This is a genomic window from Paenibacillus sp. N3.4 (genome assembly GCF_008017805.1).
GTDB lineage: Bacteria > Bacillota > Bacilli > Paenibacillales > NBRC-103111 > Paenibacillus_E.
In genome coordinates this window covers 288,358-344,604 of the sequence record NZ_VRTT01000001.1, presented here as the reverse complement: position 1 = coordinate 344,604, position 56,247 = coordinate 288,358, and the positions used below count along the sequence as shown (strand labels likewise).

The 56,247-nt window shown below is 43.2% G+C and carries 62 protein-coding genes, 2 tRNA genes and 2 pseudogenes (2 of these 66 cut by a window edge); 44 read left to right on the top strand and 22 right to left on the bottom strand.

Features of this window, described 5'->3' with window-relative positions; genetic code table 11:
* The 3 genes and pseudogenes from pstB to FU659_RS39295 form a co-directional block, all read left to right on the top strand.
* Positions 1-230 carry the end of a phosphate ABC transporter ATP-binding protein PstB gene (gene pstB, locus FU659_RS01605; protein ID WP_147945915.1) on the top strand. Its footprint begins 529 nt before the window's first position, so 230 of the gene's 759 nt are visible here — the last part of the coding sequence; the start codon falls outside the window, past its left edge; it ends in the stop codon at positions 228-230.
* A gap of 26 nt (positions 231-256) precedes the next feature.
* Positions 257-916: a phosphate signaling complex protein PhoU gene (gene phoU / locus FU659_RS01600; RefSeq protein WP_147945914.1), complete on the top strand. Its 660-nt coding sequence runs from the start codon at positions 257-259 to the stop codon at positions 914-916.
* Between the two features lie 86 nt (positions 917-1,002).
* A pseudogene (locus tag FU659_RS39295) lies at positions 1,003-1,288 on the top strand (transposase); the annotation flags it as partial.
* Positions 1,289-1,313: 25 nt separating this feature from the next.
* On the opposite strand, the gene FU659_RS01590 reads toward FU659_RS39295, so the two are convergent.
* Entirely contained in the window at positions 1,314-2,909 is a 1,596-nt protein-coding gene (locus tag FU659_RS01590) for an ATP-binding protein (RefSeq protein ID WP_147945913.1), read from the bottom strand.
* Positions 2,910-3,107: 198 nt separating this feature from the next.
* Between FU659_RS01590 and FU659_RS01585 the strand changes: the two genes are divergently transcribed.
* Together FU659_RS01585 and FU659_RS01580 are read left to right on the top strand one after the other, a co-directional pair.
* Positions 3,108-3,671, top strand: coding sequence for an EAL domain-containing protein (locus FU659_RS01585; RefSeq protein WP_187273831.1), 564 nt, complete (start codon positions 3,108-3,110; stop codon positions 3,669-3,671).
* Positions 3,672-3,678: 7 nt separating this feature from the next.
* Complete coding sequence (locus FU659_RS01580; RefSeq protein WP_397354850.1) at positions 3,679-4,872, top strand: GGDEF domain-containing protein; 1,194 nt, start codon at positions 3,679-3,681, stop codon at positions 4,870-4,872.
* Here the strand turns inward: FU659_RS01580 and FU659_RS01575 are convergent.
* Positions 4,869-5,618: an HAD family hydrolase gene (locus FU659_RS01575; RefSeq protein ID WP_147945910.1), complete on the bottom strand. Its 750-nt coding sequence runs from the start codon at positions 5,616-5,618 to the stop codon at positions 4,869-4,871. The two genes, FU659_RS01580 and FU659_RS01575, sit on opposite strands and share 4 nt — an antisense overlap.
* A gap of 133 nt (positions 5,619-5,751) precedes the next feature.
* On the opposite strand from FU659_RS01575, the pseudogene polA reads away from it, so the two are divergent.
* The 4 genes and pseudogenes from polA (at position 5,752) to FU659_RS01555 (ending at position 10,520) form a co-directional block, all read left to right on the top strand.
* A pseudogene (gene polA / locus FU659_RS01570) lies at positions 5,752-8,408 on the top strand (DNA polymerase I).
* 42 nt (positions 8,409-8,450) lie between these two features.
* On the top strand, positions 8,451-9,308 hold the full coding sequence (gene mutM / locus FU659_RS01565) for a DNA-formamidopyrimidine glycosylase (protein ID WP_147945909.1): 858 nt from the start codon (positions 8,451-8,453) through the stop codon (positions 9,306-9,308).
* 13 nt (positions 9,309-9,321) lie between these two features.
* Positions 9,322-9,918, top strand: a complete 597-nt coding sequence (gene coaE / locus FU659_RS01560; protein WP_147945908.1) for a dephospho-CoA kinase — start codon at positions 9,322-9,324, stop codon at positions 9,916-9,918.
* Entirely contained in the window at positions 9,915-10,520 is a 606-nt protein-coding gene (locus tag FU659_RS01555) for a lytic transglycosylase domain-containing protein (protein ID WP_147945907.1), read from the top strand. The genes coaE and FU659_RS01555 overlap by 4 nt, the downstream gene beginning before the upstream one ends.
* Before the next feature lie 61 nt (positions 10,521-10,581).
* Here FU659_RS01555 and FU659_RS01550 read toward each other — a convergent pair whose 3' ends face one another.
* The gene (locus tag FU659_RS01550) at positions 10,582-10,806 is read right to left on the bottom strand and encodes an alpha/beta-type small acid-soluble spore protein (protein WP_147945906.1); all 225 of its coding nucleotides are present in this window, start codon (positions 10,804-10,806) and stop codon (positions 10,582-10,584) included.
* Between the two features lie 109 nt (positions 10,807-10,915).
* On the opposite strand from FU659_RS01550, the gene nrdR reads away from it, so the two are divergent.
* Positions 10,916-11,395 (top strand): transcriptional regulator NrdR, encoded by a 480-nt coding sequence (gene nrdR, locus FU659_RS01545; protein WP_147945905.1) that lies wholly within the window; start codon positions 10,916-10,918, stop codon positions 11,393-11,395.
* Between the two features lie 101 nt (positions 11,396-11,496).
* Positions 11,497-12,852, top strand: a complete 1,356-nt coding sequence (locus FU659_RS01540; RefSeq protein WP_147945904.1) for a TrkH family potassium uptake protein — start codon at positions 11,497-11,499, stop codon at positions 12,850-12,852.
* A gap of 100 nt (positions 12,853-12,952) precedes the next feature.
* On the opposite strand, the gene htpG is transcribed toward FU659_RS01540, so the two are convergent.
* Both htpG and FU659_RS35030 read right to left on the bottom strand, forming a co-directional pair.
* A complete protein-coding gene (htpG, locus tag FU659_RS01535; RefSeq protein ID WP_147945903.1) occupies positions 12,953-14,833 on the bottom strand; it encodes a molecular chaperone HtpG in 1,881 nt (626 codons plus the stop codon).
* A gap of 119 nt (positions 14,834-14,952) precedes the next feature.
* Entirely contained in the window at positions 14,953-15,117 is a 165-nt protein-coding gene (locus FU659_RS35030) for a hypothetical protein (RefSeq protein WP_187273829.1), read from the bottom strand.
* Between the two features lie 175 nt (positions 15,118-15,292).
* Here FU659_RS35030 and FU659_RS01530 point away from each other — a divergent pair, with 175 nt between their 5' ends.
* Positions 15,293-15,595, top strand: a complete 303-nt coding sequence (locus tag FU659_RS01530) for an alpha/beta hydrolase (protein ID WP_147945902.1) — start codon at positions 15,293-15,295, stop codon at positions 15,593-15,595.
* A gap of 4 nt (positions 15,596-15,599) precedes the next feature.
* Here the strand turns inward: FU659_RS01530 and FU659_RS01525 are convergent, their stop codons facing one another.
* Both FU659_RS01525 and FU659_RS01520 read right to left on the bottom strand, forming a co-directional pair.
* Positions 15,600-15,824 (bottom strand): hypothetical protein, encoded by a 225-nt coding sequence (locus FU659_RS01525; RefSeq protein ID WP_222708469.1) that lies wholly within the window; start codon positions 15,822-15,824, stop codon positions 15,600-15,602.
* Between the two features lie 73 nt (positions 15,825-15,897).
* Entirely contained in the window at positions 15,898-16,194 is a 297-nt protein-coding gene (locus FU659_RS01520) for a hypothetical protein (protein WP_147945900.1), read from the bottom strand.
* A gap of 259 nt (positions 16,195-16,453) precedes the next feature.
* Between FU659_RS01520 and FU659_RS01515 the strand changes: the two genes are divergently transcribed.
* Positions 16,454-16,900, top strand: a complete 447-nt coding sequence (locus FU659_RS01515; protein ID WP_147945899.1) for a MarR family winged helix-turn-helix transcriptional regulator — start codon at positions 16,454-16,456, stop codon at positions 16,898-16,900.
* Between the two features lie 64 nt (positions 16,901-16,964).
* Positions 16,965-17,720 (top strand): NAD(P)H-binding protein, encoded by a 756-nt coding sequence (locus FU659_RS01510; protein ID WP_315971257.1) that lies wholly within the window; start codon positions 16,965-16,967, stop codon positions 17,718-17,720.
* Positions 17,721-17,974: 254 nt separating this feature from the next.
* Here the strand turns inward: FU659_RS01510 and FU659_RS01505 are convergent, their stop codons facing one another.
* Positions 17,975-19,402, bottom strand: coding sequence for a DUF1254 domain-containing protein (locus FU659_RS01505; protein WP_147945898.1), 1,428 nt, complete (start codon positions 19,400-19,402; stop codon positions 17,975-17,977).
* A gap of 187 nt (positions 19,403-19,589) precedes the next feature.
* Between FU659_RS01505 and FU659_RS01500 the strand changes: the two genes are divergently transcribed.
* From FU659_RS01500 to FU659_RS01490, 3 genes are all read left to right on the top strand, one after another.
* Positions 19,590-20,048, top strand: coding sequence for a DUF1453 family protein (locus FU659_RS01500; protein ID WP_147945897.1), 459 nt, complete (start codon positions 19,590-19,592; stop codon positions 20,046-20,048).
* A 114-nt stretch (positions 20,049-20,162) separates the two neighbouring features.
* On the top strand, positions 20,163-21,338 hold the full coding sequence (locus FU659_RS01495) for a sensor histidine kinase (RefSeq protein ID WP_187273828.1): 1,176 nt from the start codon (positions 20,163-20,165) through the stop codon (positions 21,336-21,338).
* Entirely contained in the window at positions 21,328-21,999 is a 672-nt protein-coding gene (locus tag FU659_RS01490) for a response regulator (protein WP_187273836.1), read from the top strand. The genes FU659_RS01495 and FU659_RS01490 overlap by 11 nt, the downstream gene beginning before the upstream one ends.
* Before the next feature lie 206 nt (positions 22,000-22,205).
* Here the strand turns inward: FU659_RS01490 and FU659_RS01485 are convergent, their stop codons facing one another.
* On the bottom strand, positions 22,206-22,892 hold the full coding sequence (locus FU659_RS01485; protein WP_147945894.1) for a TetR/AcrR family transcriptional regulator: 687 nt from the start codon (positions 22,890-22,892) through the stop codon (positions 22,206-22,208).
* Between the two features lie 199 nt (positions 22,893-23,091).
* Here FU659_RS01485 and FU659_RS01480 point away from each other — a divergent pair, with 199 nt between their 5' ends.
* From FU659_RS01480 to FU659_RS01435, 10 genes are all read left to right on the top strand, one after another.
* Positions 23,092-24,261 (top strand): MFS transporter, encoded by a 1,170-nt coding sequence (locus FU659_RS01480; protein WP_187273827.1) that lies wholly within the window; start codon positions 23,092-23,094, stop codon positions 24,259-24,261.
* Positions 24,262-24,415: 154 nt separating this feature from the next.
* A complete protein-coding gene (locus FU659_RS36215; protein WP_222708468.1) occupies positions 24,416-24,568 on the top strand; it encodes a hypothetical protein in 153 nt (50 codons plus the stop codon).
* Positions 24,569-24,798: 230 nt separating this feature from the next.
* Positions 24,799-25,383 carry a class I SAM-dependent methyltransferase gene (locus FU659_RS01470; RefSeq protein WP_147945892.1) on the top strand — a complete coding sequence of 195 codons (585 nt, stop codon included), beginning with the start codon at positions 24,799-24,801 and terminating at the stop codon, positions 25,381-25,383.
* Entirely contained in the window at positions 25,384-25,992 is a 609-nt protein-coding gene (locus FU659_RS01465) for a DedA family protein (protein WP_147945891.1), read from the top strand. It abuts the gene before it with no gap.
* A 5-nt stretch (positions 25,993-25,997) separates the two neighbouring features.
* Positions 25,998-26,693 (top strand): response regulator, encoded by a 696-nt coding sequence (locus tag FU659_RS01460; protein WP_397354843.1) that lies wholly within the window; start codon positions 25,998-26,000, stop codon positions 26,691-26,693.
* Positions 26,694-26,862: 169 nt separating this feature from the next.
* On the top strand, positions 26,863-27,756 hold the full coding sequence (locus tag FU659_RS01455) for a HAMP domain-containing sensor histidine kinase (protein WP_261807546.1): 894 nt from the start codon (positions 26,863-26,865) through the stop codon (positions 27,754-27,756).
* Between the two features lie 180 nt (positions 27,757-27,936).
* On the top strand, positions 27,937-28,308 hold the full coding sequence (locus tag FU659_RS01450) for a GntR family transcriptional regulator (protein WP_147945890.1): 372 nt from the start codon (positions 27,937-27,939) through the stop codon (positions 28,306-28,308).
* Entirely contained in the window at positions 28,301-29,002 is a 702-nt protein-coding gene (locus tag FU659_RS01445; protein WP_147945889.1) for an ABC transporter ATP-binding protein, read from the top strand. The genes FU659_RS01450 and FU659_RS01445 overlap by 8 nt, the downstream gene beginning before the upstream one ends.
* On the top strand, positions 28,989-29,657 hold the full coding sequence (locus FU659_RS01440; RefSeq protein ID WP_187273826.1) for an ABC-2 transporter permease: 669 nt from the start codon (positions 28,989-28,991) through the stop codon (positions 29,655-29,657). The genes FU659_RS01445 and FU659_RS01440 overlap by 14 nt, the downstream gene beginning before the upstream one ends.
* Positions 29,654-30,208: a class I SAM-dependent methyltransferase gene (locus tag FU659_RS01435; protein WP_147945887.1), complete on the top strand. Its 555-nt coding sequence runs from the start codon at positions 29,654-29,656 to the stop codon at positions 30,206-30,208. The genes FU659_RS01440 and FU659_RS01435 overlap by 4 nt, the downstream gene beginning before the upstream one ends.
* Positions 30,209-30,254: 46 nt before the next feature.
* Here the strand turns inward: FU659_RS01435 and FU659_RS01430 are convergent, their stop codons facing one another.
* The gene (locus tag FU659_RS01430; protein ID WP_147945886.1) at positions 30,255-30,923 is read right to left on the bottom strand and encodes an O-methyltransferase; all 669 of its coding nucleotides are present in this window, start codon (positions 30,921-30,923) and stop codon (positions 30,255-30,257) included.
* Positions 30,924-31,052: 129 nt separating this feature from the next.
* On the opposite strand from FU659_RS01430, the gene FU659_RS01425 reads away from it, so the two are divergent.
* On the top strand, positions 31,053-31,961 hold the full coding sequence (locus FU659_RS01425; protein WP_147945885.1) for a LysR family transcriptional regulator: 909 nt from the start codon (positions 31,053-31,055) through the stop codon (positions 31,959-31,961).
* A gap of 80 nt (positions 31,962-32,041) precedes the next feature.
* Here FU659_RS01425 and FU659_RS01420 read toward each other — a convergent pair whose 3' ends face one another.
* Entirely contained in the window at positions 32,042-32,563 is a 522-nt protein-coding gene (locus FU659_RS01420) for a GNAT family N-acetyltransferase (protein ID WP_147945884.1), read from the bottom strand.
* 308 nt (positions 32,564-32,871) lie between these two features.
* Here FU659_RS01420 and FU659_RS01415 point away from each other — a divergent pair, with 308 nt between their 5' ends.
* From FU659_RS01415 to FU659_RS01400, 4 genes are all read left to right on the top strand, one after another.
* Positions 32,872-34,635, top strand: coding sequence for a methyl-accepting chemotaxis protein (locus FU659_RS01415; protein ID WP_147945883.1), 1,764 nt, complete (start codon positions 32,872-32,874; stop codon positions 34,633-34,635).
* Positions 34,636-35,335: 700 nt separating this feature from the next.
* A complete protein-coding gene (locus FU659_RS01410) occupies positions 35,336-35,605 on the top strand; it encodes a CD3324 family protein (RefSeq protein WP_147945882.1) in 270 nt (89 codons plus the stop codon).
* A 297-nt stretch (positions 35,606-35,902) separates the two neighbouring features.
* Complete coding sequence (locus tag FU659_RS01405; protein WP_147945881.1) at positions 35,903-36,874, top strand: alpha/beta hydrolase fold domain-containing protein; 972 nt, start codon at positions 35,903-35,905, stop codon at positions 36,872-36,874.
* Positions 36,875-37,417: 543 nt separating this feature from the next.
* Positions 37,418-38,305 carry a fructose bisphosphate aldolase gene (locus FU659_RS01400; RefSeq protein ID WP_147945880.1) on the top strand — a complete coding sequence of 296 codons (888 nt, stop codon included), beginning with the start codon at positions 37,418-37,420 and terminating at the stop codon, positions 38,303-38,305.
* Between the two features lie 341 nt (positions 38,306-38,646).
* On the opposite strand, the gene FU659_RS01395 is transcribed toward FU659_RS01400, so the two are convergent.
* Complete coding sequence (locus FU659_RS01395) at positions 38,647-39,462, bottom strand: ABC transporter permease (protein ID WP_147945879.1); 816 nt, start codon at positions 39,460-39,462, stop codon at positions 38,647-38,649.
* The gene (locus tag FU659_RS01390) at positions 39,459-40,478 is read right to left on the bottom strand and encodes an ATP-binding cassette domain-containing protein (protein WP_261807545.1); all 1,020 of its coding nucleotides are present in this window, start codon (positions 40,476-40,478) and stop codon (positions 39,459-39,461) included. Before FU659_RS01390 ends, FU659_RS01395 begins: the two co-directional genes overlap by 4 nt.
* 709 nt (positions 40,479-41,187) lie before the next feature.
* On the opposite strand from FU659_RS01390, the gene FU659_RS01385 reads away from it, so the two are divergent.
* Positions 41,188-41,808: a transcriptional regulator gene (locus FU659_RS01385; protein WP_397354837.1), complete on the top strand. Its 621-nt coding sequence runs from the start codon at positions 41,188-41,190 to the stop codon at positions 41,806-41,808.
* A 962-nt stretch (positions 41,809-42,770) separates the two neighbouring features.
* Here FU659_RS01385 and FU659_RS01380 read toward each other — a convergent pair.
* The 3 genes from FU659_RS01380 to FU659_RS01370 all read right to left on the bottom strand — a co-directional run bounded on the left by FU659_RS01380 (position 42,771) and on the right by FU659_RS01370 (position 43,775).
* Positions 42,771-43,088: a type II toxin-antitoxin system RelE/ParE family toxin gene (locus tag FU659_RS01380; RefSeq protein WP_222708467.1), complete on the bottom strand. Its 318-nt coding sequence runs from the start codon at positions 43,086-43,088 to the stop codon at positions 42,771-42,773.
* Positions 43,085-43,348, bottom strand: coding sequence for a type II toxin-antitoxin system Phd/YefM family antitoxin (locus FU659_RS01375; RefSeq protein ID WP_147945877.1), 264 nt, complete (start codon positions 43,346-43,348; stop codon positions 43,085-43,087). The genes FU659_RS01380 and FU659_RS01375 overlap by 4 nt, the downstream gene beginning before the upstream one ends.
* 362 nt (positions 43,349-43,710) lie before the next feature.
* Positions 43,711-43,775, bottom strand: a tRNA-Ala gene (locus FU659_RS01370).
* A 227-nt stretch (positions 43,776-44,002) separates the two neighbouring features.
* On the opposite strand from FU659_RS01370, the gene FU659_RS01365 reads away from it, so the two are divergent.
* A complete protein-coding gene (locus FU659_RS01365) occupies positions 44,003-45,715 on the top strand; it encodes an ABC transporter ATP-binding protein (protein WP_147945876.1) in 1,713 nt (570 codons plus the stop codon).
* A 193-nt stretch (positions 45,716-45,908) separates the two neighbouring features.
* Positions 45,909-46,577 carry a DUF559 domain-containing protein gene (locus FU659_RS01360; RefSeq protein ID WP_147945875.1) on the top strand — a complete coding sequence of 223 codons (669 nt, stop codon included), beginning with the start codon at positions 45,909-45,911 and terminating at the stop codon, positions 46,575-46,577.
* 589 nt (positions 46,578-47,166) lie between these two features.
* Here FU659_RS01360 and FU659_RS01355 read toward each other — a convergent pair.
* Positions 47,167-47,239 (bottom strand) — tRNA-Ala (locus FU659_RS01355).
* 213 nt (positions 47,240-47,452) lie between these two features.
* Between FU659_RS01355 and FU659_RS01350 the strand changes: the two genes are divergently transcribed.
* Both FU659_RS01350 and FU659_RS01345 read left to right on the top strand, forming a co-directional pair.
* Positions 47,453-47,740 (top strand): cytochrome c oxidase VIIc family protein, encoded by a 288-nt coding sequence (locus tag FU659_RS01350; protein WP_147945874.1) that lies wholly within the window; start codon positions 47,453-47,455, stop codon positions 47,738-47,740.
* Positions 47,741-47,755: 15 nt separating this feature from the next.
* On the top strand, positions 47,756-48,271 hold the full coding sequence (locus FU659_RS01345) for a VanZ family protein (RefSeq protein ID WP_147945873.1): 516 nt from the start codon (positions 47,756-47,758) through the stop codon (positions 48,269-48,271).
* Here FU659_RS01345 and FU659_RS35025 read toward each other — a convergent pair.
* Positions 48,249-48,398, bottom strand: a complete 150-nt coding sequence (locus tag FU659_RS35025) for a hypothetical protein (RefSeq protein ID WP_187273825.1) — start codon at positions 48,396-48,398, stop codon at positions 48,249-48,251. The two genes, FU659_RS01345 and FU659_RS35025, sit on opposite strands and share 23 nt — an antisense overlap.
* 110 nt (positions 48,399-48,508) lie before the next feature.
* On the opposite strand from FU659_RS35025, the gene FU659_RS01340 reads away from it, so the two are divergent.
* Together FU659_RS01340 and FU659_RS01335 are read left to right on the top strand one after the other, a co-directional pair.
* Positions 48,509-50,338, top strand: a complete 1,830-nt coding sequence (locus FU659_RS01340; RefSeq protein ID WP_147945872.1) for an SgrR family transcriptional regulator — start codon at positions 48,509-48,511, stop codon at positions 50,336-50,338.
* Between the two features lie 67 nt (positions 50,339-50,405).
* Complete coding sequence (locus FU659_RS01335) at positions 50,406-50,801, top strand: hypothetical protein (RefSeq protein WP_147945871.1); 396 nt, start codon at positions 50,406-50,408, stop codon at positions 50,799-50,801.
* A gap of 25 nt (positions 50,802-50,826) precedes the next feature.
* On the opposite strand, the gene FU659_RS01330 is transcribed toward FU659_RS01335, so the two are convergent.
* Positions 50,827-51,087 (bottom strand): hypothetical protein, encoded by a 261-nt coding sequence (locus FU659_RS01330; RefSeq protein ID WP_147945870.1) that lies wholly within the window; start codon positions 51,085-51,087, stop codon positions 50,827-50,829.
* A 210-nt stretch (positions 51,088-51,297) separates the two neighbouring features.
* Here FU659_RS01330 and FU659_RS01325 point away from each other — a divergent pair, with 210 nt between their 5' ends.
* Positions 51,298-51,963 carry a tetratricopeptide repeat protein gene (locus FU659_RS01325; RefSeq protein WP_315971256.1) on the top strand — a complete coding sequence of 222 codons (666 nt, stop codon included), beginning with the start codon at positions 51,298-51,300 and terminating at the stop codon, positions 51,961-51,963.
* 28 nt (positions 51,964-51,991) lie between these two features.
* Here the strand turns inward: FU659_RS01325 and FU659_RS01320 are convergent, their stop codons facing one another.
* Positions 51,992-53,041, bottom strand: coding sequence for an acyltransferase (locus FU659_RS01320; protein WP_147945869.1), 1,050 nt, complete (start codon positions 53,039-53,041; stop codon positions 51,992-51,994).
* 268 nt (positions 53,042-53,309) lie between these two features.
* Here FU659_RS01320 and FU659_RS01315 point away from each other — a divergent pair, with 268 nt between their 5' ends.
* Both FU659_RS01315 and FU659_RS01310 read left to right on the top strand, forming a co-directional pair.
* A complete protein-coding gene (locus FU659_RS01315) occupies positions 53,310-53,741 on the top strand; it encodes a DUF86 domain-containing protein (RefSeq protein ID WP_147945868.1) in 432 nt (143 codons plus the stop codon).
* A gap of 84 nt (positions 53,742-53,825) precedes the next feature.
* Complete coding sequence (locus tag FU659_RS01310; RefSeq protein WP_147945867.1) at positions 53,826-54,458, top strand: helix-turn-helix transcriptional regulator; 633 nt, start codon at positions 53,826-53,828, stop codon at positions 54,456-54,458.
* A gap of 45 nt (positions 54,459-54,503) precedes the next feature.
* Here the strand turns inward: FU659_RS01310 and FU659_RS01305 are convergent, their stop codons facing one another.
* Positions 54,504-55,136, bottom strand: coding sequence for a bifunctional 4-hydroxy-2-oxoglutarate aldolase/2-dehydro-3-deoxy-phosphogluconate aldolase (locus FU659_RS01305; protein WP_147945866.1), 633 nt, complete (start codon positions 55,134-55,136; stop codon positions 54,504-54,506).
* A gap of 204 nt (positions 55,137-55,340) precedes the next feature.
* Between FU659_RS01305 and FU659_RS01300 the strand changes: the two genes are divergently transcribed.
* Both FU659_RS01300 and FU659_RS01295 read left to right on the top strand, forming a co-directional pair.
* Positions 55,341-55,787 (top strand): DUF948 domain-containing protein, encoded by a 447-nt coding sequence (locus tag FU659_RS01300; protein WP_147945865.1) that lies wholly within the window; start codon positions 55,341-55,343, stop codon positions 55,785-55,787.
* Between the two features lie 13 nt (positions 55,788-55,800).
* Entirely contained in the window at positions 55,801-56,169 is a 369-nt protein-coding gene (locus FU659_RS01295) for a YtxH domain-containing protein (protein WP_147945864.1), read from the top strand.
* Positions 56,170-56,229: 60 nt separating this feature from the next.
* Here FU659_RS01295 and FU659_RS01290 read toward each other — a convergent pair whose 3' ends face one another.
* Positions 56,230-56,247 carry the end of a phosphodiester glycosidase family protein gene (locus FU659_RS01290; RefSeq protein WP_147945863.1) on the bottom strand. 1,098 nt of this gene lie beyond the right edge of the window, so the window shows 18 of its 1,116 coding nt (coding positions 1,099-1,116); its start codon lies beyond the right edge, outside the window; the stop codon is at positions 56,230-56,232.

The window sequence follows — 56,247 nt, the reverse complement described above, 5'->3', positions numbered from 1 at the left end:
CAGCGCTTGACCCGATCTCAACGTTGAAGGTGGAAGAGCTGACCCAAACCCTGAAAGAGAAATACACCATTATTATTGTAACTCACAACATGCAGCAAGCCGCACGGATATCCGACATGACTTCTTTTTTCTTAAATGGGTATTTGGTGGAAACGGACAAGACGGACAAAATCTTTACCAATCCGAATGACCAACGAACGGAAGACTACATTACAGGAAGATTCGGTTGATCACATAACAGGAAGGGGAAACGTGTATGGATGCAAGACCCGGTTTTCATCAATCACTTGTGCTATTACAAAAGGAATTGCTGGATATGGGGGGAAGCGTACAGAAGTTGATTCTATCTTCGGTCGAGTCCCTTGCTAAGCTGGATGAGAAGCTAGCCCAGCAGGTCATTAATAACGATGATTTAATTGATGATTATTTGACCAACATCGATGAGCTTTGTTTACGCTTGATCGCCCTGCAGCAGCCAATGGCAAGCGATTTGCGAATCATTGGCACAGCGCTAAAGCTAGCCATCGATTTGGAACGTATCGCGGATCACGCGGTCGACATCGCCAAGATTACCATTCGATTTGCGGGGGAAGAATTGGTCAAGCCATTGGAAGTGATCCCTCAGATGGCTGAAATTGCTATCGAGATGCTGCATGAAAGCTTGCTTGCCTACACGGAAAGAGATGTACACAGAGCAGCTGCACTTGCCGAAAAAGATGATCGTGTAGATAAACTGTATAGTACGGTCATGCAAGAACTAATGGGTTTAATGAGTTCTGATTATAACCGCAATCGTCAGCTGACGCATTTGCTCTTTGTTGCTCATTACCTCGAGCGTGTAGCTGACCATACGACGAATATTGGCGAAGGCGTTATTTATATGGTCACAGGAAAACGTAAAGATTTAAATGTATAGTAAAAGGCTGTCTCAAAAGGTCTAAAAAGACTTAAGAGATAGCCTTGTTTTTTTAAGTAACAAAAAGAAATCTCTCTTTGGTAAAAATGGAGGTGCCACCCAACCATTTAACTAAAGGAGAGATTTCTTTGTTTCTTACATATATCATGGATCAAATTTGCCCTGCCAATGGATTTAGAGGAGGACATTCCTCAAAATCACCTCGTTCGAGTAGTTAATATTGCAGTGAATCGTCTGGATGCTGCCATTTTTGATGCTGCTTATCCAGGAGGCGGACGAAAGAGCCACCATCCTGAGATGCTCACGAAAGTTATCATTTACGCTTACACTCAGTGCTTGTACTCTTCCCTCCAAATTGCAAAAGCTGTTCGCTACAGCAGAAAAGCATGCAGTTCTCCTAGAACTGCGCAGCCCCTGATTGGTCAGAGCACGGAAGTGGGAAGTGAACGGCAAATGTCGTTCCTTGGGGACTGGAATCGACTTCAATGGAGGCGCGGTGTCTGGCAGCTATACTGTAACAAATAGCTAGACCTAATCCCGTTCCACCATCTTTGGTTGTGAAGAAAGGTCGTCCGAGGTTTTCCAAGTTTTCAGTTGTAATGCCTTTCCCTTCATCAGCAATCACAAGAACAACCTTATTAAAGGCCATATAGGTTTTTATATGAAGATTGCCACCAGCTTCCATGGCCTCTAGGCCATTCATGCACATATTCAAAATAAGCTGCCGCATTTCTTTGTCATCAACATGAATTTGAGGGCAATGGCTGGACTGGAAAATAACATGTTTCCCAGACATCGTGGCTTCTGCTTGAATTAAAGGCAGCAAAGCTTCAATAATTCTATTTAAGTGTTCGGGGTGCTGATGGGAGCTTTTGTTTTTGGCCAAAGTTAAATACTCGGTAATAATATCATTGGCACGGTCCAACTCTTCTAACATAATGGGAATGTAATCCTTTTTCATTGGATGATTATTCTCTAGAAACAACTGCAAGAATCCACGAATGGTTGTCATCGGATTACGAATTTCGTGGGCAATCCCTGCTGCCATTTCACCGACTAAGTTTAATTGAGCTAACCGAGCCATCTCGGTTTCGTATCGCAAGTTTTCTGTAATATCAATCCCTACTTGAAGTAAACAAGGCTCGTTTTCGATATCAATGATTTCTGTTGAGAGGAGAACTGTGCGAATTTCTTTGGACTTTGTTTCGTATTTGACTTTGCAATTCCGCATCACCTCAACGCTTCTATCCCAATCCTCTAACTCCATGAAAATAAAATTAGCGGCTGTGCCAATAATTTCGTCACCGTATCCCGTATATGCCTTCCAGCTTTCATTAACTTCCATATAGGTATAATCGGATAGACGACAAATAGCCATTAGACAGGGAGATGCGATGAACATCTTCTTGAAATGCTCTTGCGATTTCATCAGCTTCTCATGTGCATCCACCAGTTCGGATGTACGCTCTTCCACCCATTGCTCCAATAAATAGTTTTGCTGCTTCAACTTCTCTTCGGCTTCCGCCAGTTTGCGATTCGTCTCTTCAAGATCCAGCGTTCGCTTATGAAGGAGATCGCTTTGAAGCTTGTTATTCTGATGACTAAGATGCAAATGAACAAAGGTTTCGACCTTCATTTTTAACAGCTGCGGATGGACGGGCTTGCATAGGTAATCGATAGATCCGACAGGATACCTCTTCAAGGACTGATTGAGAGAGGCGCTAAGCGATGTCAGAAATATGATAGGAATGTTTTGACTTGCCTCCCACTGCTTAATTAATTCAACGATTTCAAAGCCGTCCAGACCCGGCATTTGCACTTCCATAATAATAAGCGCAATGGATTCAATTGGCCCTTCGTGTAAATAGGTCAGTACTTCTTCCCCTGATTGAAGTGAGATGATGTCATAGTCTGAAGATGAAAGTATGTTATTCAGATCCAGCAAGTTTTCGTAACGGTCATCTACCGCCAAGATTTTTACTTGTTGTTCCATTTCATTTTCATTTCCTTTCTGTGCTTGTACGAAGTGCGTACGCACCAAACGATCGATTCCGTTTCTTCTTCGGGAGAAAGAGGCGATTCCCTCTTTTTTATTTAAACTCTTTACATAGATTTTACATATGGATGATAAAGCCTGCTATTATGTTTGATAGACTATACATACAAGTAGAATAAGTAAGGGATGATGGACATGAACGATCAGTCAGAGGTATACACACAGTTTCATGATATGATTGAACATCAATTAATTTATTCTGTCTATCAACCTATCGTTTCTTTGCAGGATGGTCAAGTTCTGGGTTATGAAGCGCTGACTCGCGGTCCCAAGGGTAGTCCGTTCCATTCTCCACTCGCGATGTTCGAATTTGCAGAACAGCTAGGGGAGCTTTATGCACTGGAGAAGCTAGCGCGTGAGAAAGCGATCCAAGGATCTATTTTGGAGCATACACAGCAATTATTATTTATTAATATTTCTTCTCAAGTCCTCTATGATCCTGGATTCGTCCCAGGTAAGACACTTGAGATTTTACAAAAGTATAACCTGAGGCCGAGCAATGTGGTCTTTGAAATTACAGAAAGAAGTTCGATCGAAGATTTCACTCTGGCTCAAAAGATTTTGGAGCATTACCGGAAACAAGGGTATCGTATTGCCATTGATGATGCAGGAGCGGGCTATTCTTCTCTGCAGGCTATTGCAGAGCTACAATCCCGATTTTATCAAAGTCGATCGTTCCCTGATCCAAAACATACATGAGAATAAAGTGAAAGAATACATATTGGAGACATTCGTCACGTTTGCCCAAAAAATGAATATTTACCTGATTGCCGAAGGGATTGAGCACCCCGATGAATTGATCAAGCTTACGCGGCTGGGGATTCATTATGGGCAGGGATACTTGCTTGGAAAGCCGGAATCGGTTGCTGCAACCGTGCAGGAGAAACATAAAATGTTGATTTGGCAGCATCGTAAAGCGCAAGGAAGCGGAATGACCTGGAGCATCGGGGACTTAAAAACACCTGTGAAAGTATTCGATAGGAAGGCGATCATTTCGGAAGTAGCTGACTATTTGAAAAAAAATCAAGAGGCTGTCGGAGTTGTCATTGTGAACGAGGACATACCTGTCGGCCTCATGATGCGTGAGCACTTATTCCAGCAATTAGCGGGGCAATATGCGTTCTCCTTATTTTGGAATCGAACAATTGAGGGGATCATGAACAGTTCGCCGCTTATTGTAGATGAACTCGCTCCTGTGGAGCAGGTTTCTCAGATGGCAACCTCTCGCTCGATTCAACATTTATATGATCTTGTTATTATAACAAGCAATGGAAAAATGGCCGGAATAGCTTCGATCAGAACGATACTTGAGAGTATTACGAATGTTCGGATGGAGACAGCGCGTGTGGCAAATCCATTGACAGGATTGCCGGGAAATCTGCAAATTAACAGAGAGCTGAACAAGCGGATTATCGAAAGCAAACCTTTTCATGTCGTTTATGCCGACCTGGACTATTTCAAATGGTTTAATGACCGGTTTGGATTTCAGAAAGGGGATCAACTGATTCAATACACCGCGGATATTATGCAGCAAGCGATTGCCGTTTGCGGAACACCCCATGATTTTGTCGGACATGTAGGAGGAGACGATTTTATCGCAATTTCTTCTACCTATTCACCGGAATTGTTGTGTCAAGAAATGATACGTCGCTTTGAACAAGGTGTGGAAATGTTCTATGAAGGCGAAGAGTGGGATCATGTGCGGGATCGCAGTGGGAATCAGGTGAAGAGCAGCGGCGTCACGTTATCCCTTTCACTCGTCGTTTGCAGTTGTGATGCTGCCATTTCTCTGGAACATATCTCTCAAACGGCAGCCTTGCTCAAAAAGAAGGCAAAGGCGCATCAAGGGAGCATTTATTATTTCCAGAACATTGGTGAAAAGCTGAATAACAGGGTTTAGAATGTAAATTGCAATTGTCTGAAAGAGCGAATAATAATGACTTTCTGTTTGCCGATGCGGCGTTCCGATATTTTTTTGATATTCCCCGGATGTATCCAAATGGCATCCATGCCACTTGAAGTGGCCCCCACGACATCGTTTCGCCATGAATTTCCTACCATAACACTTTGGCTTGCCGCTGTACTCATCGTCTTCAGAGCTCTCTCGAAGATGGCAGGATGCGGCTTCCGAGGTCCATCCTTCTCTGAGCTAAACAAGCGATCTTGTTCAATCCATCGGTTCAACTTCATTTTCTCCAAATTGTGCTGCAGCCTTTTCCGATTCCCATTACTAATGATAGCCAGCTTATAGTTTTGCGATAAGGCCTCCAGCGTGTCTTCGACACCAGGAAATAGAGCGACAAAATGGTCTTCCTGTTCTTCGATCTGCTCAAAAAATGCGCTTGTGAAAGCTGGATTGACATTCACAGGCAAGGGGAGCAGGGCTTTGCGTAAACAGTTGTGTCTTAGCTCATCGGGAGATAAGGGACTTCTTATCGGCGTCTTGCGGTGGCGACTCCATTCCAGTTTATAGCTTTGCAAAGCTTCTTGGGGGGAAAATAAATTTTCATCCGTCTCCCACCTTGCCGTGTAGTCATTCATAACCTCTAGAAAAGCGGAATCGAAGCATTGTCTGCGATCTAAAATCGTATTATTCATATCGAAAAAAATAATTTTTTTGCGTGTTGGGGAAAAAAAAGGGCTCATTCGGAGAACCTCCTTCTGAAAACCGAACCATGGTTGAGTCGCTTCCTTACATGTTTATGTGCACAAGTGTTTTTTTATTTTTATTTCGTATGCTATGATGAAAGAAGTATGTCAAAAATCGGGGTGTGTATGGATGAACAAGCTAATTATTATTGATGGAAATTCGATTGCCAATCGCGCTTTTTATGCTTTGCCGCTGCTAAGCAATTCAAATGGATTGCATACGAATGCGGTGTATGGATTTACAACGATGCTGCTTAAATTAATTGAGGAAGAAAAACCTACTCATTTTCTCGTTGCTTTTGATGCGGGGAAAATAACGTTTAGACATAAAGAATACACCGAATACAAAGGTGGACGTGCAAAAACTCCACCAGAGCTTTCGGAGCAATTTCCGTTGATTAAAGAGCTGCTGAAAGCTTTTCAGATTCCGCAGTTTGAATTGACAGGCTATGAAGCGGACGATATTATTGGGACTTTGACCAAATTGGCCGATGAAAAGGGCGAAAAAGTTCTGCTTGTATCCGGTGATAAGGACATGCTGCAGCTGGCTTCTGAACAAGTTACCGTAGCAATCACACGTAAGGGAATTAGTGAGGTTGAGCTGTATAATCCGGCTGAGATTAAAGAAAAATATGGTCTTACGCCAGCGCAAATTATTGATCTCAAAGGTTTGATGGGCGATACGTCGGATAATATTCCGGGGATTCCGGGAGTTGGTGAAAAGACGGCGCTCAAGATGCTTCACGAATTTGGGTCCGTTGAAGAAGTACTGGCAAATACAGCAAGTCTCAAAGGCAAGATGAAAGAAAAAGTGGAAGAGCATGCGAAGGATGCTGTGATGAGTAAAGAACTCGCCACCATTTTTCGCGAAGTCCCGATGGAGACGGAGTGGGACAGCTTCCGTTACGACGGTTTTGATGGACAAGCGCTTTCGGGCATGTTTCGTAAATTGGAATTCAAATCTTTGTTGGAAAAGATGGATTTTGGTCCCTCGTCCCTTGCTGATGAACAAGCGGCGGAAACCGTTGAAATTATCGTTGTCACGGAAGAGACGATTGAAGAACTAGTCCGTTTGTTAGGTGATAGCGCACCTATTCATGTTGAGATCGTTGGGGAGAACCCGCATCATGCTGAAGTTGCTGGTATTGCCTGGTTCGACGAGAAGGAAGAAGACAAGTGTTATTATGTTCCGTCTGAATTGTTGAAGAGTAAGGCGGGGGAACCTCTGCGTCAATGGCTTGGCGATACTTCCAAGAAGAAACAGGTATTTGACCAGCATCGCGCTGAACTGGCGTTGCTTGGCAGGGAATCCCGCTTAAAGGTGTCGATTTCGATGTGCTGCTGGCTTGTTACTTGCTTGACCCAACGGAGTCGAACCTCACGCTCAGCGGTCTATCTTACAAATACGGTCTGCCAAGCATTAAGACCGATGAGGAAATTTTCGGCAAAGGCGCAAAGTTTCGCTTGCCGGAGCTTCCTGCGCTCAGCGATCACCTTGGACGCAAAGCTCTGGGGATTGCGCGCCTTGTACCGGTGCTGCGCGAAGAGTTGGAGAAGAGCGGGATGAATCAGCTCTTCTACGAACTGGAGCTGCCTCTCGCGGGCGTGCTCGCTGAGATGGAGCTGCGCGGCATCAAGGTGGATGCCGCGGATCTGAAGGCACTTGGCGTGGAGCTCGCAGAAAAGCTCGATGCGATTATGACGCGCATCTACGACCTTGCCGGCGTGGAGTTCAACATCAACTCGCCGAAGCAGCTGGGCGAGATTTTATTCGAGAAGCTGGGCTTGCCAGCTTCGAAGAAAACCAAAACCGGCTATTCCACGGACGCCGAGGTGCTGGAAAGACTGGCACCCTATAACGAAGTGGTAGGGGAGATTTTGAATTATCGTCAATTGGCCAAGCTGCAATCGACGTATGTGGAGGGACTGCTCAAAGAGGTGCGGCCAGAGACGGGGAAGGTGCACACCTATTATCGTCAAACGATTGCCGCCACAGGCCGACTGAGCAGCCAATTCCCGAATCTGCAGAACATTCCGATTCGTCTGGAGGAGGGACGCAAGATCCGCAAAGTATTCGTTCCGTCTGAGCCTGGATGGTACATTCTTGCTGCGGATTACTCCCAGATCGAGCTGCGCGTGCTTGCGCATATTTCGCAAGATGAGAACCTGAAGGAAGCCTTCCTTCAGAATATGGATATTCACACGAAGACAGCGATGGACGTTTTCGGTGTTTCAGAGAGCGAGGTCGACGCGAACATGCGGCGTCAGGCCAAAGCTGTCAATTTCGGAATCGTTTACGGCATCAGCGATTATGGCTTATCTCAGAACTTAGACATTACTCGTAAGGATGCGGCCAAATTCATTGAACAATATTTCGCCGTATTCCAAGGGGTTCGCACATATATGGACGAGATCGTAAAAGATGCTCGCAGAGACGGATACGTCACCACGCTGCTGCAGCGTCGGCGGTATCTCCCAGAGATTGCCGCGTCCAACTTTAATGTTCGTTCTTTCGCTGAGCGAACGGCTATGAATACGCCGATTCAGGGGACTGCAGCAGACATTATTAAGCTGGCTATGGTTCAGATGGACGCCAGATTGAAGCATGATGGACTGAAGAGCCGAATGCTGCTTCAAGTACACGATGAGCTCGTCTTTGAGGTTCCGGAGGAAGAGTTGGAGATCATGCGCCGCATCGTTCCTGAGGTTATGGCTGAGGCCCTTAAGCTGGATGTTCCGCTTCGTGCCGATGTTGACTATGGGCTTACTTGGTATGATACCAAGTAAGGTACAATGTACGAATTAAATGAACTGAAGAGGTGAACAACCGTGCCTGAACTACCCGAAGTCGAAACAGTCAAACGCACACTAAACAACTTGGTTACCGGCAAAACAATCGAACACGTTCAGGTCAGATTGCCACGAATTATTCAAAAACCGGATGATATTCAAATGTTCGAGGTTTTGCTCCAAGGCCAAACCATTGAAACGATAGAACGAAGAGGGAAATTCTTGCTCTTCGTATTGACCGATTATGTGATGGTATCGCACTTGCGCATGGAGGGCAGATATGGCGTTTATCAAGGTGAAGATCCACTTGAGCTTCATACCCATGTCCTATTTCGATTTATAGATGGAAGTGAGCTGCGATATAAGGATGTTAGGCAGTTTGGCACAATGCATCTGTTCCCCAAAGGGGAAGAACTGACACAGCCTCCACTGCAAAAGCTAGGGCTGGAACCTCTAGATGAGGACTTTACCTTCGAGGCATTTCGGAAGCGGATCGCTCATAGGCCAACGAAAATAAAACCGTTATTGTTGAATCAAGAATATATTGTAGGGATAGGGAATATTTATGTAGACGAGTCCCTCTTTTTAGCTGGCATACATCCGGAACGCGAAGCGTCATCGCTTAGTCGCAAGGAGCTTGTGAGTCTGCATGGGGCTATTATACAAACGTTAAGTGACTCCGTTGAAGTCGGAGGTTCATCGATTAAATCGTATGTCAATGGTCAAGGTGAAATTGGACTGTTCCAGCACCAACTGAACATTTATGGCAGACAAGCGCAACCTTGTAAAAAATGTGGAAGCGAAATTTATAAAACGGTTGTTGGCGGCAGAGGCACGCACATATGTCCAACCTGTCAACCATTGAAGCGTAAGAGAGTTCGCAACGATCATACTTAGGAGAGATCTGCTCATGAATATCGGGTTAACTGGTGGTATCGCTTGCGGAAAAAGTACGGTTAGTGCCATGCTGGTCAGCCGCGGCGCTTTATTAGTGGATGCAGATAAGCTTGCGCGTGACGTTGTTGAGCCTGGCAGCCCTGTTCTTGAACAGGTTGCTGCGCATTTTGGACAAGCCGTACTTCAAAAAGATGGGTCGCTTCATCGAAAAAAGCTTGGAGAAATTATTTTCGGTGACGCAGCTGCCCGTAAGCATCTTGAAAGCTTGCTGCACCCACCGATCCGTGCTCGTATGCGAGAACAGATGGAAGCCTTTGAAATACAATATCCTAGCAAGCTGGTTGTTGTTGATGTTCCTTTGTTGATTGAATCTAACCTCACCTTTATGTTCCAAGAAGTTATGGTCGTTTATGTGCCTCGTGAAGTACAACTGCAGCGTCTGATGCTTAGAGACGGTCTAAGCGAGAGTGAAGCGATGGGTCGTATAAATGCTCAAATGTCTATTGAGGAAAAACGAAAACAAGCAGACATCGTCATAAACAACAGCGGGACGTGGGATGAAACGAAGGCTGAGGTAGAAAGGTTCTGGTTAAGGAAGGGGCTCTCATGACATTTTTACGCAAAAAGCGAGTTTTCGCTCTTCTGCTGATCTTTTTCGTGCTTGTTCTCTTCATGAATAGCGCTTATATAGGTAGAAAACTATATCCGATTTATTTTAAGCAGGAAATTCGACAGAGTGCGGCGAAACATCATATAGACCCTTTTCTTATTGCTGCTATTATTCGAGTCGAAACCAATTACAAGCATCATCTGGAATCCAAAAAAGGTGCCTTAGGTCTCATGCAACTAATGCCGGAAACCGCAGAATGGATAGCGGAATCTACAAATTTGAGTTCCGATGAAGCTAAGGACTTGTTACAAGTGGATGTTAACATCAATCTTGGTTCTTGGTATTTGAGTTGGCTGCAAAAGCATTATAACGGTAATCTGATTTATGCTATTGCTGCTTACAATGCAGGTCAAGGCAATGTGAACAAATGGAAACAAAATAACATTTGGGACGGAACAGAAGCGAATATTAGTCAAATTCCGTTTGGAGAGACAAGGCATTATGTACAGCGTGTCTTGTATTATTACGATAAATATACGAATCTGTATGCAGATCAATGGGATGGAAACCGTATAACCATAAACAAAGAAGCATTGGACTAGCTCCTTTTGGGGGCTTAGAGTCCAATACTTCCTGTTTTGCAGATCAGCAGCTAGGATTCAATTACTTGAATTGACCAGCCAAAGATTGTTCTGCGATTTGTACCAGGCGACGAGTAATGTGACCACCGATGGCACCAGTGTCACGAGTAGCCATATTACCATAGTATCCATCTTGTGGGATGGAGATACCAAGCTCTTGAGCTACTTCGTATTTCAACTGATCCAAAGCTGCGGTAGCTTGAGGAACGACTAAAGTATTGCTGTTACGAGATTGTCCTGCGCCCATGTCTGTTCACCTCCTTGTCGTTGGTAATCCTATTATGTGCGTTTCTGCAAAGTTCATTACATGTAAGAATTGGTAAACCACGAACCAGAAAAGAAAGGAGAGATAGCGAATGAAGTGCCCGTTCTGTGACTATTCCGGTACTAAAGTGCTCGATTCTCGACCCGCTAACGAAAATAAGTCTATACGCCGTCGTCGCGAGTGTGAAAAATGCACAAGACGATTCACGACCTTTGAAATGGTGGAAGAAACACCGCTCATCGTGATTAAGAAAGATGGAAGCAGGGAAGAATTTAGTCGAGAGAAAATGTTAAGAGGCTTGATTAGAGCTTGTGAAAAACGTCCCGTATCTATGGAACAGTTGGAAATGATCGTGTCAGAGGTTGAAATGCAGCTTCGTACCACGGCACATGCCGAAGTAGATAGCCTGCATATTGGAGAAATTGTCATGGAGCAGCTGTACCCAGTCGATGAAGTGGCGTACATTCGCTTTGCCTCCGTTTATAGACAGTTCAAGGACATTAACATGTTCTTGAAGGAGTTAACGCAAATTTTGGGAAAGCATGACACCGGACTTCTCCGGGACAAATAGACCCTAATGAACAAAGCTGCTCCGGTTCGTTCAGCGTAATGAACCCGTGTAGCTTTGTTTGCTTCGTCAATGACATCTTTCCCTAGTTATGGAGAACGAATATGCAAATACAATGGATGAGGAAAGTTAGACTCAATCCTCCACAAGTTTTGGCTCTTGGTTTTATTGTTATTATTTTTATTGGTTCATTTCTCCTTTCTATGCCCATGTCTTCTGCAGAGGGAGTCAGGAGCCCGTTCATCGATTCATTTTTTATGGCGACTTCGGCTGTATGCGTTACAGGCCTTTCCGTTTTGAATGTAGGTTCCCATTATTCGTTGTTTGGGGAGATCGTCATCCTGCTGCTCATACAAGTAGGGGGATTGGGATTCATGACAATGGCCACGTTGATCGCCCTTGTGTTTAGGCGGCGCATTTCCTACAAGGAACGGCTTATTCTCAAAGAGGCGATGAACCATGAATCAACCCAAGGCGTTGTAGGATTAATTCGCAAGGTTTTGCTTTATGCGCTGGTTATTGAGGGCGTTGGAGCCTTATTGCTTTCCATTCGTTGGATGTTTGAAATGCCCATGGGAAAAGCTTTGTACTTCGGAATTTTTCACAGCATTTCGATATTTAATAACGCGGGATTTGACCTTTTCGGAGGAGAGCCGAAACCGGAAAACGGTTTCTTTCATTATGTTGATGATCCATTCGTGAATCTAGTGTCTATTGTTTTGATTATACTAGGTGGTGTTGGTTTCATTGTCATCGCTGATCTAATTAGCTATCGTACGAATAAAAAATTAACACTTCATAGCAAAGTTGTTCTTACGGTATCAGGTGGGCTTTTGGCTGTGGGCGCTTTAGTTATTTTCATCTTTGAATATACGAATCCAGCAACTTTCCAGCCATTATCTTTTATGGGTAAAGTATTAGGTGCTTTTCTGCAGTCTGCTACGTCTAGATCAGCAGGGCTGCTTACAGTAGATGTAGGATTGTTAAGGCAAGCAACTCAGTTTTTTCTCGTTATTTTAATGTTTATTGGCGCGGCGCCGGGTTCGTCCGGAGGTGGGATTAAAGTGACGACCTTTGCTATTCTGATGGGCGCTCTGATCGCTATGATCCGTGGTAAAGAGGATATTGTCATGTTCCGCTATCGGATTGCAGGGGATCGCATCTATAAAGCTATTACCTTTACTCTTTTTTCATTTATTATTATCGTTACTGCCACGATGCTGCTATCAGCAACTGAATCTTTTCCTTTCCTAGGTATTTTGTTTGAAGTTACATCGGCGTATGCGACAACAGGAATGTCGATGGGTTTGACGGGGCAATTGACATTGTTCGGTAAAATTCTGATTACGACATTGATGTTCGTTGGTCGATTCGGACCGATTACGATGGCCTATATTTTAGTGCCGAAGCCGGAGAAAGTGAAAATCAGGTATCCCGAGGGTAAGATTACGATTGGTTGATGAAGCTGGTGAAATAGCCTTAATAACAAAACAATCCGCGAACCTATTTGGTTGCGGATTGTTTGTTTTTAGAAACGCACGTACGATACCGTTATGGTTTTTAAACCATGATTTTGCAAATATCGTTCGTAAATTCAACTGGATCTTGAAGCGGCAGGCCTTCAATCAAGAGGGCTTGATTATATAAAAGAGCCGTATAGAGATTCAGTTTTTCTTTATCTTTTTCAAAAGCATCTTTTAACGATTGGAACACATCATGGTGGATGTTGATTTCCAATACTTTATCAGCTTTTACATTAGGGTTATTCGGCATAGCGTTTAGTATTTTTTCCATTTCAATGGTTACGTCGCCGTCCGTAGAGAAACATACGGGATGCGTCTTCAACCTTTTGGATGCTTTTACCTTTGTTCCTTTGCTCGATAAGAGGTTTGTCATATAGTCAAACAATTCTTTGTTTTCATTCTTTTCAGCATCTGTTTGGTCTTGATTTTCTTCTGCTTCAATACCCAGATCGCTGCTTGATACGGATTTGAATTCTTTCTCTTTGTATTTCATAATCATTTTGATGGCGAATTCATCAATGTCGTCCGTGAAATACAAGATCTCGAAGCCTTTATCGGAAACTAGCTCAGTTTGAGGAAGTTTCTCGATGCGTTCATTCGAACCACCGGAAGCATAGTAAATATATTTCTGATCTTCCGGCATTCTCGATACGTACTCATCCAAAGTAACCAGTTTTTTCTCCTTGGACGAATAGAACATTAATAAATCTTGCAAAACGTCCTTATGACTACCATAATCGCTGTAAACCCCAAATTTCAATTGTCGGCCGAAGGATTGATAGAACTGTTCGTATTTCTCTCTTTCGTCCTTCAACAAGCTTTGCAGCTGGCTTTTGATTTTACTTTCAATGTTTTTGGCGATCAGCTTCAACTGACGATCATGCTGCAGCATTTCTCTGGAAATATTCAAAGATAGACTCTCTGAATCGACCATCCCTTTGACAAAGCTGAAGTAGTCAGGAAGCAGGTCCGCACATTTATTCATGATCAATACGCCGTTGGCATAAAGCTCAAGTCCTTTTTCATATTCCTTCGAATAGTAATCAAAAGGAATGTTTTCGGGAATAAACAAAATAGCTTGATAAACAACGGCACCATCGGCACTCACATGAATGTGCTTGAGAGGCTTGTCGAAGCCGTAATGCTTCTCCACGTAAAATTTCTCATAATCTTCGGTTGTAAGCTCTTTTTTATTTTTACGCCAAATCGGTATCATGCTGTTGACATGCTGTTCTTCCTGATAATCTTCAAACTCATTCTCGCTGCCTTCTTTTAACCTTTTACCGGAAATGTCCATCTTAATCGGATATCGGATGAAATCGGAGTATTTCTTGATAATGGCTTTTAAGCGATACTCGTCCAAAAACTCATCAAAGCTTTCATCTTCCGAATTCTCTTTAATTTTCAAAATGACTTCCGTACCGACTGTATCCTTTTCATAAGGTTCTATGGTGTAGCCATCTGCGCCGTCGGATTCCCATTTGTAGGCCGTATCGCTGTTTAAAGCTTTACTTATAACAGTAACGACATCCGCTACCATGAAAGCCGAATAAAACCCAACGCCGAATTGGCCGATAATATCATGACCGTCTTTGGATTCATTTTCTTTTTTGAAAGCTAAAGAGCCGCTTTTGGCAATGATGCCCAGATTATTTTCAAGATCTTCTTTCGTCATGCCGATCCCGGTATCACGAATGATGAGTGTACGGTTAGTCTTGTCCGCTGTTACTTTAATGAAGTAGCTTTCTTTGTCAAACACCAAGTTGTCATCGGTTAAAGCTCTGTAATAGATCTTGTCAATCGCATCGCTGGCATTGGAAATCAGTTCTCTTAGAAAGATTTCTCTTTGCGTATAAATGGAATTGATCATCATTTCCAATAAGCGCTTGGATTCTGCTTGAAACTGTTTCTTTTCCATTCCAATCTCTCCTTTTACTGGCGAACGTTGTTTATTGTGTGAAAATTGTCAAAGGGGCTTCTATTAGCACTCTCCATCTTTGAGTGCCATTCACTACTTTTTATAACACTAGTAGATTTTTATGTCAATACATGCGTTGTTTTCTTTGAAAAGTCCCTTAATATTTCATTTGTTTTCTCAGGATCTGTTGTGCTGATGTTGAGTTCAAATCCATCCCAATCGATCGATTTAATATTAATTCCGGCATCATGAATGGCACGGACGATTTCACAAATTTGATTCATAATCCACCCTGCTCTTGGTCATTTTAGACAGCTTTAAAAGAGTAACATATCCCTAACAGAAAGTTCGTCGAATAAGGGTGTAGAAATATAAGAGTTTTTAGGTGCAGGTATTTTGGGATGATGAGACGGAAGGAGGAAGGGCAATGTCAGACTATTTGCGAGGAGAAATTGCAAAATGGCGAAAGTGAATGTGGAAACTTTGCGATATTATGAGGCTCATGGGCAGGAAATACCTTTACTTTCGCCACTAAGAATGGCCTTGGATGGGCTGCCTGAATTCATCCAAGTAGGTGATCACGAGGTGCTGCTATCTGATGCTATCCGATTCACGGCTCGTCTTCATGCAGCAGGTGTTGTAGTGAAGATTGAAGTATGGGAAAACATATGGAGTGTATTTCAATTTTTAGCTTACATGCTGCCCGAGGCGCAGCAAGCCATTATGAATATCGGGCATTATGTGCAAGGGAGGATGCAATAGACTTTTAAAGCGTTAGCTGTCCGCAGGAGGCGCGAGTTGGCTGCATAAGAGCTATTCCTAGCCGTACGAAGCCGCCTGCGGTTAGCATCGCGCCAACAACGGACATGAAGGGTTCAATGGCACCTGCAAAGCTTCCTGAAGCAAAGACAAGGGTTCCGATGATCAAGAGCAGGCCGCCCCATCGCGGCAGTACTTTTGCCAATAGTACGGACAAACCGAAAACGACCATTCCAAACACGAACATAAGTGGCCCGACTTGGTTAATAAATTTTGGAACACCGGCGTTAAGAATCGCGCTTATGTCAGCGCCGGAAGAGAAGCTCTACATAAACAATCGCAGTGACGAAGATGGTGCCAACCACCCCCAGCAGCATGCCTGATGTTCCAAGAATGCCATTACGTCCTGCTTGTTCCTCATATAGTCCGATGAACGCAAAGACGAGAATAAGGTGGGCGAATAGAACCAAACTTTTCCCCAATTCAGTTACAAGATCATTTTCACTGAAAAATAGAAGAAGATGACCGAGAAACAGAAAAATCCCGGATGCGATGGCCCCCACCCCTCCATAAATTTTAAATGCGTTTGATGATGTTATCATATTTTTTCCTCCTAATTATAAAACTAATATCATTAGTATTAATTTAACTAATTACATTAGTTTTAGTCAATAGTTATTTCTGAAACATTACGAAGATTTTGGTGAAATTCATATCAGCTCAGTTTCTCTGAAACAAGGCGAATATGAAGTGAGGTGGCAACGATAAAGTAATTGTGAAAGCGGGATTGACAAATGCCAAGCCGTTGTAGTAAATTCATTTTAGTTAAGTGCTTAACTATTTGATGGTGGTGAGTTTTCTATGAAGGATTTACAAGAATATGTACTTGAGTTACCGCTGCATACGCAAGCTTTTTTTTCTCTGGTTGAAACCACGGCCAAATTAGTTGATGTCTCGGAAAGATATTGGCAATCCAAAGGTTTGAATGGTGCCAGAATTCGGATTTTGGTTGAAATTATGAAGGAGGGAGGCACAATGCTGCCTTCCATGCTAGCAAAGAAAATTGGCGTTACGAAAGCGAATATTAGTCTTTTGCTTACCCCTTTGGAAAGAGAAGGACTCATTCGTCGGGGAAATCATCCGTTGGACGGAAGAAAATCCGTCATTTCAATAACAAGTGAAGGTCAAAGTATCCTTTTAACTCACTTACCCGAAAATCGCCAGGGAATTGCCGAAAAAATGAAAGTGCTAGAAGAACAAGAATTGCAGCAGCTCCTTTTCTTATTGAATAAATTAAAAAAGACGTAAGACGTCTTTTTAGTCATTTAGTTAAGCACTTAACTAAAATGAGTTATGGGAAGGATGAGCACCTATGTCGATAGTCATTACAGGGGCTAATGGTCAGCTAGGAAGTTTAATCATAAATTATCTCCTACAGAAAGTATCAGCCGATCAAATCATTGCCTGTGTGCGTAATACGGAGAAAGCGAATGTCTATGTTGAACAAGGAATTGAAGTGCGTTTCTGTGACTATGACCAACCTGAATCATTGGAACAAGCATTTGCAGGAGCTTCCAAGCTTTTATTGATTTCAAGTTCTTATCCTGATGATACGATTCGTATGCGCCAACATGCTCATGTCATTGAAGCAGCAAAAAAATCGAAAGTTGAGCATCTTCTTTATACAAGCTTTGCTTTTCTTGGAATCGGTACAATCTCACCTTCGCATTTGCATTTGGCAACGGAGCATGCCATTCTTACAACGGGAATCCCGCATACGTTTCTTCGAAATGCTTTGTATACTGATTTTGTTGGTGTGCTTGGTCTTGATGCAGCTATTGCTGCAGGGGAACTGATTATTTATCCCGGGAATTGGAAATTTAATACGGTGACGCGGCATGATCTCGCATTGGGCATAGCGACTGTTCTCTCTGAATCGGGTCATACGAATAAGACCTATGAGCTTACTGCGCCCCGTTCATGGAATTTCGAGGATCTAGTAATGGCTATTTCTGAACTAACCGGTACAAACGTTTCACTTCGTCAGGACCCGCAGATCCAAAATTGGATATTTGGGTTTCTACGCAAATTGATACTGCTTCAACATCAGATGATTTGGAAAGATTAATTGGCGGACCCCTTGTTACACTAAAAGAAAGCCTGAAATCTTTTATCGTTACTTCTTAAACCAAACAAAAAGCTTTTCCAATTAAGAGCGGCTAATTGAACGAAAGACGGATCTAGAATTTGCCTTAAAATCAATTCATCATCCAGTATGAAAATGGCAGCATTTTGAGAAACAGCCTTTAAACACGAGGGAATCCTCCTTGTTTAAAGGCTGTTTTTACATTATAACGACTAGAAGGGGAAGTGAACCATACATTACTGTTTTCTTTGATTCATTTGTATGACTGGTGGGACTTCGTACCTCTCCTTCAGCATAGTTGGTTTAGGGGCAAACATTCGCAAAACCAAGTTAAAGTCTCCTGCGGGTGCGGGAAGCCAATTTGACTCTTTACCCGGAGCGGGAGGTTTTTGTTGTATATATAGATCTAATGATCCATCTTGGTTATAGGTTAATCCTTTTGTTAAATTGCCGATGGCATACCGCTTGATCAGGTTTGGTATCAAATAAAAATCGGGTCCGTACAGGGTAAGTGCCCAAAATCCATACACCTGAGGTATCTGGTTCTTATTAAAATGCAGCACATACGGATTGGCCCCGTTTAATGGCTGGCCGCTTCCATCTACGAATGTGCGAGCATATAGCTCTTCCTCCGGAATATTCGCACCTAGCCCCGAGTATGCGACGATAGCACGAAGGAGGAATTGATTGCCGTACGTCCCGATTCCATATCCGATAAGCCAGCCGTTTACCGTGGGAAGATTAGTGGTAGCTTTCTCGATGATACGCTGTGCGTCTTGGGCTGCTCGGGTTAATCCGACTATTGTAGCCGCGGGCAAGGTGTTTGCATCAAATCCTTTTTGCATATCGATGCCAATAAGCTTGAATTGATCCAGCAGGACATTATCACAGGGGGGCGGAGGATTTTGTTGGATCTGTTCGGTCATGATCTGGAAGAAGCTTAAGGGGTGATTAAACGGATTGTCCGTTTTGTTTCCTGTCTGGGCCAGTTGAGGAACTTCCGTTTTTTGCGGAGCAGTCAAAGTGAATTGCTTTTCAAAAGCAACAGCAGGGGACAAATCTTCTTCACCGTCCACCTCCACACGACCAATTAGCCAGACGGAGGGGGTAGGCGCGTTCACTCTCTGCCCAGATATCTTTCCTTTCCAGTCCGGACCAACAATCGCGTATTGCCCCTGCTTATCATGAGTCGATCGGTTAGAGACATTGTGAAACGTATTCGTATAGACATCGAGCATTTGAACGGTATAATAGCGGCCGCTCTTGTTTTCAGGAACATGCAAAACGACCGGACCATTAAAAAGATCCAGCCATGCTGTGAAATAAAGCGTATTGCTGTTGGGCGTTACAATGTCTTTAAATTCAGGTGAGGCTAACGTTTGGGCAAAATAAAAATGGTTGATAGGCGCCCTTGTTTGCAGCATCATATCTTCTGTCTGCTTCGTTACAACAAGCGGATAGCCATAGATGTAAGCTTGAACGCCCAGAGAATAGGCTAATTGCTCCAGACTCCCCGAGCTTGTACTTTCCTTTTCTGACAAAGTACTCATCTGAACGTTGGATTCATGGTGTTCCTGTGCCTCTAAGGGGATGCTAACCACTGAGAAACTCGCCATGAACAACGCCGCTAGCGACGTAAATAAGACCCATTTCTGTTTTTTCATCTGGCACTCCTTGTCATTGCTATGTATTCGGCTTATCTTTTGCCCTGGATCGGTTGTTTATTCTAACTGAAGCATACATCTCCAGGTGTAGTAGAGTTGATCCTTTTATCCATCTAGGGGTGGACTTCTTTTTTTCAACGATGGCTTATGCTTGATCTATAGAATTTAATAGAAAAGAGGAGTCGCCATGCATACAACGTACGTCTACTTCATTGTCCTTATCATCGTTCTCTTACGAATGGGCAGAGAAAAAGAAATTCAGCCTTCACGGATGTGGATTACACCTGTACTTTTTATTTGGTTAGCTTATTCAAGCATTTCCCAATCGTTTAGTCTGACAATCGCTAGTTTCCTTCTGTATATTGTTTTCCTTGCGGTCGGTCTTGGTGTTGGCACATGGAGAGGAAAGATGGATAAGGTTCGTGTGAATCCCGCGTCGGGAAAAATAACCTCACAAAGCTCAATTGGCAGCATCATACTTTTTATGAGCGTTATGTTTTTGCGTTTATTGGCGGGGTATTGGGGAAAGGAACATGCTCTGGTATCATTAAGCAATGCGCTGTTATTTTTCCCTCTAGGTAATATTATCGCTCGCCGTTATGTGCTCTATAGCAGATACTTGCTGATGCAGGGGCAGCGCAGATAACCAAGGCCCTGTCGCTCGGGCAGAAAGTGTGATTGGTCAGATATGCCGCACAGACATTGGTTTGTAAAATTCATTCAAAAAGTGTCCAACCGCTCAAGGACAGTCGCCTTAAGCATGATCTTAATTGTTGTGCTTGCACAAGATATAACGAGGACTTCGACGCTCGCGGTTGCCATGGATGTTTTGCTGGGCATCGGTTATTTAGCTCTCTTTTGGACATCAAATGGATGGCTCGTTCGTAATCGCGAACGTGCGGCAGCCGTGGCCCTGCTCTGGCTGCTGACCGCATTTTCCTGGATTATATTCGGTGGATACAAGAGTACGGTTGTGCTTGTCTTCTATCTTGTTGGATACATGGCGTTAAGACTGTCAGGGAGCCTTTCGGTAGGTATGGCTGCTGCCGTCATATTGGCGGATTTAGTCATCTGGTTGTATACACCACAAGCGGATCTGAGAGAAATTGTGATGTACGCAATTATTTATACGGGGATGTATGGTTTTCTATGGGGTACTCGAACGCGACGTGAAGCCAATGAGATAAGGAAACAGCATTTTAATGAGCTCAGTGAGATGCATGCACAATTGGAGCAAGCTCACCAAGAACTTCAACTAACGCATAAGGGATTGGAAGAAGCCACAGTTCGCTCTTTGCGTTATGCTGTCCTGGAAGAGAGAACACGAATCGCTCGGGACATCCATGACAGCATTGGACATGGGTTGACTTCTGTCATCGTTCAGCTTCAGGCTTTACCATATATGATAAAAACCAACCCTTCAGAAGCTGATAACACGCTCTCCAATGTGCTGGATGTATCCCGCCGCTGTCTGACAGAGGTTCGTGCCGTTGTCCACCAAATGGCAGCAGATGATGCAGGTCTCGGCCTGCTGGCTCTAAGAAGCCTCATCCGATTAGTTCAGGAGCAAAGTGGGTTACGTATCTCGATCAGTATCACCGGAACGACTGATCCTTGGAAGCCCGAGATTTCGGAATTATTGTACCGTGTTCTACAGGAAGCGTTAACTAATGTGATTCGTCATGCGGAGGCAACGAACGTTGAGGTTTCGGTCACTGAAAGTAGGAAGGAAATTGCAATGACGATAAAGGATGATGGCCTATTTACCGGAGAGGCTCCGCCTGTGGCCGGTTTCGGCTTATCGGGTATGCGGGCGAGGTCTGAAAGAGCGGGAGGCTCCTTCTTCATGCAAACGCGGCAGCCCCATGGACTGATGTTAACCGTCAAAGTACCACTTGATAATGAGGGAAAGGAAGATGAGGCGGTTGAAAAGTAATGCGATCCGGGTAGCCATTATAGATGATCAACAGTTGGTCAGACACGGTTTGAGTTTCATCATAAATGCCCAAGAGGATATGGAAGTCATAGGTGAGGCTGCGAACGGCCGCGAAGCTGTCATTTTAGCCAATCGCTTTCGTCCTCATGTTCTGCTTATGGATGTGCAAATGCCCGAATTCAGCGGGATTGATGCTACCCGTGACATTTTGTTGGCTTTGCCGGACAGTAAAGTTGTTATCCTTACCACATTTGATTTGGAGGAATATGTGTACAATGGCATTCGTGCGGGGGCTGTCGGTTATTTGCTTAAGGACGCCGCTCCTAACGAGCTCATTGATGCCATTCGCGCCGCGTATCGGGGAGAGGCCATTTTCCGTACAGCTACTGCCGCTAAAGTCATTTCTCAGGCGATTCATTCAGCGAATGTCATTCTTGATCCAGAGTCGTCCCAAGGAGAGATGCTTGAATCCTTTACGGAGCGGGAGCTTGAGGTCCTGCAGCAAATGGCATATGGGCTGCGTAACGAAGAAATTGCAGGGAAGCTCTATATTAGCGAGAGTACGGTCAAAACCCACGTGCATCGTATCCTGCAAAAATTCGGTGTAGAGGATCGCACACAGGCTGTCGTGTATGCGATACGCAACCGGATTGTTCGATAAAGTTGAGTACACCTGAACGGCTTTGCCGTGGATGAATCGAATGGCACAAACAGGAGTCCATTTCCTTAACATCACAGCTGTCCGTGGAGAACTGTCATCGTCTATGTTCCGTATTTCGGCAGTGATACAAGGCGAATAAGAGCCCATTTGCGTTCGCGCCTCTTTATACCCCAATCGATCCAACTCTAAAAGCACAAAACCGGCAGTTACGCCGGTTTTGTGCTTTTTTTATAAGGCACGGTTATACTTTGAACGATATGGTCAATAATCGGTGTCATTCTTGAATCGTCAACAATGACTAGCTTTTCCGCTTTAAATAATTGAATCTTTTTGAAGATGTAATAATCATGCAGAACTTGTTGGAGTGATACCTGATTGAGCAGCAAATATTTAATGTTGATGATTTCTCGAAGCAGGACATCGTCTTGCAGCAAAATAAATTTCTCATTGATTTGGTTGAAAATACCACTGGTCATACCATCCTGATAGAACCCTATGGTATGCAATTCACGTTGATATAGGGCACCTTTTAACCGAGCATAGGCATCAGGATATATGACTTGAAGTTCCTTTAGAAAGACATCGGTAATATAGCCGGCAAGAATGACTGATTGCTCAAACAACTGTTGAAATCGACTTCCAAATGAGGACTCGTTATCCTCGGAGGGTTGAATGATTAGTTTATTTATATATTCCACAAAAACGTTTACAACACTCTCAATAACTTCCTCTTTTGAAGAAAAATACTTGTACATGGTAGCTCTGCTGACATCCATAGTTTTTGCAATATCATCCATTCGTAATTGTTGAAAACCTTCTTTTATGATGAAAGATATAAGCTTTTTTATTAATTTAGTTTTCGTTTTATTGTGATTGTCGTTGTATTCATCCATGGGGTTCCCTCCCTACCGCTGCCTATTATTATACACAAATCATAAAATAAAATATACGATATTTACATAATAGACAGAAAACGTGTTTTTTGTTTACTTCATCTTGATTTGGTGTTATTCTTTTTACGAAGTTAGGAATAGGGAGTGGATAACTCATGATTGATATAAAAATAAAATTGGATAGAAAGGAAGTATGAACGTGAAACTAAGCTTTAGAATCGCTTTGTTATGCTTAGCTGTAACCGCCACTTTTGCCCCTATGATTGCTGCACCGGCAGTCAAACTACTGATGGTTGATTTTCCGGATACCAGCGCGCTGCTCATTCAATGGGTTGTAACGTTATCTTCTTTATTTATTTTACCGACCTTATTTATCGCAGGTTATTTATCTAAAAAGTTTTCCAGAAAACATATTCTGCTTGTTGGGCTAATCCTCTATATTATTGGTGGAATTGGACCGTCATTTATGAACTCAATTTCCTGGATTTTAGTTTTTAGGGCCATTCTCGGTCTGAGCATCGGTTTAATTTCTCCGACCTTTAATGCCATGATTGCTGAAAATTTCCAAGGCCGGGAACGATATAGAATGAATGGCTTTGTCGCATCTGTAAATGGTATTGGGGGAGCTCTTTTCCTAACGATTGGTGGCGTTATTGCTTCGTATGGGTGGAGAAGTGTATTTTTAAGTTATTCTTACGCAATTATTTTACTTATTTTAGTAGCATTGTTTATTCCAAAGATTCCGCCAGCTCAAACAAATGAACAAAACGGCATCCAACCAAGGGCCAAAATACCCCTTATGTTCTATACCATTGCCTTGCTGAGCGGACTTCACGTCATGTTATATTTTATAATTCCAACCAGCCTCTCTTTATACTTAGGGGAGAACGGGATTGGAACGGCATCGACAGTCGGTTATTTATCGGCCTTATCGTTAATCGGTGTTTTTGGGGCTGGACTTTCCATCACTGCAATAACACGACTTTTTCAAAAAGCCCTTGTTCCTTTTGCATTGCTGGTTATAGGTCTTGGCTTTCTGCTCCTAAGCCTTGCACAATCCATGTGGATGCTTACCATTGCTGTGATCTTGATTGGCTTTGCAGAGGGAATGTTTTTCCCGATTTCCTTTAATAAAACAGCAGAACTTGTGCCTAAGCAGCGGATGACAACCGCTATCTCCTTGCTGCTTGGTTGCAACTATGTCGTCCAGTTTATTTGTCCGCTTTTCATGAAAGGCATTCAAGCTCTGTTTCATTTTTCTTCATACAGGGAAACGTTTATGCTTCTGGCCATGGCAATAGGCGTGTCCATGATCGCCTCTCTGCTTCTCATGAGAAAAGTAAATGAACAAAGTGTGCTAAATAATTGATTAAACATGCCAACAACACTGGCTATGGCAATGTCTCTTCCATCGAAGAGACGGACTACGAGGACTTCCGCGCCCAGATAGAGACTAACCTATAGGGCGTTATCAATCTCACGAAGGAAGCGAAGTTCTTTCCAAAGAGGTGACTCCACTGGGCTTGAAAGTTACGATAATTGAGCCGGGCGGCTTCCGTACCGATGGGGGAGGAGCTTCCATGAGTCATATCGAGCCGCGGGAGGAGTACCAAGACACGGTAGGTAAATTCGGTAGCAATGGCCCGATCGGCTCTTCCACAGACTATGAGGGCTAAGGCATTGGATAGGCATGTTTCTGATCTTTTCGAAAATGAAATCATCCTGTTGAACGGAAGAAAATAAGGGCAGCTCAAACCTATTCGTTAGGTTTGGGCTGTCCTTTTTAATAATCCGCTCTTCTCCTAGTTTGCTAAGAAAGATTCAGAAAAACTTCAGAAAATCCTCCCCTTTATCCGCAGATTTTTTAGATAACCTAAGAATCAGCAACCAAAGGAGGAATTTGAATATGAGTTCACTTATCGTAGCAAAGGCTCAAGAGATAGCATTGTTTCTATCCCGGTTTCTCAGAAAGCCAAACCAAATTGGGAGTGTGCTCCCCAGCTCGAAGTTCCTGGCACAGAAAATGATAGCTTCCGTTTCATGGCATCAAGTGGATAGTATGGCCGAGCTTGGCGCAGGTACGGGCGCAATTACCCAATACATTCCAAAGGCTGTGAAAAAAAATACGAAGGTTTTACTTTTTGAAAAAGATCCCTATTTGCGATCATTATTAGAAAAACGTTATAGCAATTTTTATTGCTATGAGGATTGCTGCGAACTTCAGCTTGGTATGCAGAACGAAAAAATCGAACAGCTCGATTGTATCTTATGCGGACTTCCTTTTTTTAATTTTTCTCAACCGATTCGGGATCAGCTTATGGCTCAAATTTATAAATCGCTTAAACCAGATGGGTTGTTCATTGCTTTTCAATATTCGCAGCAGATGAAAAAACAATTGAGCCAGCATTTTGATATCGAAGAGATCCTATTTGTTCCGATGAACGTCCCGCCAGCCTTTGTTTATATTTGCCGTAAAAAGGAGAGATGTTAAATGAACTATGATACGTTGACATTTCTGATTCAACATTTTGGCTATGCGGCTTTATTTTTCTCCTTATGGCTTGGGATCGTAGGTATGCCTATTCCGGATGAAGTCGTTGTTATGACAGGCGGGGCTGTAACTGTTAGCGGCTCATTAGCCTTTCTGCCGGCTTTTTTACTTACCTATTTAGGGGTTATTTCTGGGTTGTCACTAGGGTATGTACTGGGACGATTTGTAGGGACACCTATTTTCGATAAGCTTCGAAAGAAAAAGTTGGAAAAATATATTGCATTCTCGGAAAATTTAGTGCGAAAATATGGGAATAAGGCACTTTGTATCGGTTACTTCCTTCCCATTGTCAGACATGTCATGCCCTATCTGGTGGGCATTAATAAAATGAGCTTTAAACAATATGCCATGATTTCTTATTCGACAGGTTTGGTGTGGACAATGCTCTTTTTTATGGCAGGGCGATTTGTTGGTAACTATGTACATGACGTAGGATACTCGGTTTATAACTATGGTTTGAAGCTGCTATGCCTTATTATTGTCGTATTTGGATGTGTCTTCGTCATTCGAATGTTATTTCGAAGAAAACCGTCCACGGGAGGAGAATGAGATTGATGGTGAGAACCATTTTAGTTGTTGATGATGATCGAGAAATTCGGGATGTTCTTCATATCTACCTTCAGAATGAAGGATATCACGTTTGGGAAGCGGAGGATGGCACGCAGGCATTAGAAATTCTCGGGCGTGAGAAGGTCCATTTGATCATTTTGGATGTCATGATGCCCAAAATGGATGGGATCAAAGCCTGTTTAAAAATAAGAGAGGAATCAAGTATTCCGATTATTATGCTTTCTTCCAAGGAAGAATATTTGGATAAGATTACGGGTCTCTCAACGGGCGCGGACGACTACGTGACGAAGCCCTTTAATCCGCTCGAATTGATCGCAAGAGTAAAGGCTCAGTTAAGAAGACAAAATTACCTCACCGCTAATCAAGCTTCAGATGTTTCAGAAATTTGCATTGAGGATCTGATTATTCATAAGGACCATCATCGGGTGACAGTAAGAGGGAAAGAGATCGCTTTAACCCCTATTGAATTTTCCATTCTCGAATTGTTAGCTTCTTCTCTGGGGCAAGTGTTCAGTATAGATAAAATCTATCAAAACGTTTGGAAGGAGCATCACGCCTACTATTCTGAAAATACGGTTATGGTTCATATTCGAAATATTCGCGAGAAAATTGAACTTCATCCACGTGAGCCTCAGTTTATTAAAACCGTTTGGGGAGTGGGGTATAAGATTGAGAAATAAACTTTGGGGCTTTATCAACGGGAGGACCAGTCTTCGCAGTCAACTGCTATGGACTTTTGTGCTAACGCTTATGCTTTCACTTATTTCGAGTAGTCTCTTAAACAACTGGGTTATCTCATACCTCTTACCTGACCTTTCATATAAAATCATCTCGCTCATTGTTTATTTTATGTTGTTTATCAGTTTTTTCTTTTTACTGACACGCCATATTGTTCGCTATTTTAATGCAATTACGGACGGATTGAAGCATATTGCCAGTGGGAATCTGAGCTATAGACTTCCAACATCCAGATATGATGAGCTGGGGCTTGTTGCGCAGAACATTAACGAGATGGCCGAGCGCTTGCAGCAGCAAGCAGAACGTGAGCGTCAACAGGAAAAGTCGAAAATGGAGTTGATAACACATGTTTCTCACGATCTAAGAACGCCGTTAACGAGTATTATGGGCTATCTGGATTTGTTAAGGACCCGTACATTCAAGGATGAAAAGGAACAAGAACGCTACATCGAAAACTCGTTTAATAAAACCCAACAGTTGAAAAGGCTCATCGATGATTTGTTCGAATATACGCGACTAACCAATGAAGATGTTCAATTATCGTTTCAAGAAGTCAATTTCAGCAGCTTACTCGAACAAATGATTGCAGAATTCGAGCCTGTAGCCAAAGAACATGAAATCTCGATCAGCAAAAATATAAGTGGCTTACCTGTCTTGATTCGCATGGATATTGAGAAGATGGTTAGAGCTATTGATAATTTACTCATGAACGCATTGAAATTTTCTGTTAAACCAGGAGAAATTAAGCTGCAATTGCTTGTGAAGGAAAAACGGATTATCTTATTTATCGAAAATGATGGACTTCCGATCACGCAGGAGCAGGAAGTTCAATTGTTTGAGCGATTTTTTCGAATAGAGCCCTCTCAACTCGATAAACATATGCCATCTGGCTCAGGATTAGGTCTTTCTATTGCAAGAAATATTGTTGAACTACACGCGGGACGCATTTGGCTCGAATATGAGGAGGGCCATTATAGATTTGCAATTGAATTACCATTGAGTTGAAAAATGCCGGAAACCACTAGGGTTTTCGGCATTTTTTAGATTTAATGCGGCAGGAGAATTTGCGGTCAGCAAGCTAAAATGACAGTTGACATGAATGAATTTTATGTGTTACTGTATTAATTAATTAATACAGTAGAGTTGGCGGTAACATTGACATTATGTTGTTGCATGGAGGTAACAATGGAATTTAATAAGATCGAGCCGATTTATTCCCAAATTATTAACGACATTAAAATAAAGCTTTTCAATGGCACTTACAAGTTGGGGCAAGAAATTCCCTCACGCCGTGAGCTTGCGAAAACACTGGGGGTTAACCCTAATACCATTCAGAGGGCCTATAGGGAGATGGAGGAGATGAACTTGATCGTTACGTCTCGTGGACAGGGAAGTTTCATAACAAGCGATGAAGTCATACTCGAATCCCTTCGTAAAGAAGCATTCAATGCCGCGGTAAGCGAAAGTATTGAAAGCCTTAGGTCTTTTGGGCGATCAGATGAAGAAATATTAGCCATCATTAAAAGTATTTGGAGAGGGGAAAGCCGGAATGATTAAAGTGGATGACGCCGTAAAAATTTTTGGAAATAAAAAAGCTTTGAACGGTATATCTTTTTGTGCTGAAGAGGGTCAAATCATAGGATTGTTGGGGACGAACGGGGCAGGAAAATCGACGATGCTTAAAGCTATTGCAGGATTAGTGCGTTTGGATCATGGGAAAATCACTATTGACGACCAATCACACAGTCAAACCACAAGAGCGATGATGACCTATTTACCAGATGTTGATGTCTGGTATCCTTGGATGAAATTGTCCGATGCGATACGTTACATGAAAGATATTTATTGGGATTGGGACGATGAAAAGGCGCGTCATTTATTGAATTTTTTTGAATTAAAGGAAGATTGGCTTATTCACCAAGCATCCAGAGGGACGCGGGCAAAAATGAAGCTGCTGCTGGCGCTGAGTCGACAAGCTAAGTACCTGCTGCTGGATGAACCTTTTTCTGGCATCGATCCTTTTGCAAGACAGCAGATTGCCCAAGCCATTGTCGAAGATTTCATGGAAGAAGGGCAAACTATCATCATTACCACACATGAAATCTCAGAAATTGATATTATGCTCGATAAGATCCTATTTTTACACGACGGTAACCTGCTTCTTTCAGGAAATGTAGAAACATTAAAACATGAAAGAAACAAGTCACTGATAGATATTTTGAAAGAGGTGTATGATCATGCACGCATTTAGTCGCTTGCTGCTAACCGAACTGCGAAACCGAAGGAATATCATGTTGATTACGCTAGGAGCAGATGTTCTTTTGATTGCAGCAGTTACGATTCTAGCGTTTCACAGTAACTTAGATAATATGGCCTTTATGATGTTTTTAAATATAGCTGTTTTTGTAGTAGTACTTCTTATTCCGTTTATGCATGGTTTTTCTACATGGCGTGAGGAGTGGAAGCAGCATTCGATCTATCATTTATTAGCTCTTCCGGTCCCTAGAACCTACTTGCTGATAACCAAATACATCGCTATTCTAGTGGAAATATTGCTTTTATTAGCCGTAACGATTGTAGGATTATGGATCCAGCACTGGCTAAGCGACGGGGTATTATTTAGAGCTGAGCCTTTGGTCACGTTTGAGTGGTCTAAGGTGATTTTAGTCGTAAAGCTTTTTCTTACCGCGACGAGTCTTGTTTTTTTATGTTCGATGAGTACGCTTCTGGGAAAATGGATCGGCAAGCTTTCTCTTCTGGTAACCTTTCTTGCTTTTGTTGTCGGATTGTTAGTTTGGATTATCGTATTTGCGAATTGGCCTTCATTCTTAACCTTACTCATGCTTAGCCTCGTTTTCTTTGGGATAAATGTGTACTTGTTAGAAAAGAAGGTAGGTGTCGAATGAAAAAGCCATCGTTCTTCGGAGAGTTTCTCATACATGCCGGCCAAGTGGGCAGCATTATGCCCAGTTCACGGTTCTTAACCCGTAAAATGCTGCCGGTCACATTGCCATGGCACAAAATGCAACAAATCGCAGAGCTCGGTCCGGGAACAGGCGTGTTCACCAAATATATACAAAACAACATGACTTCTCAAAGTCAAATGTTCCTGTTTGAACAAAACGGTAAATTCCGAGAGGATTTGAAGCAGCGCTTTCCGGAGTTTCGCATACTTGATGATGCCTGCAAACTCAGTGAAGTCGTAAAAGAAACTGGGCGTCCTTTTGACCTGATTGTTTCTGGGCTTCCTTTTGCCAACTTTTCCGATGAATTGCAAGAACGGTTGTTTCAAATCATCAATGAGGCTTTAGCTTGTCATGGCGTTTTTATCGCATTTCAATATACACTTCTGCTGAAAAAGAAATTTCAAACGAATTTTTCTATAGCAGATGTGGGGTACACGTGCATGAATGTACCGCCTGCCTGGGTTCTTAAATGCAAAAAGATGAGGATGTAGATGCAAACGATCCAATGAGACTATTGCCTGATTGGGATGAATCCGTTCATTTAACAATCCCAATTACGAAACCATCATATCCTTTACTGCCCACAGTTTGAATGGCCGTTGCGGTAATTCTCGATTCTTCAGCCAACAGGTCAAAGAACTTTCTTACGCCATTTACACGGGGATCAAGGCTATTTTCGTTGATGACCTCGCCTTCACGGATAACATTATCTCCAATAATAACAGTTCCTGGGTGTGAAAACCGTAGAGCCCATTTTAAATAGTTGGGATTATTAGGCTTATCGGCATCAATAAAAATAAGATCAAAGGACCCCATCTCCTCTTCTTCCATTTGAGCCAATTGCTGCAAAGCATCCCCGACTCGAAGCTCCACAACACCATCCATTTGAGCAAGGGATATGTTGGCTTGAGCTACTTTAGCATGAAGCGGGTCAAACTCGATTGTGATTAATTGTCCGTCAGAAGGTAGTGCTCTCGCTAACCAAATTGTACTGTAACCTCCTAATGTACCGATCTCCAGTATGCGCTTGGCGCCTTGCATGTGGGCTAATATATGCAATAATTTCCCTTGGCTTGGCGATACATCATAAGGGGGTAACCCTGCTTGCTGATTGGCTGCCAACACTTTTTCCAGAATAGAATCATGGGGAATGAGGTGCTCTGAAATATATTGATCTACTTTATCCCAAGTGCTCGTTTGATTCATGATCATCACATCTCCTCATTCATTTTTAACTTCTGAATTAAGTGTAAATGAAGTATAATCATAAGTATAATATATCTTTTTTCTGTATTTATACTTTAAATATATGAATGGGTGCAAGGAGAAGTTAGGATGAATCTGCATGCCTTACGTTTATTTCACGTGATCGCCTCCACGGGAAGTGTGACACGCGCCTCAGAATTATTAAATATAAGTCAGCCAGCTATTACGGCTCAAATTAAAAAGTTCGAAAAGGAATTATTCCTCACGCTGCTAAAGCCTCAGGGCAGAGGGATTGCTTTAACTGATGCCGGTGAAAAAATAGCTTTGCTTGCAAAGAGGCTCTTTGCGGTAGAACAGCAAATCGAACAATTCTCACAAGATTACCGTAACGGAACGAACGGATATATTCGATTAGCTGCAACGTATTTACCTGCTCATTTTCTGATCCCTACTTGGATTGCAAAGTTCAAACAACAATATGAACAAGTCGAAATGACGATTACTACGACCAATTCAAGCGATGCCATGAAAAAGCTGTTAAATGTGGACGTAGATTTAGCGATTTATGGAGGATTACCCGAAGAGTATCCCGATACGATACAGACTGAAGAGCTGTTTCAAGATGAATTATGGTTTGTAGTTGCTCCAAATCACAGATATGCGAACCAGCAAGTCTCATTACTCGAAATGATGAGGGAGCCTTTTGTCATGCGGGAGGAGGGAAGTTCAACACGCGAGAGATTATTTGCTCTGTGTCGAACGTATAATTCATCGATACCCAAAATCACGCTGCAATTCAATGGATTGCATGAGGCTATCACGGCAGTTATTGCCGGTTACGGCGCCAACTTCGTTTCTTCATTGGTTGTACGTGAATATGTTGAGCGTGGAGAATTATGTCGCGTCTATGTTGAAGGGATCCATCTACAAAATACAATTGCTATCTGTACGCGGAAAAATGAACCGCTATCTGCAGCGACGACAAACCTCATTCAAATGATTCGTCAGAATCCTTATAAAAGGTCGTTGAGCGTTTAGCGTCCTTGTAAGACAAAGAAAGCCCCCCTTGATTGTTTCATTATTTCAAGAGGGGCTCTCTGCGATATACCAGAGGTATTTTATAAACGGTTGCGTTCGGGAACCTGATACACCTCGGTATACAAGGTTCCTTTATAAAGGCCAAATTCAGATTCCGTAAGAGCTTGAGGATAGCTCATAATGTTGAGCGATAAATCCTCTTGTCCCTCCTGAAGAGGAGGCTGCACATATTCAAAAAAATTGAGATGAAACCCCAATCGCTCATAAAAGCCTACTCTCCGTTGTGCTAACTCTATGACAGGCGGCTCTACTTCCAACAAAACAGGCTTCTGTGACTCTCCGATATACGCGTTTACTAACTTTCCCCCTATGCCTCCACCACGTATGGTGGGATTAACGGCAATATGCTCCACAAAACGGAACAGAGGAAATTCCCATGCGGCTAAGAAAGCGATGATGTTCTCATTGTCATCCATCTGCGTAATAAGGTGGTAGTAGGGGTTGGAAAGTAGTGCCTGTTGCCCAGCATAAGTTCTCATTTCACTATCCGGAAATGAAGATTTCATAATCGCGAAGATTTCATTAAATTGTCTTTCGTCCATGATAAATTCTCCCAACTGTTCTGGTTGTCTATAAACATTGTTATCATACATGGTTCCGACGCTTGCCGGATTCATAAATAAAGGTGAACACCTGATCCAAAATCATAACAAAATGTTCAGACGTTTCCAAGTCGCGCCTCTTTCTCTATCACCGCCGTGTCATCCAATCTTAATTCTGCCATCGTTTCAGCTTAGTTATTTTAGAATATTAGTATGCAAATGGGGAGGGATTTTGAAAAAAATATCGAATATTCTCGAATATTAAAAAAATATAGCAAGACATAGCAAAAAGGGGCTTGATTCATAGGATGATTTTGTTCAAATGGGTTAGAAGACGCTTGGCATTGCGAATTGCTGTCGTAATTATGATTGTTATTCTGCTATTATCATCGGGCTATATGATGTTACAGATAACCAATTCAAAAGTAGCAGCCAATCAGGTAATTACAAGCTATGGCGCGCATATGGCAGAAAGTTACTCTAAGCAAGTTAACTCAGCAAGATTGGAACAATTTTTGAAAAACCCACAGGAGAATGATGAATATTGGACGATTCGACAAGAACTGGATCTGTTCCGTACGCAAATCGGAGCGCTTTATGTTTATATAGTGCGCATTGATGACAGTCAGCATCCACTTATTATGATCGACGGCCAACCTAAGGATTCGGCATCTGCTTCTCCCATAAACGAAGTAACTGATATTCCTCCAGATGCTGTCAAAACGCTGTTAATGGGAAATACGGCAAGCTCTGCGATCATCGACAATCCCCAATATGGCAAATATATTTCTTCGTACGCGCCAATCAAACGATCGGATGGCAGTGTTCTTGGCGTTATAGGAATCGATACGGAAGCCGCGGCAATTGATAGCATTGCTAGCAGCGTTATCCATAAAAGCATACCGTACTACTTTCTCATGATCATACTGACATTTTTGGGCATTGGGTTTCTGGTGTGGATGCTTATTCGTGCCCTTCGCCCGCTGAAATGGATCGTATCTGCTGCAAAAAATATTTCTTCCGGTGAATTCGCAGAGGCAAAAAGGCAGCTTCAGGAACATCCCGTACGAACGGAGGATGAAGTTGGTGCCATGCACAGTGCCATTGTAACAATGTCGAATAGTCTCCATACCATTGTCGGTGGTATGGTTTCAAAAACTGCTCAACTATCCGATCAATTGGTCAGTTCCTCCGAACGCTTCACCTCTGAAGCACAGCATTTGCTTGAGATGAATACCCAACTTAACGGGGCGGTCAATCAGGTTGCTAGCGGAGCAAATGTTCAGCATAGCAGCACCCAGGATAGCGCGCGTGCCATGGAAGAGGTCACATTCACAATTCAGCGCATATCAGAAGCCTCATTTATGGTTTCGGACGCCTCCGTTAAAGCTCTGGAGAATGCTGAATCAGGCCGAAATATGATCGGGCGTATGAATCAACAGATTCGTACGATAGCCTCAGCTACTGACGAAACCGTCAGACGTGTTACCATTTTACGTGACTATTCGAGCGAGATCGAAGAGGCTTTAAAAGCCATTTCCAACATTGCCAAACAAACCAAACTACTTGCATTGAATGCATCCATTGAGGCTGCACGTGCCGGTGAGCATGGTACCGGGTTTGCTGTTGTCGCAGGAGAAGTGAGAAAATTGGCAGATGATGCCTTCGGCTCTACACAACGCATCGCTTCTTTACTGCATAATGTGCAAAATGAGTCGTTGCAAATCAGCGAGGCGATGGATAAGGGGTCAATGGAAGTAAGAATGGGCACGGAATTGTCGGCGGAGGTTGAAGAATCTTTTTTGACCGTCGTGGAGATGTTCCGATTCGTAACCGAACAAATACAAGAAATTTCCGATGCTACGGAGCAAATTACCGCGAGTTCAGAGGAAATATCGGTTACGGTCGATGAAATTGCCGGCATTGCCAAAGCTACGTCAGATCAAACGCTCCAGATTGGAGAATGGACGGATAAACAGCTAAGTATTGCAAGTTATTTTGCCGATTCGGCTGCAGAGATCAGTAGAATGACACATTATTTACAGGAATCTGTTAAAGAGATTAAGGTCTGAGGAGAATCATATATATCGTAAAAGCAAAACGCAGGATCAAATTCGGCGTATGAATTTGATCCTGCCGTTTTGTATTAACTTTTTATTTCATGAAGTGGGATTGCAAGCGTAATCTGAAGCATAAATCTTTCCGTTACAATTGTTATCTAGAAGAATTAGAAAAAAATTAGACCTGCAACTCTTTACGGTCGCAAGTCCAATTCGCTCTATGTGAATAGTGGTAATGGGGTATTTATAGAATAACAGGGGGATATTAACCCAACCTTAAATTCAGATAATTATTACGTGAATAGACAAGTCGCATTTAATCCCCATATGCATGCCCTGCGTGGAGACATTACAGCCGCGGCGGGCTGCTGCACTATTTTCTCCTCACAAAATCATGGGCAAGCTTAGTAGATGCATTTTTATCAAGGATGCATCCATTCTTACGGATGAAGATCATGTTGATCATTTCGCTGGTCACAGGGGAGCGGAAGAATACAATCTTTGAAATTATGCTATACTTGTAAAGTAAAAGGGGGTGCTTACTGATGGAGAATCTCTTAAGATTGTCTGTCACTTCTTCTACTCATGCAAAGCCAATTATTGGGAAAGCGTTACTTTGCATGGGGCGAAACAAATTTTAACGCTGAAAAAGCTTTTCTAATATTTTGGCTTTGCACCTTATTTAAAAAATCAAAATAAGGGGCGGGCAAAATTGAAATATACAAATGCAACAAAGGTTTTACCCGAAAAGCTAATCATGGAAATCCAAAAATATGTTCAAGGAGAGACTCTGTACATTCCTAAGCAGGAAGCGGAATATAAGGATTGGGGAAGTTTGAGTGGCGGGAGGCGGTTGCTTGATCAGCGAAATGTCGCTATCAGAAATGCTTTTATTAGTAACAGCAGTATCGACCAACTGGCTATGGAATATTTCCTCTCAACCGAAACCATTAAGAAAATAGTTTATTCATATAAAAAGTAGGGAACAACACTGGTGAATATTTTTCATCAGTGTTTTTTATGTAAAAAATGAATCTAAGTCATTGTTTTCATTTAAGAAGCTTATTTCACTCTTTAAAATAGGAGTAGATACGTCAGCAACATAAAAAGGACAGCTATGGGGATATACGTGATGGCCAACTTCCGAGTTAGAATCTAAATCTCTTCGAAAGAGTTTACAACAAAAGGGTTTGGATAGGGTCCCGTTTCCTGAATAAAACGAAGGGAAATATTTAATAATAAATTGTGCTTATAACAAGAAAGTGAGGAAACTATTACTATGACGGAGCAAAAAAGCAGAAGTAGACATCTGATTGATCCAGAAATTATCAGGGCAGTTGATTTAATACCAACAAACGATCTTACCCAATCAACGTTAATGGAATCACGTAAGAATCAATCGCAAATGATGCCACAAATAGATGTAACACAGATGTTCCCTGTCACATTGGAAGAAAAGGTTGTGCCAAGTTATTTTGGTGGTCCAGATATTCGAATAGAAATCATTAAGCCCAAACAACCAAAGTATAATAAGATGCCTCTATTTTATTCGATTCACGGAGGCGGGATGGTTTTAGGAAGTCCAGTCGTTGATCGTCCAGGTAATGCGTCACTTGCTGCACAACATGGTTTTTGTTGTGTATCTGTGTATTATCGCTTAGCCCCAGAGCATGTACAGCCAAGTCAGTTGCAGGATTGCTATTCGGGCCTAAAATGGTGTATTGCACATGCGGAGGAATTAGGGATAGATACTCAGAAAGTTGCCATTGCAGGCGGAAGCGCTGGCGGTGGTTTAGCAGCTGGTCTAGCCCTATACATTCGTGATCAGAAGGAATTCGAAATCCATCATCTAAGACTAATGAGGCCAATGCTAGATGACCGTACGAGTATTGCGCCAGAACATCCATATGCAGGTGAGTTTATTTGGACAAAACAAAGTAATTATTTTGGCTGGAAATCTGTATTAGGGCATGAACCAGGTCAGGAGACCGTAAGTGAATATTACGTGCCTGCGCGTGCAAAGTCACTGGCCGGGTTACCACCGACTTATATGAATATAGGTACCATTGATTTATTCATAGATGAAGCCATAATATTTGCCAAACAACTGGTCTTAGATGGTGTCTTAGTGGAATTTCATGTCTACCCTGGGTACCATCATTTGTCTCCCATGTTTCCGGATGCATATTTTTCAAAAGAAGGCGCCAAATCAAGTGAACACGCCTTACTGAAAGCTCTGGAGTTGCTTTGATTTTGATGGTGAAAGTGGATGTTGATAAAATCAGGTTATACAACTTTAAAGGTGTCGATCGTACAATAAAAGCAGCGGCAGTCTAAGACTTTATTTTTCAAGTCCTAGTGCGCCGCTGTTTCATTTTTAGAACCAGTCTAACACTTATTTTAAAAAGGCTGTTATCGATAACAGCACATCTCCTGATTGTTCGCGATCATCCCAGCAAGGTGCCTCTGGCGGGCCTCAGATCTTCGCGACGCCTTTTCCACCAGCTTTTCAAAATAACCTTACAATGATTTTTCGCAGTAACAATCAGCAATGCTTTCTCATGTTCGTAATCAGAAAAGGATCGATCGGGTCTTAGTAATTTCAGGAATATAGATTGAATAGAATCCTCTGCATCTGTTTTACCTCCGATTGAAAGTTTAATAATATCTTATTTCTGGAAAAAGGGGCGTAAAAGCAGGTAGTGAAGCTATAGGATGTAGGAATCCTAATAAAAGTGCTATAATAAAAGAATAATAAATGCCATTCAGTCCACGATAGGGAGGAGAAATATTCATGAATACAAAGCAATTGGATCGAATCCATACAGGAAAGGGCTTTATAGCGGCCTTGGACCAAAGCGGGGGAAGTACTCCTAAAGCTCTGCTGCAGTATGGTATTAAAGAAAATAGCTATTCGAACGAAGAAGAGATGTATGCATTGGTTCACGAAATGAGAACGCGTATTATAAAAGGTTCCGGGTTTGACTCCCAGTACATTTTGGGTGCCATTTTATTTGAGAACACGATGGATCGACTCATTGACGGGCAATATACCGCCGACTATCTTTGGGAGAAGAAAGGCATTGTTCCTTTTCTCAAAGTCGATAAAGGGCTCGCTGATCTTGAAGACGGGGTTCAACTCTTGAAGCCGATTTCCGGTTTAAACGACCTTCTGAAACGGGCGGCAGAGCGCAACATCTTCGGGACGAAAATGCGCTCGCTCATTAAGGAAGCCAATCCTGCGGGAATCAAAAAAGTCGTGGAACAACAGTTTGCCATCGGCAAGCAAATCGCAGAAATGGGACTGGTTCCGATAATTGAACCAGAAGTTGATATCTACAGCGCTGATAAGATTACTTCGGAAAAACTATTAAAAGATGAAATTTCCGCTCATTTATCGACCCTGGGCAAAGACGTAAATATTATGCTTAAACTTTCCATACCTACGGAAGACAATTTCTACAGCGATTTAATGGAAGATCCGCACGTTGTAAGGATTGTGGCTTTGTCAGGCGGCTATACGCAAGCGGAAGCAAACGAGAAGCTTTCACATCATCACGGGTTGATCGCCAGTTTCTCGCGTGCCTTGTCAGAGGGGCTAACCGCAGGGCAAACAGACGATGAATTCAACGCGATGCTGTTCAAATCTATTCAGGATATTTATGAAGCCTCCATCAAATAAAAGAATTCTTGAAAACCTAAGCGTATCTAACAAAAAAATGAATATTTGATTGTCCAAGCATATCCAACAAAATTTACAATGACTCCGAACTTTGTCAAAATCGGAGTCATTTTTTGTTAGTTAATGAAATCCATGACGCAACCTACGGAGTCAGTACTGAGTATTCGTGCGATTATCGGGCTAACTGTCTAAAGCAGGAAAAACACGCCACTACTGGCGTGTTTATATGTTTGATGGAGCCTTTGAGATAAAGTTCCTTTGTTATAATAGCTGGTGTGCGACCAAGTCATAGACACAGCTGAGCCATAAATGGAGGAATTGCTTAGTAGTGTTTACTTGAACTACGTCCGACGCATATATGCACGTACCGTAATAGGTGCAAAGATCGCTACAATGACAGCAGCTCCTATGAGAGAGATAGCAAGATCCCAGCCTATGGTTCCATTGTTGGAAAGCTCTCGAACAGCTGTAACGAGGTGCGAGATCGGATTGATGTTAACAAACCACTGAAGCCAGTGGGGCATGGTTTTGACTGGCACGAAGGCGTTAGAAAGAAACGTGAGCGGGAACAGTACAATCATCGAAATCCCTTGTACGCTTGAGGCTGTGCGGGCAATCACGCCGAAGAAAGCAAAGATCCAGCTAATCGACCAGGAGCAGAAAATAACAAGAAGTGCAGCGATGGCGACGTTTTCCAAGCCTCCATCAGGGCGATAGCCCATGATATATCCCATTGTAAAGGTCAGCACAGTCGCGATGGTATACCGGATCGTGTCTGCCAATAAGGCTCCCGCCAAAGGAGCTATGCGCGCGATAGGCAAAGATTTGAATCGGTCAAACACGCCTTTATCCATATCCTCACGCAATTGGACACCGGTAACGATTGAAGTAGTGATCACGGTCTGCACCAGGATGCCGGGAATGATGACAGGCAAATAGCTTTGCACGTCACCAGAAATGGCCCCGCCAAAGATGTAAGTAAACATGAGGGTGAATATGATTGGCTGGAGCGTAACGTCGAACAATTGCTCGGGTGTGCGCCGAATCTTCAGCAGACCTCGATAGGCCATCGTCAATGTGTTGCGTACCGTTTGGCTGAAGCTCGTGTGGTTTTTTAATTGGCGATCTACACCCGATTTCATTGAAGTGCTATTCATACTTTTACCTCCTCCGCTTCATAGGACACCTGCAACGGGTCCTCCTTAACACCATGGCCTGTGATGGTTAGAAATACCTCGTCGAGAGTCGGTTTCTGCACACTCATTTCGGCCAAGTGAATACCCGACTCGCGGAGGGCGATAAGCAGGTCTGTGACCTTGTCGACGTTCGCCATTGGTGCAGTAATCTTTCCGGCTTCATAGGACACATTGGAATGAATTTTGAGCACCTGTTCAATGGTCTGACGCGCGTTTTCGATGTCCTGTAGATTTTGAACTCTCAAATGCAAAGTTGAGGTACCCACTGAAGCTTTTAGTTCATCGACAGTGCCCTCGGCGACGACTCGACCATGATCGATAACCGCGATACGGTCTGCCAGTTGATCTGCCTCTTCTAGATACTGCGTTGTTAGGAGTACGGTTGACCCGGTCTTCACTAATCTTCGCATCGTATCCCACATCTGTGAACGCGTACGCGGATCTAGCCCTGTAGTCGGCTCGTCCAGGAAGATCAGCGGTGGCTGTGCAATGAGACTTGCTGCCAGATCCAAACGGCGTCTCATGCCGCCGGAGAAGTTTTTCAACGGCCGCCTCGCAGCCTCCGATAAACCAAATTCCTCAAGCAGCGCTTCTGCTTTATGCCGCGCCTCTGAGCGCCCCAGCCCGAGCAGCCGAGCGAAGATGATCAGGTTCTCGGTTGCGCTAAGAGATTCGTCGACCGATGCATACTGACCGGTCACCCCGATCAATTGACGGACAATTTGCGATTCTTTCACCACATCGTGCCCGAAGATTCGAGCCGAACCCGCGTCCGGTCGAAGCAGGGTCGCCAGCATTCTTATTGTGGTTGTCTTGCCTGCTCCATTCGGACCAAGTACGCCGTAGATTGTCCCGGCGCGAACGTTCAAATTTACGCCATCCACCGCGCGATTGTCGCCAAAAACTTTGATGAGTCCGCTAGCTTCGACAGCCCAATCACCGTTGTCCGCCTCTATATTCTTGTGTGTTTGATGCACTGCAACTCCTCCTCCTATATGAATGTTTATGTAGTGATGGTAACTCATGTTTATAAACTGAATGTAAACAATGCATGAGCCGAAATTGAAAGTATATGCTCATTCGAGTGCTAGAATTCTGACCCGTGCTTCTATACGAGGATTCGGCTGCTGGATCCTTCAACAACGGCAAGAATTCAAGTTTGTGCTCAAAAGAGACGAGGCGTTACATCGGCGGGGACTCAAGTCTAAGCTGAAAAGAGACAAAGCCTTACACCACTCATAAAATCAACTGTCACTTCAGGATCAGATAATGCATGCCTATCTGAATTTTGATTCTTTTGGTGCTGCCTATGCTTTTACTCCATGCGCAGCCTATTAATCCCCGCCGATACATCGCCAGAACGATGATTTTAGAAAATCGTTTGGTATGATTCCAGAATGCCAATGGTTAATTTTTGCAGCTTTCAGTCGAATGTAGACTGGATACGTGTACGAGAATATGACAGTTGAAAATGAAAGAAAATATGAATTCATAGTGGGAGTTGAAATATTTTATACATTAGATATACTGAAAATATAACGTTGGTTGTGAAGCACACGCCGCTTTGACACATTCTAAACCTGCTTGTCGGGTTTGATGTCAAAGCGGCGTTTTGGCTTTCACACACCATGATAAGAAAGGATGTGTTTAGCGATTTTAAGCTTTGATCAAGCTTATGAGGGATGGATGCAAAGAATCATTACACTAGAACAAAATAACAGAAGACGCGAATTACTGAATAAAGGGCTCGGCCACGGCACTCTCGAATTTTTACGTTCCGTTTGGTTTCCGATTATAAGAAACTTCGACCATCTGTACCCTGAATGGGAAGTGCGTGATTTTAACAACGGTTATCGTTACCTGGATCTGGCTTTTATGCCTGACGGCAATGTAAAGGGAGGGATCGAGATTCAAGGATATGGATCTCATGCAAGAGATCTTGATGTGAGACGCTTTAAGGATTTATGTTGGCGGCATTGCTTATTAGCATTGGACGATTGGATTTTCCTGCCGATTGCCTATCCTTCCATTACGGATGAACCGAAACGCTGTCAGCAGCTTGTCCTCTCCTTTCTCGGAAAATTCATGGCTACGGATGTGCCCAAGCATTTGACCTGGCTAGAGGCGGAGGCCATCCGCTATGCGAGGCGGCTGCTACGTCCTTTTGCAGCGGCAGAATTGGCAACTCATTTGCGAATTACAGCCCCACATGCGAGGCGAATTCTTCACAAGTTAGTCGAACTTCAGTTATTCATCGTTGTCGGTGGCAAACAGCGTTATCGTTCGTACGGCTTACGAACTCAATAAACCTTATTTGATCAAAATAACGTGTTTTGAGATTCTAACGAACTCCAGAATCGCTATTACCGGCAAATGCCTGCATTCCCTCTATTTTTTTCCTCATTAACGCCGCTGGAATTCGTTAGACTAGCAAAAAAACAATTTAGACGATCATAAGGACAATAGGGTTCGTTAGCAAGGTAGCGGGTTAGCATAGGGGAGACTAAGGTTAGTTTTCTAGCTTGAGATGTCCGAGTATTGATTAACTTGATGACGAAGGAAAATCGACGAAGACAAGTTTAGCGATAGATTCAGACGCCGTGCTCCTGCACTCGAAACTATTTCTTGGAAGTATATTCATCCGTTCCGTCCGCGCGGGCGAACCGCTGACCTCTTCGCTGCCAGCGAAACGCTCTCCCTCGTTGGTTAGTTTCACATCCCGTGAAAAAAATTAACAGGTTGGGTACGATATAGCACAGGGGATCCAGCCACATTGCTGAAGTATTTGGCAGCGGGTGACGTTATTAAATATAATGGTCAATATTGGGCCTCGCCACAATTAGTAAAAATGATATCAACTGAAGAAGTGGTTTATTCTGTAAATATTTCCAAAAAAATAACTAGATCGAGCGTATCCTTCACTTTTAAACGGTATATCTAAATCGTTCTTATCTCTCATAATTCCATAAATTAAAGGCGAGAACCTGATATCAAGCTATTCTTGAAATCAGATTTTCGCCTTTTTTGAGAATTTTTACAATTCAAAAATCGGAACATTGATACTACACTCACATCTTACACTTGGAAAAATTGTGAAAAATAAAAAAAGGCATTATTGACATTATCATATGGACAATAGGGGGATGTATGAATCTATGATTTAATGGCTAACGAAGCGAAATCTACGAAGACAAGCTTAGAGGTAGATTCTGACGCCGTGCTCCTACGCAATCGCTCCCGAGTGAGTCGGTTTCACTACCAAAAAGTTTTTAGAGTAAGCTGCTCCATTGCCTCTTTCCGTAAAGAATCCGAATGATTGTAACGGTTTCTTCTTTTTCTGAGATAACATAGAACACGATGTACGAGTCCACGAGTATATGTCGAATGCCATTCGCTGCTAATCGTTCATCGCGAACTAAACCGTTTCTAAAAGGCATTTGCTCCAATTGAAAAGTGGCCTCAGCGATTCTAGTAATCATTTTTCGCGCTGTCGTCGGTTCCAATAACTCGTTTGCGATATAGTTGGCGATGTCTCGCAAATCCGCTTCTGCCAGATCAGTGATCACTATACGATATTTTTGGATCACTCTGAAATTCCCTTTTCGATGTCTGCAAGTGCCTCATGAAAAGGTCGTACCTTCTGCTTTTTCAATTCATCCATACCTTCATCCAGCAGCTTATAAAGTTCGAACTTTCCAACTATTTTTTCGTATGTTTCAATACTCATTACAGCTAAATCGCCTTGGCCATTCTTTGTAATGTAGACTGGTTCATCATATTTATGGCAAAACTCAGATATCTCGTTGTAATGATTTCTTAGATCTGAACTTGGTCGAATATTTGGCATATTAATTCTCCTTCCGTCAGTATATCGTTATTTTATCAAAATAACGATACGCACTCAAGGTCATTGAGCCAAATTATGATTAAGTTTATTGATGAAAAACTCATTGTGGAAAATATTGAAAGAAAATTATATTATAGAAATAAGTAATTCATTGCGTCAAATAGGACATTAAACTGCACTTATAGAGCCTAAGGGATGTCCAAATCCTGATCGAAGAGGCCTTTTAGCGGTGGATTCAGACGCCGTGCTCCTTCGCTGACGCTACGTCCGCGCGGGCGAACCTCTCAGGGGTTCTCACCCCCAAAGGCTCCAAGAACGAAAAAAAGAACATGTCATCAGAGATGTTCTTTTATCGTTCTATATGGAGCCTAGGGGGATCGAACCCCTGACCTCATCGCTGCCAGCGATGCGCTCTCCCAGCTGAGCCGGTTTCACTACCCGAATCCATATGGATAACGTTTAACTATAACCAAATAAGACCATGAGGTTTCATAATGAAATGGTTTACGATGGAATTATAAAAAACAAGGAGGAATTGACATGAAAAAAATGATGAATTCTATCGTGCAAACATATAAGGGGAAACACTTTCTTAAGTCATAAGCGGCATATCCCTTATATGTGTTTTAAATAACACAAAGAAGGGGAAATTCGATGCGTCCTACAGTCAATAAATTTTTCTCATATTACAAACCGTATTTAAGCATGTTTATTTCAGTATTAGCCTGCTCCTTTATCACATCAGTTGCGACTTTGGTATTTCCGTTACTCGTTCGGTATATTACGAAAGATGTTCTCGAAGGAGATTTATCAATTGCTCTCCATGAAGTGTATGGGGTTGGGGGGCTAATGCTAGTTTTAGTCGCGATCCAGAATATCGGTAATTATTTTGTGGACTACAAAGGCCATGAAATAGGCGCTCGCATGGAAAGTGACATGCGCAGTGAACTGTTCGCTCACATGCAAAAGCTTCCCCATAGCTTTTACGATAAAGAAAAGACAGGTCGGCTCATGTCGCGAATAACGAACGATCTGCTGCTGCTTTCCGAGCTGTACCATCACGGTCCGGAAGATTACATGAAATATCTCGTCCGCTTTGTTGGAGCATTTAGTATTTTGTTCTTTATTAACGCGCCATTAACGATTGCCGTATTCTGTTTTTTACCATTTTTAGGTCTCTTGGCTTTGTATTTTAATAAAATGTTGAATAAGGCAATAAGAAGAAACAAAGAGCGAATTGGGGATGTAAACGCTCAGGTAGAGGATAGTCTTACGGGTATCCGTGATGTAAAATCGTTTGCCAACGAGATCGTAGAGATCAGGAAGTTTAACCAGGAAAATGCCCGTTTCCTCGAAAGCCGTAAGATCACGTATAAAGCGGAGGCGCTTTTTTACAATAGCTTTGAAACGATTATTCAATTGATTACAATTACGGTGATCATCTTTGGCAGTGCCAGTATCGTCAACGCTGCTTTAGACTTATCGGATTTGCTTACTTTTTTACTCTATATCAGTTTTATGATCGAGCCGATTCAACGACTGAATCATATGAGCACACAGCTTCAAGAAGGAGTCACTGGCTTTCAGCGCTTTATGGAAGTCATGAATTTGAAGCCGTCAATCGAAAACAAGTCGAATGCCATAATTCTGCCGGAGATACACGGGGAGATTGAGTTCAGACAAGTTTCCTTCTATTATGAAGAACATTTGGACAGCGTTTTACAAAACATTTCGCTTCGTATCCAGCCGGGTGAGTATGTTGCCTTAGTGGGTCCGTCTGGTGCGGGAAAAACAACATTATGCTCGCTCATCCCTCGCTTTTATGATGCGATAGACGGGATCAACGTCCGTAATATCGACCTAGAGTCATTAAGGAAAAAAATTGGTTTTGTACTGCAAGATGTTTTCCTTTTTGCTGGGACGGTGATGGAAAATATCCGTTATGGAAATCAAACAGCCAGCGATGAAGAAATTATCGCGGCAGCCAAGCACGCCAATGCCCATGATTTTATTATGAACTTGCCAAATGGCTATGACTCCGAGATTGGCCAGCGAGGTGTCAAGCTGTCCGGTGGACAGAAGCAGCGGCTAAGTATTGCTCGCGTATTCTTAAAAAATCCACCCATTCTTATTTTAGATGAGGCGACAAGCGCACTGGATAACGAGAGTGAAAGAATCATAAAGGCATCATTAGAACTGCTGGCAAATGGACGTACAACCATCGTAATTGCCCACCGCCTTTCCACAATCCGCAATGCAGGGCGAATTATCGTATTGACGGAGGACGGTATTGCGGAACAAGGTACGCATGATGCATTGCTTGCGCTAGATGGCGTGTACGCAAATTTGTATGCCAAGCAGTTTTGAATTTTTTATCCAATTGCTAGGGTCAAATGGTCCGGTATGGTGGAGCCTAGATGAATACTGACTGCGCCCAATTATTGGACTGGAAAAACCATCCATTTCGAGTTACAATAGTGTCAACGAGACGAAGAACGTCCCGCTCCATTCCTCAACAGTTGGAGCCGGGGCGTTTTTTTATTAGGGGGGGTTGGCGAAAATGACATTCGAGCAGGCACACGCCACATATATACATTATCACTTGCAGAGACGGACAGGGGAACGAAGAGGTCGACTGGATAGGGGGCATAGGGAAGCGGAGAAAATGTTTTGCAGAAATGTATGGTGGGATCTGTTAGGAAACTTCGACGATTTGCATCCGGAATTCGAAGTGCTCGATTGGCGCGGCTTGTCCTATTTCTGCGATTTTGCCTGGTTAACGCAGGCAGTGAAGCTAATCATCGAAATCAAAGGTTTCGGTCCGCACGTTCGGGATATGGACAGGCAAAAATACTGCAACGAGCTAAACCGGGAAACATTTCTATCCGCAATGGGTTTCCAGGTCCTATCTTTTGCTTACGATGACGTCGCTAATCGTCCCGAGCTTTGCATCACGTTGCTACGGATGGTGCTTAGCCGCTACCAGTCGCAAGCTTCTCCCGTAAGTCTCGGAAGTGTGTCGGAAAAGGAAATCATTCGCCTTGCCAGCAGACTCGCCCGTCCGCTGCGTCCAATCGATGTGGAAGCTCATCTAAATATCAATCATCGTTCGGCGGTTCGAACGCTACGGTCTCTCTGTTCGAAGGGGCTGTTTACCGCAGCTACCGGATCAGCAGGCAAACACATCGTACGTTACGAACTTCAACGAGGCGCATTGCAGCACTTGTAATAAGCCTGCAATCCTGCATCCTTTTACTTCTTAATTCACTCACTGTGTATTATTCCTGCAAAAGTACACTTTTTAGCAGCTCCATCTCGAAGATTAGCTAAAATCAAAGCAATATTCCTGTACATTTGCAAGCTTTCATTCCCCGCATCGGATTCAATCGAAAAATAACTGTATAATCGCAGGATTTGATGAGCACCGAAGGTAGGAGTAGCTAACTCTTTGCATTAAAATCGTGCTCGTCGGCTGACGCTCCGTACGCGCGGGCGAACCCACCGGGGTTCTCACCCCGTAGCTCCATGCAAAAACCGCAATCCCGAAGGACTGCGGTTTTTAGAGTATGGAGCCTAGGGGGATGCCATGGAAATGGCACCCCAACAAAGGGATGTCCGAATCCTGATTTAAATGGCTGACGAAGCGAAATCGACGAGGACAATCTCAGCGGTAGATTCAGACGCCGTGCTCCTGCACTCGAAGTTATTTCTTTGAAGTCTATTCATCCGTTCCGTCCGCGCAGGCGAACCCACCGGGGTTCTCACCCCCATGCTCCATAAAAAAACCACGATCCCGAAGGATCGTGGTTCTATTTGTATGGAGCCTAGGGGGATCGAACCCCTGACCTCATCGCTGCCAGCGATGCGCTCTCCCAGCTGAGCTAAGGCCCCGTGTAATGATGCGGCTTACTTACGCCGACTTTTTGTATTATACATGAATTCATTTATTCAAGCAAGTCCTATTTTCAGTTCATTTATTTCGACGATTTTTCCTGTCAGCGCATTTGACGATTTTGTTGCAATAAGGAGCAAACGTTGTTCCAGCGCTTTTTTCATGCTAACCTAGTAAGATATACTAGTTGAATCGTTTGGGAGTGACCGAGAGTGTCGAATGCTGTGTTGTATTGGGTTTTCTTAGGTGTTGCTTTTGCAGTGCCGTTTTTGATTGGCGTGTGGATGATGAGGAAGACGAATAGACTGGCGTTTTCTTTTTGGACGACAACGGCCTTGAATATTGTAATGACGCTGGCTGCTGCCTTGTGGTGGAAATCGGTGAGTCAAACCCCTTTTCAGATGATGTTCGGAATGGCTTTTTATGGGATTTCGTGTGTCAATCTCATGGTGATTGAATTCTTTGCTTTATTCAGTATGCGTAAGAAATTGAATTCTTAAGGAGTAGGGACCAGCATGCGAAAATCATCTTCGAATCGCTATTATTATGCGTTCTTAGCCGCTGCCATCCTTTGGATGGCTTTTATTTTTATCAAATCAGGGGAATCGTATCAGCAGCAAAGCCTGCGTCCGCTTTTGGAATCAAAGTTTTCTGGCGTTGAGCTGACGAAGCAGTTTCCCAAATGGGAGTTTACCTATGATCATCAAAAAGTATCATGGCAGGATCCCATTGGTTTCATTGAATTTCTCATAAGAAAAGCAGGGCACATTAGCGAGTATGCTGTACTTGCCCTGCTTTGGTCTCTGGCGTTGCTTGTAAAACAAGTGAGAGTTTTCATAGCGCTGCTTGCCTCCTTTGTTATTTCAGTGCTTTATGCAGCATCGGATGAATGGCACCAAACGTTCGTAGGCGGCCGAACAGGCCATGCCATTGATGTGGTCGTGGATGCAAGCGGTGCGCTGCTTGCCCTGCTCGCGGTGCTGCTCGTTCTAGGAATCAGAGCAAGGTTTAGACAAAGAAGAGCAAGTTAGCTAACAGCACGTAGACTTTTCGTTTTTTAAGGGATTTCCATTTCCAATGCTCGCGGGCCTCGAATTCCAATTCTTGCTGCTGCCATTGCATCAATTTCTCGGATACATATAAATCAGTGGGTTGCATATGTTTCACCTTCCTTATTTTTCTTTTGTCTTAAGTGTACTTCTAGAATAAGGGGAACAAAAAGAGTATAATTCACTTTAACTATTTCCCCTTTTATAGAAAGGAAGTGAATGATGCAGATTTTAACCCATTATCTAGAGCTTCGTGCTACCTTTGAACCTGGCGTGGAGAATGAACCGCAGCCGATTACATTGGAAGAGTTAGCCAATCGTTTGTACTGCACTACGCGAAATGTGAAGATTTTGTTGAAAAAAATGAGTGAACAGGACTGGATTATTTGGAAGCCCGGAAGAGGAAGAGGTCATGTGTCCGAGCTGACTTTTCTTGTCACAGTGGAGGATATGATCTCGAAGCAGGCCATGGCATTAGCCAGCCGGGGCGATTATAAGGGAACGATTGAACTGATTCATCAATTGGGTAGAGGAGAGGCACTGCAGGACTCTTTTATCGATTGGTTGTTCAGTTATTTCGGTTATCGTGCAGTCGAAAATGAGGAGCGCTACAAGGATATTCTGCGATTTCCGGTCTATAAATGGCTGGTGTCTTTGGATCCGGCGCTTTCTTTTTTTGCGTTCGATTGCCATCTGATTAATCAAATATTCGATACGCTTGTCCAATATAATCCGCAATCGAAGGTTGTAGAACCTCATCTGGCTCATTATTGGGATATTAGCGAGGATGGTTTGCATTACACCTTTTATTTGCGAAAAGGGGTTTTGTTCCACCACGGCAGAGAAATGACGGCTCACGATGTTCATTACTCCATACAAAGATTAAAGGAGTCGGGACGACAGGTAAGTCAAAGATGGATGACGGACTGTATAGAGAATATGAAGGTGCTGAATCGAAGCGCCATTGCCATTGAATTAAAGCAGCCGAATGTGCTTTTCTTACAGCAGCTAGCTCAGTCTTCGTTAGCCATTATTCCGGAAGAAATTTGCCGGGACAATGAACAGATTTTTGGGCGGATGCCGATTGGGACGGGACCTTTTAGACTAGAGAGCAATGATGACTACATTTGCAAGCTCAGGGCGTTTGATAACTATTTCGGAGTTAGACCGCATTTGGATCAAGTCGAAATCTGGCTCTTGCCCCATGATTTGTCCGAGGTTGGTCCGAGCTGGGATACCGTTCAGGTGCTTTGTGATGATACGAATTCCCGTAAGCCTGTCGGTGCCCTAGGTAAAGATTCGGAATGGCATCAGATCCAGCAGTCGATGTTGGGTTGCAGCTTACTTACGTTTAACAGGAATAAAAAAGGACCTCAGCAGCATCTGCATTTCCGTAAAGCGGTTGATTTAATTTTGGATAGAGAGCGCATGATTGATGAATTAGGCGGTCTAAGGGAAGCTCCGGCCAGCAGTTTCTTGCTCACCAGGGGCCGTAATGGCAGAATGAGGGAACATTGCACGGATTTTGACGAAGCTAGGCGTCTTCTTGATGAAATGGGGTATAACGGTGAACCGCTGCGGATGTTTATTTACAGTTACAATAACGATGATGCGAATTGGATCATCAAACAATGTGCCAAAGTGGGAATTCAGGTTGAACTGATAACCAAAAGCAAGTCAGATATGATGCATCTGCACACAATTTTGGACGCTGACCTTATTTATTACCATATGTGTATGGAAAGCGATTTTGATCTTCATGTTATCCAAACCTTGAAGGAAAGCAACAGCTATGTACGGGCCCATTTGACTGACGAACGTATGGCATGGATTGATGACGAAATCAATCAGATTCTGCTCAATGCTAATCAAGAGGAGCGCATGAGCAAGCTAAATGAAATTATTGAAGAGCTCCAAGATGAGTATTCTTTTTTGTTCGTCTACCATCGTTCCTTACAGACAACGTTTCATGATTCGATTCGGGGCGTAACGATTAACGATTTGGGATGGGTTGATTTTCGCAAAATATGGTTAGCGCCGAAAGCTTGATAAATGGATCCAAATCTGGAAATACTCCTCGTATCTACGTTGATGTGTAGAAGAGGAGGGTATGGATATGAATAAAATCAAACAAGCAGCCATCGTTCGGTTTACAGAACGCAATGATGTTCGCTGCGCAGATATCGAGGTTGAGGTAGAAGGTAGAGAAGGTACGCTGTTAGTGGAGTTCAAAGCTTCCGAAGGCTATGACTTTGATATGACGCACGTGTACATGAAAGACGCTTCGAATGAAATAGACTGGTATGACAACAACCTGCATGAGGCATTCCAGGATGTCACTGAGCAATTATTCCAAAGTGAATCACATGAAAGGAAGCAGCTTGATCGTGAGACTTTTAAGGAAGATATACTTTCCTATGGTTCCATTGGGGAAGAGCTTGAGGCAAATTTCAAGCTTATTCATCCGGCAGCGGGTATCTCACGTACGAGTGAAATCGATCAATGGACATAAGCTGCACGAATAAAAAAGACAACCCTTAAGGTTGTCTCGTGTATGGCTCATAACGGCTTTCCATGGAGTGCCAGCGAGCGTTGGCAATGAAAAAGCCAATAAATACGAAAACGAGTAAGCGAATAGGAATCCAGACCCAGTTGATTTCTTTAAAGCTGATCAATTCGATAACGCTAAATAGGATCGTGAGTCCAATACCCCAAGGCAGCAAGCCGAAGAGGATTAAATATTTGGATCTTCCTAATTGTTTTCTTTTTTGCCAAATGTCCTTGCGTGGATCGCTCATATGTAGGCTCCCTTTTCTTTTTATTATAACACCGCTATCGTGAAATCACGAATGGTTCAGAAACGCTATATCCTAAAAGTATTCGACTTTATGCCGAATACTTTTTTCTTGCGAAAGGGATGACCAGACTAACCAAATTATGGTAGTATAAGGGATGTTCGCATATAGGATGTCAGTTGGTTTTTTGGGCAATGGGAAGGAGAATTTGTTGTGCTGATCAAAATACTTGCATTTGGTTTACTATGGCGCCTTGTTGGCAACCCGTTTCTGGCTCTTCTCATTTTAGTAGTGGTTCTATATTTGCTGGATCGGAGATTTGTAGGATTAACGCCAAACATATTGAAGCCTTTTCAATTAAATCGCAGAACATCCAGATTGCGAAGTGACTTGCATGCTAATCCACATAACATTTCAGCGAAGCTGGAGTTGGCACGGATACTATTAGAACGCAAAAAGTTCAGTGAAGCCCTGCCCTTATTGGAACAATCACTCCATGTAATGGAAGATTCGGCAGATGTTCACTACGAAATCGGACTCTGTTACTTGAAGTTGGGCGATCTTGCAAAGGGTGAAGCCTTCATGCTGAAAGCGGTAGACATGAATCCTCGGGTTAAATACGGTGAAGCTTTTCTTCGCTTGGGAGAAGCAATGGCAGCTGTTTCCCCGGAGAAAGCTGTTTCCTATATGGAGCGGTTCCGAGATCTCCAATCCTCCTCAGTTGAAGCTTATTATCGTCTTGGCCAGTTGTATCAACAGCTTAACCGCAAAGAGGATGCCAAACGCGCTTATCGTGAAGCGTTGGACATCTATAAGGGTTTGCCGCGCTACAGCCGAAGACAGCAGCGGCGCTGGGCACTTTTAGCCCGCTTTAAATAAGTGTATAAAGAAAGAAGGACCTGGGCCTTTAAGGCTTTAGGTCCTTCTTTGTGCTTTGATAAAGTCGAGCGATGAGCCATGAGCCAGATAGCCCGAAAAGTATGGACGCCATCGTGTGCAAATCATAGAGCCAGATGCGCTCCTTCATCGGCAGGATATGATCCCAAAGCGTCAACAGAGCGGGATGCACCAGGTAGATAGTGAAGGAGGCAATGCCTAAGGAAACCAGCACTTCACCTAACCGTGAACGGCTGGCAAGCAGTCGACGTCCCCCTTGCATGCAGCATACGGCCATGGCCATGCTGTAGACGAGCAGCGCCAACTCAAACCAAGTATTCTCCATAGTTAAGGCCCCATATTGATGAAGGAGCAGCATACCTACATATCCAATTCCTCCAAGCATCATGGTTATCCATATCCACAATTTATTAATGTTCATCCACGCGACAACGGCTTCGTAATAAATGCCGGTGAAGGCTCCAAAAGCAAATAGCGCGACATAGGTTAAACACAAGGAGGTGTATTCGGGAATAGGATGGATCCAATGATTGAAGGCATAGCAAGCTGCTTGCAGGATAATGCCTAAGGGAATCAACCCCATGCGCAGAAAACGATATTTGCGAACTAAGTTCATGATGAGTGGAAATAGCACATAAAATTGTACAATGATCACGATATAATAGAGATGATAGCTCGCATGACCGGATAAAAGCAATTTGAGAAAGTAAAAAGTATCAAAATTAATTTTGCCATGATACATAAATTGATTGTATACATAGTAGAAGAGAGAAGCCACCACATAGGGAATTACAATTTTACGCAACCGTTTTGTCCAAAACAGGAACGACATATGGGGTTTCCAACGATCATAATAGGAATAAAACAAGACAACCCCGCTGATCCAAATAAACAGGGGGACCGTAAACAAACTGGCTTTGTTGAGTATGAAAAAAACGGCTTGTGATCCGGTTCCGATGGGAAGCAGTGTGGCGCTGGCTGTCCCATGAATGACAAGAACAGCTATAATGGCAATAGCTCGAATGACGTCGATTTCTGGTAGTTTGGGCCTTGATGACATGATGGGCTGCGCTCCTTTTCACTTTTTTCAATGTAACATGAAAGAAATGAGAGGACAATAGGGATTATGCGTGTAAGGGTGATGCTTGACGCTCTCATGCCATAGCGATACACTTATAGAAGTTTGAATCAGTTTTGATCAAGAGGGTGAATTTACGTGAGTTATGAGTATGTCATGCAGGCTGTATTGTTAATTTTTCTTGTCATTATTACATTTTTTGCAATGATGATTTGGACGAAATGGCGAAAAAGAGGACGGAGATAGCCCCATGTATTTTATTAACCATGAACAGATCGATCAAAGAATTCAGTTTTTGACCAGCTTGGCGAATGCCTGCAATCAGCTTGAAAAACAGTGGGCGGAAGGCACGAACAATCTGGTTTGGCAGCTTGCACAGGAACGAGTGCTTCAATTGGCTATCGAAACGGTGACCGATGTGGGGAGCTTGTTAATAGATGCTTTTATATTAAGAGATGCGAGCAGTTACGAGGATATCGTGGAAATTGTGCAAGGTGAAGGTGCATACTCAGCCGCATTAACGGAGACATTGCTTCAATTGGTGAAGCTGAGAAAACCACTTGTGCAGGATTACGCGACTTGGGATCGTGAAGGGATGCATCCCCTAATTCCTTTAATCCCAGCGGCATTAGAGGAATTCGGTACAAGCGTTCGAGCGTTCATTAAGAAAGAAATGGAATAACATACATAGTTGTTTCTTAATTTACTTATTGTACGGGATGCTGTAAAATGAGACTTAATTACAGTTCCGAGGGTAGGTGGACCAATGAATCATGCACTTGAGACATCCACGCGCAAAGTGATTCTTTCCATGCTCAAAACTCAGGGACCGCTTAGTGTTCACGATATTTCCAAACAGCTTGGCATTACTGAAATGGCTGTTCGACGTCATATTAACTCCTTGGAAAAGGATGATCTGCTCCAGACGAAGCTTGTACGACAGGCGATGGGCAGACCAACCAACGTATACACCTTGGCTCCGCAAGCAGATGAGTTGTTTCCTAAGAAATATTTGCAATTGACGCTCGATTTACTTGGTGAATTATTGGAAGACGAAGGTCATGAGAAGATCGAACAATTATTTGAAGGCAGGCAAGGGAAACTTGAATCTCGTTATCAACCTAGGATGATTGACAAAAACTTGGAAGAACGAGTAGCGGAGCTTGCTCTAATCCAGAACGAGAATGGCTATATGGTAGATTGGTCACAGCTTGGGGATGATGAGTACATGTTCAGTGAACATAATTGTCCAATCACGCAGGTGGCGAATACATTCCAGCAAGCATGCCGCTGTGAGCTTGCGTTATTTCAGAATTTGCTCGATGCGAAAGTGGAGCGAACAGAATGCTTGGCCAAAGGCGCAAGTAAATGTGTCTATATGATTCGCCCAAATAAATAACCATCACCCTCACGATTGATGAGGAGGATGGTTTTTTTGTTTTCTTTACACGGATGCTGCTATCAAGCCAGCTGCTTTTTCTGTAATCCACTCGAAGTTTCCTGCTTCGATTTCTTTCAAATTAATCAAAGAACCGCCAATACCCAGTCCGTAACAACCAATTTGAAGGAACTGTTTAATATTTTCTTCGGTTACGCCACCGACAGCCATCATCGGAATGTGATCTAACGGACCCATCAATTCTTTGATATAAGGCAGACCTAGGCTTGCGCTGGGGAATATCTTGACAGCTGTCGCGCCGGCTTTCCATGCTTTTACGATTTCAGTCGGGGTCATGGCACCTGGGAATATAGGAATGTCTTTATTTTTGGCCCAGCGAATAACTTCCTTATCGGTATTGGGGGTCACCAAAAAGGATGCTCCCGCATGAACGGCTTTTTTGGCATCCTCCAGATCAAGGACAGTACCTGCCCCGATATACATGTGCTCTCCAAACTTATCCTGAAGCTCTTTGATCATAGGTAAGGCCCCGGGGGTATTCAGTGTGACCTCCATCACGGTTACTCCGCCTTTAAGGAGGGCATCCGCAACAGCTGCGATCTGAGATTGTTGAACGCCACGCACGATGGCAATGATACGCGTACGTTCGATTTGGTTCATTCCTTGCTCGCGATTCATGAGAATTCCTCCTACGTGGAAAGGTTGTTTTGTTTTCATTATGACAGGTCCCAGAAATTTTTCCAGTTTTTTTGTGTCAAAACAGTCCGCTCCTGCCTATACTGTAGTAAATCATAGGCATTCGTCTAGAAGCTGTCATCAACGCCCAGGTAGTAAATTCTGTTTGGCAAGCATTTCAAGGCAAACACACAGGAGGTACCCTTCATGACATGGATAGAAATAAGTGTCGTTAGCGCAGCTGTTGCTTTTATCCTACTGGTCGGCTTTACCCTTCGGGTATTGCTTGCAGCTACACATACCTTGAAGAGCTTAGGTGAAGCCATCGTTCAAGTGAAAAAGAGTGTAGAGCTGACAGCAGAGCAGGCCGAGCAATGGATAAGTCAGGCTGCACAGCTCACGGAAGAAGTACATGACCAAGTAAGGGTACTACAGCCATGCCTACGCACCATTGAACAGGCAGGAGCAGCTATAGGGGATGTGGCTTCTGCGCTTGGTAAGGCATCGCGGGTGATGAACCAATCGGTTCAAGGTGTGGAAAAGGTTGTGCATACCCACCAGAAACGATTGCAAGATGCTTTGGAATGGGCCACAACAGGCTTTGAGTTATGGCAAAGATGGCAGGCTAATCGAATGGCCAAATCAGACAAATAGGAGTGGATTTCATATGTCCAATGAAACAAGAGGAAAAGATCTTCTCATCGGAGCGGTTGTTGGAGGATTACTCGGAGCGGCGACAGCACTGCTGTTTGCGCCCAAATCCGGTCGTGAACTGAGAGGCGATATCGCCGATCATGCCCAAACGGTTAGTGATAAAACGGTGCAAATCGCAAGTACAGTGAGCCAAAAGACGCAAGACGTGGCAAGAACAGTAGGTGAAGCAACATCAGACCTCTATGGTAAAGCTAAAGATGCTGCGGTTACCGTTGTGGAAACCGTTCGCTCGTGGAAAGACGTCAGAACGTCCGATGCATGTGCCATTGACATAGAAGCTTCTGAAGCAGCAGAAGATTTGGTTATTGTAGGGAATCGCTAATTGCTTAGCAATGCAAAAGAAGGAAGCCCGTATATAAGTGGGCTTCCTTCTTTTTTAGTACTACCACTTAGATGGATC

Excerpts from the sequence above, each read along its gene's own strand:
- phoU (WP_147945914.1), top strand. The coding sequence starts at position 257 with ATGGATGCAAGACCCGGTTTTCATCAATCACTTGTGCTATTACAAAAG.
- FU659_RS01590 (WP_147945913.1), bottom strand. The coding sequence starts at position 2,909 with ATGGAACAACAAGTAAAAATCTTGGCGGTAGATGACCGTTACGAAAAC.
- FU659_RS01585 (WP_187273831.1), top strand. The coding sequence starts at position 3,108 with ATGAACGATCAGTCAGAGGTATACACACAGTTTCATGATATGATTGAA.
- FU659_RS01575 (WP_147945910.1), bottom strand. The coding sequence starts at position 5,618 with ATGAGCCCTTTTTTTTCCCCAACACGCAAAAAAATTATTTTTTTCGAT.
- coaE (WP_147945908.1), top strand. The coding sequence starts at position 9,322 with ATGAATATCGGGTTAACTGGTGGTATCGCTTGCGGAAAAAGTACGGTT.
- FU659_RS01555 (WP_147945907.1), top strand. The coding sequence starts at position 9,915 with ATGACATTTTTACGCAAAAAGCGAGTTTTCGCTCTTCTGCTGATCTTT.
- FU659_RS01550 (WP_147945906.1), bottom strand. The coding sequence starts at position 10,806 with ATGGGCGCAGGACAATCTCGTAACAGCAATACTTTAGTCGTTCCTCAA.
- nrdR (WP_147945905.1), top strand. The coding sequence starts at position 10,916 with ATGAAGTGCCCGTTCTGTGACTATTCCGGTACTAAAGTGCTCGATTCT.
- FU659_RS01540 (WP_147945904.1), top strand. The coding sequence starts at position 11,497 with ATGCAAATACAATGGATGAGGAAAGTTAGACTCAATCCTCCACAAGTT.
- htpG (WP_147945903.1), bottom strand. The coding sequence starts at position 14,833 with ATGGAAAAGAAACAGTTTCAAGCAGAATCCAAGCGCTTATTGGAAATG.
- FU659_RS35030 (WP_187273829.1), bottom strand. The coding sequence starts at position 15,117 with ATGAATCAAATTTGTGAAATCGTCCGTGCCATTCATGATGCCGGAATT.
- FU659_RS01530 (WP_147945902.1), top strand. The coding sequence starts at position 15,293 with ATGGCGAAAGTGAATGTGGAAACTTTGCGATATTATGAGGCTCATGGG.
- FU659_RS01525 (WP_222708469.1), bottom strand. The coding sequence starts at position 15,824 with ATGGTCGTTTTCGGTTTGTCCGTACTATTGGCAAAAGTACTGCCGCGA.
- FU659_RS01520 (WP_147945900.1), bottom strand. The coding sequence starts at position 16,194 with ATGATAACATCATCAAACGCATTTAAAATTTATGGAGGGGTGGGGGCC.
- FU659_RS01515 (WP_147945899.1), top strand. The coding sequence starts at position 16,454 with ATGAAGGATTTACAAGAATATGTACTTGAGTTACCGCTGCATACGCAA.
- FU659_RS01510 (WP_315971257.1), top strand. The coding sequence starts at position 16,965 with ATGTCGATAGTCATTACAGGGGCTAATGGTCAGCTAGGAAGTTTAATC.
- FU659_RS01505 (WP_147945898.1), bottom strand. The coding sequence starts at position 19,402 with ATGAAAAAACAGAAATGGGTCTTATTTACGTCGCTAGCGGCGTTGTTC.
- FU659_RS01500 (WP_147945897.1), top strand. The coding sequence starts at position 19,590 with ATGCATACAACGTACGTCTACTTCATTGTCCTTATCATCGTTCTCTTA.
- FU659_RS01495 (WP_187273828.1), top strand. The coding sequence starts at position 20,163 with ATGATCTTAATTGTTGTGCTTGCACAAGATATAACGAGGACTTCGACG.
- FU659_RS01485 (WP_147945894.1), bottom strand. The coding sequence starts at position 22,892 with ATGGATGAATACAACGACAATCACAATAAAACGAAAACTAAATTAATA.
- FU659_RS01470 (WP_147945892.1), top strand. The coding sequence starts at position 24,799 with ATGAGTTCACTTATCGTAGCAAAGGCTCAAGAGATAGCATTGTTTCTA.
- FU659_RS01465 (WP_147945891.1), top strand. The coding sequence starts at position 25,384 with ATGAACTATGATACGTTGACATTTCTGATTCAACATTTTGGCTATGCG.
- FU659_RS01460 (WP_397354843.1), top strand. The coding sequence starts at position 25,998 with ATGGTGAGAACCATTTTAGTTGTTGATGATGATCGAGAAATTCGGGAT.
- FU659_RS01455 (WP_261807546.1), top strand. The coding sequence starts at position 26,863 with ATGTTGTTTATCAGTTTTTTCTTTTTACTGACACGCCATATTGTTCGC.
- FU659_RS01450 (WP_147945890.1), top strand. The coding sequence starts at position 27,937 with ATGGAATTTAATAAGATCGAGCCGATTTATTCCCAAATTATTAACGAC.
- FU659_RS01445 (WP_147945889.1), top strand. The coding sequence starts at position 28,301 with ATGATTAAAGTGGATGACGCCGTAAAAATTTTTGGAAATAAAAAAGCT.
- FU659_RS01440 (WP_187273826.1), top strand. The coding sequence starts at position 28,989 with ATGCACGCATTTAGTCGCTTGCTGCTAACCGAACTGCGAAACCGAAGG.
- FU659_RS01435 (WP_147945887.1), top strand. The coding sequence starts at position 29,654 with ATGAAAAAGCCATCGTTCTTCGGAGAGTTTCTCATACATGCCGGCCAA.
- FU659_RS01430 (WP_147945886.1), bottom strand. The coding sequence starts at position 30,923 with ATGAATCAAACGAGCACTTGGGATAAAGTAGATCAATATATTTCAGAG.
- FU659_RS01425 (WP_147945885.1), top strand. The coding sequence starts at position 31,053 with ATGAATCTGCATGCCTTACGTTTATTTCACGTGATCGCCTCCACGGGA.
- FU659_RS01420 (WP_147945884.1), bottom strand. The coding sequence starts at position 32,563 with ATGGACGAAAGACAATTTAATGAAATCTTCGCGATTATGAAATCTTCA.
- FU659_RS01415 (WP_147945883.1), top strand. The coding sequence starts at position 32,872 with ATGATTTTGTTCAAATGGGTTAGAAGACGCTTGGCATTGCGAATTGCT.
- FU659_RS01405 (WP_147945881.1), top strand. The coding sequence starts at position 35,903 with ATGACGGAGCAAAAAAGCAGAAGTAGACATCTGATTGATCCAGAAATT.
- FU659_RS01400 (WP_147945880.1), top strand. The coding sequence starts at position 37,418 with ATGAATACAAAGCAATTGGATCGAATCCATACAGGAAAGGGCTTTATA.
- FU659_RS01395 (WP_147945879.1), bottom strand. The coding sequence starts at position 39,462 with ATGAATAGCACTTCAATGAAATCGGGTGTAGATCGCCAATTAAAAAAC.
- FU659_RS01385 (WP_397354837.1), top strand. The coding sequence starts at position 41,188 with ATGCAAAGAATCATTACACTAGAACAAAATAACAGAAGACGCGAATTA.
- FU659_RS01375 (WP_147945877.1), bottom strand. The coding sequence starts at position 43,348 with ATGCCAAATATTCGACCAAGTTCAGATCTAAGAAATCATTACAACGAG.
- FU659_RS01365 (WP_147945876.1), top strand. The coding sequence starts at position 44,003 with ATGCGTCCTACAGTCAATAAATTTTTCTCATATTACAAACCGTATTTA.
- FU659_RS01360 (WP_147945875.1), top strand. The coding sequence starts at position 45,909 with ATGACATTCGAGCAGGCACACGCCACATATATACATTATCACTTGCAG.
- FU659_RS01345 (WP_147945873.1), top strand. The coding sequence starts at position 47,756 with ATGCGAAAATCATCTTCGAATCGCTATTATTATGCGTTCTTAGCCGCT.
- FU659_RS35025 (WP_187273825.1), bottom strand. The coding sequence starts at position 48,398 with ATGCAACCCACTGATTTATATGTATCCGAGAAATTGATGCAATGGCAG.
- FU659_RS01340 (WP_147945872.1), top strand. The coding sequence starts at position 48,509 with ATGATGCAGATTTTAACCCATTATCTAGAGCTTCGTGCTACCTTTGAA.
- FU659_RS01335 (WP_147945871.1), top strand. The coding sequence starts at position 50,406 with ATGAATAAAATCAAACAAGCAGCCATCGTTCGGTTTACAGAACGCAAT.
- FU659_RS01330 (WP_147945870.1), bottom strand. The coding sequence starts at position 51,087 with ATGAGCGATCCACGCAAGGACATTTGGCAAAAAAGAAAACAATTAGGA.
- FU659_RS01320 (WP_147945869.1), bottom strand. The coding sequence starts at position 53,041 with ATGTCATCAAGGCCCAAACTACCAGAAATCGACGTCATTCGAGCTATT.
- FU659_RS01315 (WP_147945868.1), top strand. The coding sequence starts at position 53,310 with ATGTATTTTATTAACCATGAACAGATCGATCAAAGAATTCAGTTTTTG.
- FU659_RS01310 (WP_147945867.1), top strand. The coding sequence starts at position 53,826 with ATGAATCATGCACTTGAGACATCCACGCGCAAAGTGATTCTTTCCATG.
- FU659_RS01305 (WP_147945866.1), bottom strand. The coding sequence starts at position 55,136 with ATGAATCGCGAGCAAGGAATGAACCAAATCGAACGTACGCGTATCATT.
- FU659_RS01300 (WP_147945865.1), top strand. The coding sequence starts at position 55,341 with ATGACATGGATAGAAATAAGTGTCGTTAGCGCAGCTGTTGCTTTTATC.
- FU659_RS01295 (WP_147945864.1), top strand. The coding sequence starts at position 55,801 with ATGTCCAATGAAACAAGAGGAAAAGATCTTCTCATCGGAGCGGTTGTT.